Source organism: Celeribacter indicus (genome assembly GCF_000819565.1).
In the GTDB taxonomy this organism is placed as follows: domain Bacteria; phylum Pseudomonadota; class Alphaproteobacteria; order Rhodobacterales; family Rhodobacteraceae; genus Celeribacter; species Celeribacter indicus.
The window spans coordinates 3556137-3611185 of record NZ_CP004393.1 but is presented as its reverse complement, the minus strand read 5'-3'; the positions used below and the strand labels follow the sequence as shown (position 1 = coordinate 3611185).

The following is a 55049-nucleotide window of genomic DNA, read 5'->3' as shown; positions in this document are numbered from 1 at the left end:
CTTGCCCTTTCCCGTCCGCTTCCTCCAGGGGACCGAGGACAGCTCCGTTTCCGTCGAGACCGCGCTGCGGCTGTTCGGCCATGCGAAAGGGGGCGACATCCGGCTGACGCTGGTGAAGGGGGCCGACCATTCCTTTTCGACCCCCGATTGCCTCAAGACGATCGAGGCGGCGATCTTCGACGTGCTGGCGCGGATCTGAGCCGTCCCGGCAGGAAGCCGCGGCGCAGGGGGTGAGTGCTTGACGTCGCGCCTGTCGTCGTCATTCTTGGGCAAGTCACCTTCGCCGGATCTTCTGCCCCTGTCATGACCGACTGCCTTGTCCTTCTGCCCGGTTTTCTCGCCGACGGGCGCGTCTATCTCGACCAGGTCGCCGACCTGAGCCGGAAGACGGCGGTCACGGTCGCGCCGCTTCTGGGGGAGAGCCTCGCGGAGATGGCCGATCACGTTCTGGCGCAGGCGCCGGAACGATTTGCGCTGGCCGGCCACGATCTCGGCGCCTCGGTCGCGACGGAGATCCTGCGTCGGGCGCCGGGGCGGGTGAGCCGGATCGCGCTGATCTGCGGCTCCGCCCAGCCGGAGCCGCCCAATGTCGCCGCCGCGCGCGAGCCGCGCATGGTCAAGGCGCGCACGGGACGGTTCGGGGAGGCGCTGCTCGAGGAACTGCCGACGACGACGCTCCACGACAGCCCGCATCGCAGGGCGATCCGTGATCACTGGATCGACATGGCGCTGGAGGCGGGGGTGGAGACCTATCTCACGCAGTCGCGCATCCTTCAGCGCCGCCCGGACCACCAGAACGTGCTGCGCCGGGCGCGCCTTCCGGCGCTGGTGATTGGCGGGGCGGCGGATACGATCAGCCCGCCGCGCCGTCAGGATTTCATCGCCCAGCTCATGCCGCGCGCCGAATTCCGCCTGATCGAGAAGGCCGGCCACCTGCCGATGCTCGAGGCGCCGCGGAGCGTGTCGCGCGCGCTGGCCGACTGGCTTGCCGCCGACGCGCCTTTTGTGCTGCGCTGAGCGGGGTCCGGTTCAGACCGGCACCGCCCCGCCCTTGAAGGGCGCGTCGTTGTCGCCTTCGCCCGCGTTGCGGGAGCCGCGGCTGTCCTTGCCGCCGACGACTCGGGGCCCGGAATTCTGGTCGATGAAGTCGAGCACGAGGGGCCGGATATTCGTGCGCCAGCTCTTGCCCGCGAAGATGCCGTAATGGCCCGCGCCGGGTTCGAGGTGATGCGCCTTCTTGCTGTCGGGCAGTCCCGTGCAGAGCGCGAGGGCGGCGACGCACTGGCCGGGCGCGGAGATGTCGTCATCCTCGCCCTCGACGGTCTTCACCGCGACATCGGTGATCTTGCCGATATCCACCTTCTTGCCGGCGACGGTGAACTCGTTCTTCGCGATCTCGAGCCCCTTGAAGATCCGTTCGACCGTGGAAAGGTAGAATTCCGCGGTCATGTCCATCACCGCGAGGTATTCGTCGTAGAACTTGTTGTGGCGGTCGTGGTCGGAGCTTTCGCCCTTCGCCGCGCGGTGGATCTGGTCGGCAAAGGCGGTGGCGTGCCGGTCGATGTTCATCGCGATGAAGGAGGAGAGTTGCAGCAGGCCGGGGTAGACCTTCCGCCCGACGCCCTTGTATTTGTAGCCGACGCGCTGGATCATCGAATGTTCGAGCTGGCCCATGGTGACGCGGTTGCCGAAATCGGTGACTTCGGTCGGGGTCGCGTCCGGGTCGATCGGGCCGCCGATGAGCGTGAGCGAACGCGGCTGCGCCTTCGGATCCTCCTCCGCGAGATAGGCGGTGGCGGCAAGCGCAAGGGGGGCGGGCTGGCAGATCGCGATCACATGGGTGTTCGGGCCGAGGTGTTTCATGAAATCCACGAGGTAGAGCGTGTAATCCTCGATGTCGAACTTGCCGTCGGAGAGGGGAATGTCGCGTGCGTTGTGCCAGTCGGTCACGTAGACGTCGCAATCCGGCAGCAGCGAGATCACCGTCGAACGCGCGAGCGTCGCGTAATGGCCGGACATCGGCGAGACCACGAGCACGCGGCGCTTCATCTGCTTGCGGCTCTGGACCTTGAAGTGGATGAGGTTGCCGAACGGCCGCTCGACCTCGGTCACGATATCGACGAGGTGGTCGCGCCCGTCCTCGCCCACGACCGACCCGATGCCCCAGTCGGGTTTGACCACCATGCGTTCGAAGGCGCGTTCGGTGACCTCTCCCCAGGCGCGGAGCCACTGGAAGGCGGGGTTCGGCATCATCGCCACGCCCGGATAGGAGCCGACCGCCTGCGCCGTCGCGCCGAGCCACTGGTTCGTGTTGCGCATCGTTTCCATGAAGTCATAGGTCGCCATGAGACGCATGATGCTTCCTTCCGAAAAGGTTGGAACAGAACGTCGGAGCCGCATCATCCGCGGGGGGCAAGGAAACCTTCCCATGGGCGCTCTGTTATGTGTATCGTGGACCATAATCTTACAGCTTGGCTTCATGCTGCAAGTGCAAAATGTCGAAGGGAGGCGGCATGGGACTGGATAAAGGCAGGACGCCCGGCGCGGGCACCGAGGTCGGCGCGCCGGATCTCGACAAGCTCAACGCCAATATCGCGAAGATCGAGGCGCTGTCGCAGCGGCTCGGCGTCGCGCTCGCGCAGCGCAAGCCGATCCCGGCCTCGTTGCAGGGGCCGGGGCAGGAATTGTTCGTGAAGGCGGCGGCCGCCTATCTGTCGGAAATGATGAACAATCCCGCCCGGATCGTGGAGCATCAGGTGGGGCACTGGGGCAAGACGCTCAAGCATTACGTCGATGCCCAGCACCGGCTCGCGACCGGAGATCTCACCCCGCCGCCCGACGAGACGCCGAAGGATCGCCGTTTCGCCAATCCCCTGTGGGAGTCCAACCCCTTCTTCAACTTCCTCAAGCAGCAATACCTGATGAACGCGGAGGCGATCGGGACCGCGGTCGGCGATCTCGAGGGGCTGGAGGCGCGGGACCGCCGGCGGGTGGATTACTTCGCCCGGCAGGTGATCGACATGATGTCGCCGACGAATTTCCTCGCGACCAATCCCGACGCGCTCCAGCACGCGATCGACACGGAGGGGGAGAGCCTCGTGCGCGGGCTCGAGAATCTCGTGCGCGACCTCGAGGAGCACCAGGGCGAGATGGTGGTCAGCCTCGTGGACAAGGAGGCCTTCGAGGTCGGGCGCAACATCGGCGCGACCGAGGGCTCCGTCGTCTTCCGCAACCGCATGTTCGAGCTGATCCAGTATGCGCCCGCGACGGAAACGACCTACAGGACGCCGCTGCTCATCCTGCCGCCGTGGATCAACAAGTTCTATATCCTCGACCTGCGGCCGCAGAATTCGCTCATCAAATGGCTGGTGGAGCAGGGGCATACCGTCTTCGTCGTCTCCTGGGTCAATCCGAACGAGGCCTATGCCGAGGTCGGCATGGACGACTATGTCGAGGAGGGCTTCCTGACGGCGATCGCGCAGGTGAAGGCGCTTACCCGCGAGGAGAAGATCAACGTCGTCGGCTATTGCATCGCCGGGACGACGCTCGCGCTCACGCTGGCGCTGATGAAGCAGCGCGGCGACAGGTCGGTCAGGTCCGCGACCTTCTTCACCGCGCTCACGGATTTTTCCGACCAGGGCGAGGTGGGGGTGTTCCTCGATGACGATTTCGTCGACGGGATCGAGGCGGAGGCGACGCGCACCGGGCTGATGAAGTCGCTGTTCATGAGCCGGACCTTTTCCTACCTGCGCGCGAACGACCTGATCTATCAGCCGGCGATCCGCAGCTATCTGATGGGGGAGGCGCCGCCGGCCTTCGACCTGCTCTACTGGAATGCCGATGCCACCAACCTGCCGGGGCGGATGGCGGTGGGATACCTGCGCGGACTGTGCCAGCGCGACGAATTCGCCACGACGGGGTTCCCGCTCTGCGGCACGAAGGTGCACCTGTCGGAGGTGGACGTGCCGCTGTGCGCGGTCGGCTGCGAAAGCGACCATATCGCCGCGTGGATGTCGTCCTACAACGGGATCCGCCAGATGGGCGCGCGGTCGAAGACCTTCATCCTCTCCGAGTCGGGCCATATCGCCGGGATCATCAACCCGCCGTCGAAGAAGAAGTACGGCCATTACACCAATGACGACCTGTCGCTTGCGCCCGAGGCGTGGAAGGAGACCGCGACCTTCCACGAGGGCTCGTGGTGGCCGCGCTGGCAGGGCTGGCTCGCGAAACGGTCGGGCAAGAAGATCCCGGCCCGGCAGCCGGGTGATTCGGGGGCGGAGATCCTGGGGGCGGCACCCGGACGTTACGTTACGTCACAATCAAGTTCCTGAATTGGCTAGATTTTAGGCGATTCGCTGCGGTGCAGCGTAAACGGGTTGATTTTCTGCGCCGCAGCATCCATAGTTCATGTCAGACGCGGCACGGCGAAAGGCGCCGCTGCGCGATCTGGAACCGGCGGATACCTCGGACGGGCCGCCATGACGACGCGCCGGGGACGGCGCGAAAGGAGAACAGACATGGCCAATACCGACGACTTCACCAAGATGATGAAAGACATGATGGGTACTTTCCCGATCGACTTGTCCGCGATGCAGGAAAGCTTCAAGACCCAGGCGTCCCTCGGTGAAAAGCTGTCGAAAGTTGCGATCGAAGCGGCCGACAAATCTGCGGAGATCTCGTCCAAATGGACCAAGGCGTCGCTCGCCCGCGTCTCCGACGTGACCGCCGTGAAGGAAGAGCCCGCGGATTACACCAAGGCGATGACCGAATTCGCCTCCGCGCAGGCCGAACTCGCCGCGGAGAACATGGCCGCCTTTGCCGAGGTCGCCAAGAAGGTCCAGATGGAAACCATCGAGCTGATGCTCGCCGCCGGCAAGGACATGGGCGAGGACATGACCGCCGCCGCGAAGAAGGCCACGGGCGAAATGACCAAGGCCGCCAAGAAGACCGCCGAAGCCGCGAAGTAAGCGCGCGCCGGGACAAGCCGCGGTTTTCACACTCCTCCCAGGACGCCGCGGATCGCGAACGGGCCCCGTTTCGGGGTCCGTTTCCGTCGTGACGCCCTTGCATGATTGCGGTAACGCCGCGGTCGCAATTTGTTTTGCTTTTGAGAATCGGCTCGCTTAGGCTTTGCGTATTGCCACTGAGGGAGGGGAGGAGCCTTGGGCTGAACGGACATGGTCGCAGAGAAAAAAGATCCGCTACTCATCAAGCGTTATGCCTCGCGCAGGCTCTACAATACCGAAACCTCCGATTACGTGACGCTCGAGGATATCGCGGGATTCATCCGCAGCGGGCGCGACGTGCAGATCGTCGACCTGAAGTCCGGCGACGACCTGACGCGGCAGTACCTCCTCCAGATCATCGCGGAACATGAGGGCCGCGGGGAGAGCGTGTTGCCGCTCAACGTGCTGACCGATCTCGTGCGCAGCTATACGACCGACATCCAGTCCGTCGTGCCGCAATTCCTCGCCCAGAGCTTCGAGATGCTGCGCCAGGGGCAGGAGCAGATGATGCAGAAATTCGGCAGCCCCTTTCCCGGCTTCGAGGCGCTTCAGGCGCAGCAGGAGGCCTGGCTGAAGGCGATGACCGGTGGCAGGGCTCCGGGCTGGACCGGGCCGGAGACGGAGGCGGAAAGCGAGACGCGGGAGGATCTCGGAGAGATCAAGAAGCAGCTCGCGGAGCTTCAGGAGAAGCTCTCGAAGATGCAGTGAGACCGGCCCCGGCCGCCCTGACCGGCAGCAAGCCCCGCCCTCCGGCGGGGTTTTTCATGCCCTCGCGCCAAAGCGGGGTGACAGGGCTCCCGCCGGAAACTAGCTTGGCCGCGATCGGACGTTCCGGGGGATGAGATGAGCGACAACAAGGTCGGGCGGCTGTCCCTCTGGGGCGTGGAGGTGTTTCTGGCTGTGGCGGAGGAGGGGGCGGTTTCCGCCGCCGCCAAGCGGCTTGCCGCCTCGCCCTCCGCCGTGTCGCAGCAGATTTCGAACCTCGAGGCGGCGCTCGGCACCGAGCTCGTCAACCGGCGCGAGCGCCCGATGACGCTTACGCCCGCGGGGCGTGTCCTGCGCAAGCGCGCGCAGAACATCCTGCTCGAGGCGGCGCGGGCACGGTCGGAGATCGCCGGTCTCGATCTCGCCCATCTCGGCCAGTTGCGCCTCGGCATGGTCGAGGATTTCGAGGCGAGCGTGACGCCCCTGCTGATCACCCAGATGGCCGGGACGCTCACGGACACGCGCTTCGTGCTCGAGACCGGGCCGTCGCACCGGCTGCTCGACCGCCTCGAACACCGGGTTCTGGACGTGATCGTGGCTGCGGAGCTCGGCGCGGGGGAGGACTGGTATGACAGCCTGCCGCTGCTCCGCGATCCCTTCGTCGCCATCGTTCCGAAGGGGCGGCCGGAGGCGGTCTCCACGCTGCCGCTCATCCAGTATACCCGCCGTCACGCGATGGGGCGGATGCTCGCGGACCACCTGTCGGGGGAGGGGGTCCGGCTCGCCCACCGCTTCGAACTCGACAGCTACCGCGCCATGCTCGCCATGGTGGCGGGCGGAAGCGGCTGGACCATCCTGTCCTCTCTGGGGGTGCTGAATGTCGGGCGCTATGCCGAGGAGATCGAGGTGATGCCGCTCCACGTCGCGCCGCTGTCGCGCAGGATCTCCCTGACGGTGCGGCGGGACGGCGTGCCGGAGATGGCGAGCGAGATCGCGTCCCGCCTGCGCCCGCTCCTCGTCGAGCAGGTGGTCGATCCGCTGGTCTCGGCAAATCCCTGGCTCAGGGGGGAGCTGTCCATCCTCTGAGCCGCGGACCCGCCGGCTGTTGTCACTCGGCGGCCGCCTTCACGCCCTTCACGTCCTCGGCCGCGCCCAGAAGCGCCTCTGCGATGACATCGCAGTCCTCCAGCGTCAGCCGGGCGGGAAGGCGGGTGTCGCAGGCTTTCGACAGCATGTCACGGGTCTTCGGCAGATCCGGGATCCCGCCCAGGAACTGCCAGTTCCAGAAGGCGCGGGCATTGTCCGTGGAGAGGCCGAAGACCTGCACCGACACGCCGCGGGCCTTCGCGGCATCCTGGAAGGCGAGGGCCTCCCCGCGGGAGAAATCCACGAGGTTGAATTGCAGCGAATCCGGCGCGCGCACCTCCTTGTCGAGCTTCGCGGGCACGGTGAGGAAGGGAGAGGCCTCGAGCCGGGCGGCGGTGTGGTCGTGGTTGCGGCGCCCGTCCGCGACCCGGCGCGCGACGTCCTTGAGCTGCGGGCGCACGAGCGCGGCGGACATGTTCGACAGGCGCGTGTTGTAGAGCGGCAGCCTGTTCTGCCATGTCGCGAACGCCGCGGCGAGGGCCTCGTCTCGCTGCGGGTTGTGCTTGCCCCAGTTGTGTTCATAGGCCCCGGACATGATCACCGCACGGGCGATGAGATCGGGGTCGTCGGTGATCAGGATACCGCCCTCCCCCGCGTTCAGCAGCTTGTAGGACTGGAAGGAGAAACAGCCGATCGTGCCGATCGTCCCGATGTTGCGCCCGTCCCAGACGGTGCCGAGGCTGTGTGCCGCATCCTCGACCAGCGGAATGCCCTTTGCCGCGCAGGCGGCGGTGATCGCATCCATGTCGGAGGTATGGCCGCGCATATGGGAGATCAGCACCGCGTCGGCCCCGGCCATCTTCGCCCGGAAGTCGTCGAGGTCGATCCGGTAATCGTCCCTGCATTCCACGAGCACGGGCGTGCAGTCGGCATGGACCACGGCGGAGGGCACGGCGGCGAAGGTGAAGGCGGGGATCAGCACCTTCGCCCCGCGCGGCAGGTCGAGCGCCTTCAGCGACAGGAACAGCGCGGCGGAGCAGGAGGCGACGGCGAGCGCGTATCTGGCGCCGATCATCTCCGCGAACTCGCGCTCGAGCAGCGTCACGGGGGCGTCCTTCGGCGCGGTGTAGCGGAACAGATCGCCCGACAGGAGCAGGCGCTCGATCTCCTCGCGCGCCTCGGCAGGGATCGGCTCGGCATCGTAGACGTTGGGCCCGAGAGACATGTTTTCACCTTTTTGGAAATCCGGTTTCGGAAATACTGTAAAAGGCAAGAGAACTGAAATCTACAGCGGCATCGTCCGACAGGCGAAATTTCGCAAAATCGTCATGGTTGACGCGAGATCGGCGCGGTTGCGGGCGCGCCGGAGCAGGTCACACGTTCAGGAGCAGGTGCTCGCGCTCCCAGGGGCTGATCACCTGGAGATAGGCATCGTTTTCCGTTCGCTTCACCTGGGTATAGACGCGGCAGAAATCCGGGCCGAGGATGTCCCGGATCTGGGTCGCGTCCTCGAGCAGGTCGAGCGCGGCGGCCAGCGTGTCGGGGATTCCTTCAGCGGAATCGTAGGCATCGCCGACATAGGGATCGCGCGGCAGGACCTTTTCGACGAGGCCGAGATAGCCGCAGGCGAGCGAGGCCGCGATCGACAGGTAGGGGTTCACGTCCATCCCCGGCAGCCGGTTCTCGATCCGCCGCGCCTCCGGCCCGGAGATCGGCACGCGCAGGCCGGTCGTGCGGTTGTCGCGCCCCCATTCGAGGTTGATCGGCGCGGCGAAGTCCCGCACGTAGCGGCGATAGCTGTTCACATAGGGTGCATGGATCGCAATCGTGGAGGCGAGGTGATTCTGGAGCCCGGCGATGAAATGCAGGAACGTTTCCGATTCGCTGCCGTCGGGATTGGAAAAGATGTTCTGCCCGGTCGCGAGATCCACCACCGAGTGATGGATGTGCATCGCCGAGCCGGGTTCGTCCTGGATGGGCTTGGCCATGAAGGTCGCATAGCACTGATGCCTGAGGGCCGCCTCGCGGATCAGCCGCTTGAAATAGAACATCTCGTCGGCGAGCTTCACCGGGTCGCCGTGGCGCAGGTTCATCTCGATCTGGCCGGCGCCGCCTTCCTGGAGGATGCCGTCGATCTCGAGTCCCATCGCCTCGGCGAAATCGTAGATGTCGTCGATGATCGGCCCGTATTCGTCCACGGCGGACATGGAATAGGCCTGGCGCTGCGCCGCGCGGCGGCCGGTGCGGCCGATGGGCGGTTCGACCGGCTGGTTGGGGTCGGTGTTCTGGGCCACGAGGAAGAATTCCATCTCCGGCGCCACGATCGGCTCCCAGCCCTGCTTGCGGTAGCGCTCCACGACGCGCTTGAGCACGTTGCGCGGCGCGACGGGCATCATTTCCCCGTCCTGGGTAAAGACGTCGTGGATCACCTGGAGCGTGCAATCCGCGGTCCAGGGGGCGGCGGAGGCGGTGGTGAAATCGGGTTTCAGCACCATGTCGGGTTCGGTGAAGGGCGCGTCGGCATCATCCACCCAGTCGCCGTTGATCGACTGGAGGAAGATCGAGTTCGGCAGGTAGAAATGGCTCTGCTTGGCGAATTTCGCGGCGGGCATGGCCTTGCCGCGGGCGATGCCCGACAGGTCCGCCACGATACATTCCACCTCGTCGAGCTTGCGCCCCTCGACGAACTCGCGGGCGGCTTCGGGAAGATGGTCGAGGAATTCCATCACAACAGGGCCTCCCGTCCCTTTTCGAGGAAGGCCGCCATCAGCGCGGCGAAGGCCGCGTCGTCCGTCGGCTTCACGTTCTCCGCCTTCGCATGGGCGAGGAGATCGCGCGGATAGGCCGGATCCTCCCCGCGGGCGGCGAGATAGCCGGCGATGATCTCGGGCGACAGCTCTGGATGCGGCTGGACCGTGAGGATGCTGTCGTCATAGACGAGCACGGCATTTTCGCAGAAATCGTTCGATCCCATGACTTCGGCCCCCTCCGGGAGCGCGACCACCTGGTCCTGGTGCCAGGCGTTCAGGTGGATGTCGCCGAGCCCTGCGATGCGATAATGGCGCCGGCCGATGGCCCAGCCGCCCGCGAATTTCTCGACCTTGCCGCCCAGGGCCTGCGCGATGATCTGATGGCCGAAGCAGATGCCGAGCATCCGCCTGCCGGAGGCATGGATCGCACGGATCAGCTCCTCGAGCGGCGGGATGAAGGGATGGTCCTCATAGGCACCGTGTTTCGAGCCGGTCAGCAGCCAGGCATCGGCGGCCTCGGGCCCGTCGGGAAACTCCATGTCGACAACGTTCCACACCTCAAAGTCATAGCCGTAGGGGGCGAGGAGCCGGGTGAACATCCGGTCGAAATCCCCGTGTTTTTCCGCCACCGGGTCGGGCGCGTGTCCGCATTGCAGAATGCCGAGTTTCATAAGTCACCAAATCCTTCGGAATGGCGCGAACCTAGCCCGTCGGCCTTGTTCCGGCAAGGCGCTTCGCGCGCCGCGGAGCGGGGGAGATCTCAGACCGTGTCGAGATAGAGTTCCACCTGCTCCTCGGGCGAGAGTTCCGCCGAATCGCGCAGTTCCTGGCGCTTGGTCAGCGTGAGGTTGCGCACGAGCTCCTCGGGAAAGATGCGACGCATGAGCGGGGAGGCGGCGAATGTGTCGATCGCGGTGCCCCAGTCGGTCGGCATCTCCGGCAGGTTCTGCGCATAGGCGTTGCCGGTGATCGGCGGCGGCGCCTTCAACTCGTCCTCCATGCCGATCAGCGCCGCGCCGAGGATCGCCGCGATCATGAGATAGGGATTCACGTCGCCGCCGGAGACGCGGTGCTCGATCCGCCGCGCCTTGCTCGACCCGCCGGGAATGCGCACCGCCGCCGTGCGGTTGTCGTACCCCCAGCAGATCCGGGTGGGGGCATGGGCGCCGGGCACGAGCCGGTCGAAGCTGTTGCCGTGGGGCGCGAAGATCAGCGTCGAATCCGGGATCGCCCTGAGACAGCCGGCGATGGCATGGCGCATCACATCCGTGCCCGCCGTGGAGCCGTCGTCGAACACGTTCACGCCGCTCTCGTCGAGCAGCGAGAAATGCGTGTGCATGCCGTTGCCTGCATAGTCCTCGTAGGGTTTCGCCATGAAGGAGGCGGCAAAGCCGTGCTTGCGCGCGAGCCCCTTCACCATCAGCTTGAAGAGCCAGGCGTCATCGGCCGCCTTCAGCGCGTCGGCGGAATAGACGAGGTTGATCTCGAACTGGCCGAGGCCCGCCTCCGAGATCGCGGTGTCGGCGGGAATGTCCATCGCCTCGCAGGCTTCGTAGAGCTCGGTGAAGAAGATGTCGAAACTGTCGAGCGCGCGCAGCGCGAGGGTTTCGGCACCGGGCCGTCGCTTGCCCGACCTGGGCGAGCGCGGCACCCGCAATTGCCGCGAACTGTCATCCACCATGTAGAATTCGAGCTCGGTGGCCACCACCGGCGTCAGCCCGCGCGCCTTGTAGCGTTCCACCACGCGCGCGAGCGCCTGGCGCGGATCGCCGCCGAAGGGCTGGCCGTCCTCGTGGAACATCCACATCGGCAGGAGCGCGGTCGGCCCGCCGGTGAGCCAGGGCATCGGCGTGAAGCCGCGTTCGGTCGGCAGCAGCACCCCGTCCATGTCGCCGCTCTCGAAGACGAGGGGGCTGTCCTCGATGTCCTCGCCCCAGATGTCGAGGTTCAGGACCGAGAGGGGAAAGCGCGTGCCCTCCTGTTCGACCTTGTCGGCATAGCGCGCGGACATGCGCTTGCCGCGGGCCTGGCCGTTGAGATCGGCCGCGGCGACGCGGATGGTCTTGATGTCGGGGTTTTTCGCGAGCCAGCTCGTCTGCGTGATCATCGGAACACCTGAGTCAGGAAAACGGGCCGTTTTCCCGCCCGTCGCGCCTGCGGCAGATGGCGGTTGAGCCGTCCGTTCACGAGGCCGAACAGCCCGATGATGCAGAGCGTGACGAGCACGAAATAGCCCGCGAGAATGGGATAGGGGACAAACGGGTTGAAGGTCCGGTCGGCGAAATAGGAGGCGTAGTAGAGCGCGTCGCCCCTCTGCTGGACCGCCGGGAAGCCGGAGACGAAGACGAGCGTCGTCGAATGGAAGATGAAGATCGCCTCGTTCGTATAGGCCGGCCAGGCGAGCCGCAGCATGGTCGGCCAGATGATCCGGCGGAAGCGCGGCCAGCCGGAGAAGCCGTAGGCATCGGCGGCCTCGGCATCGCCCTTCGGGATCGCCTGAAGGGCGCCGTGGAAGATCTCGGCGGAATAGGCGGTGGTGTTGAGCCAGAGCACGATCGCGGCGCCGATCCAGGCATCGGTCAGCCCGTCGAGGGCGGGAAAGCGCTGCTTCAGCGCGAGAAAGAGGAAATAGGCGAAAAAGAACTGGATGAAGAGCGGCGAGCCGCGAAACAGGAAGATGAACCATTCCGCCGGTTTGCGGACCGCGCGCTGCGGCGCGTTCTTCGCCAGCGCCACGCCGTTGGCGGCGAAGAAGCCGAAGATCACCGCGAGCATGCCGAAATAGATGTTCCACAGCATGCCCGAGCCGATGAGGGTCGCCTGTTCGCAGAGGCTGATCCCGCTGCGCGGGAGCAGCCGCTCGCCGATGCCGAGCGAGCGCAGCGCATAGTCGGAGAGGGTGTCGAGACAGCTCATGCCTGTATCCTCGCCCTGCCGGCGGCTTTCCTCTGCGCCTCGCCACCCGTCGTGGCCTGACCGTGCGACAGCCTGCGGGTGACGCGCGCGAGCACGATCTCGGAGAGTCGGGTGAAGGCAAGGTAGAAGACCAGAAGCCCCGCGAAATACCAGATCCGCCAGTCGCCGTGGGGATAGTCGGTGAAGCGCGCCGTCTTCGTCCCGCCGAGTTCGCGCGCCCAGTAGACGACATCTTCGACGCCGAGCAGGAACAGCAGCGGCGTCGCCTTGATCAGCACCATCCAGAGGTTCGACAGGCCGGGCAGGGCGTAGATCCACATCTGCGGCACGAGGATGCGCCAGAAGCTCTGGCGCGGGGTCATGCCGTAGGCCTCCGCCGTCTCGATCTGGCCATGGGGGACGGAGCGCATCGCGCCGGCAAGCACATTGCCCGCGAAGGCGCCGAAGACGATGGCGAAGGTCAGCACCGCCAGCGCGAAGCCATAGACCTGGTGCACGCTTTCCGGCGCGGTGTTGAGCGGCATCTTCGCCGCCGCGCAGACGATGAAATCATCGCCCTGCCGGATCGGCCGGCCCCAGTCCGGGCAGATCACCTGATGGCGCAGCCATTCGATGCCCTGGTCGAGCGCGATCACGAAGAACAGGAAGAAGGCGATGTCGGGCACGCCGCGCACGATCGCCATGTAGGATTTCGCGATCCAGCGCAGCGGCGCGAAACGGGCGCGGCTTCCGCTCGCGGCGGCAAAGCCGAAGGCGAGCGAGAGCGGCGCGGTCACCGCCAGGAGCAGGAGCACCGTTCCGAAGGAGGCATAGAACGCGAAATGCTTGCCGGTCGTCAGGTAGCACGACAGCCAGCGCAGTCCCTCGAGCGTTTCCGGTGTGGCGCAATAGGAAAAGATGGGGCACCTCCGGGACAGGGCGGGGCGGCGATCCCGCGCCCCGCCGGCCGGGTCAGGATCGGATCATTCGAAAACCGGGCTGTCCTCGCCCAGATATTCCCTGATCATCTCGTTGAGCGTGCCGTCTTCCTTCATCGAGACGATGGCGGCGTCGAAGGTCTCGCGCAGCTCCGGGTCGGACTTGCGGAAGGCCATGCCGATGCCGACGGAGAGCGGGACATCCTCGCCCACGAAGATCGCGGTGCCTTCCTCGACCACGGGCACGATCGTGTCCTTGTCGGCGAAGACCGCGTCGGCCTCGCCCGAGAGCATGGCGGCAAGGCTGTCCTCGAAGCTCGGGAATTCCAGCAGCGTCGCGCCGGTGTCGACCACGTATTGCGACTGGATCGTGGAGGTCTGCGCCGCGATCACCCCGGTCTCGAGATCGACATCCTCGGAGGTCGCCGCGTAGGAGGAATAGGAGGGCGGCGTGTAATTTTCGGAGAAATCGACCTTTTGGGCACGTTCCTCGGTGATCGACATGCCCGCGATGATCGCATCGTAATTGCCCGACAGCAGGTTCGGGATGATGCTGTCCCAGTCGTTCGTGACCCATTCGCAGGTCAGTTCGGCCCGCGTGCAGAGCTCGTCGCCCAGGGCGCGCTCGAAGCCCGCGACCTCGCCGTTGTCGTCGATGTAGTTGTACGGAGGATAGGCGCCCTCGGTTCCCAGGCGCACGACGTCTTGCGCCAGCGCGGCGCCCGAGGTGAACGCCAGGGCGGCGGCGGTCAGGATCAGTTTCTTCATTGTGGTCATCCCTGTTGGTTGGTCGTCATGTCAGGCCGGAACAGTCGCGCTGAGGAACTGTTTCAGGCGGTCGGATTTCGGCGCGCCGAAGAGCCGGGACGGAGGCCCCTCCTCCTCGATCAGGCCCTGGTGGAGAAAGAGGACATGGTCCGAGATATCCGCGGCCATGCGCATGTCATGGGTCACGATGATCATGGTGCGGCCTTCCGCGGCCAGCGCGCGGATCACCCGGATCACCTCCTGTTCGAGCTCGGGATCGAGCGCGGAGGTCGGTTCGTCGAACAGGAGCGCGCGCGGCTCCATGCAGAGCGCGCGGGCGATGGCGGCGCGCTGCTGCTGTCCGCCGGACATCTGCGCGGGATAGGCGTCCCATTTGTCGCCGATGCCGACCTTGTCGAGATAGTGCCGCGCCCGTGCCTCGACCTCGGCGCGCGGGCGGCCCAGCACGGTGACGGGCGCCTCCATGACATTCTCGAGCACGGTCAGGTGGGCCCAGAGGTTGAACTGCTGGAAGACCATCGACAGGTTGGTGCGGATGCGGCGCACCTGACGGCGGTCGGCGGGGCGGCGGTGCAGCCCCGTGCCCTGCCAGCGGATCGGCTCGCCCTCGAAGAGGATCTCGCCCGACTGGCTGTCCTCGAGGAGGTTCGCACAGCGCAGCAGCGTGGATTTTCCCGAGCCCGACGAGCCGATGAGCGAGGTGACATGCCCGCGGGGGGCCGTCATTGAAACGCCCTTGAGCACCTCGAGATCGCCATAGGATTTGTGAAGATCCCGGATCTCGATGACCGGCGTGTCCTCACCCCGCGGCGCCCCGGCGCCGGAATTTGAGCCATTGGTCAACATTCCCAAGAGTTAGGGCGAAAACTTGGGCAGATGCAATATTGCAAGGCAGAGTGCCGCAGCGTTCCGCCCTCCATTTGATCAAATCTGACAGGATCGCCGGTGCGACGGCGGGAAATTAGGCTCTCCCGCAGCGGGCGGCGCTGTGCTGGGCGGGGCGGACGGCGGCGGAACGACGTGGCGATTCCCCCGCGCGCCGGGGCGCGGGGCAGGGGGCCGCGCTCAGGACTGCGCCTCCTCGACGCGCCTGCGCGCGAGGGCGCTGTCGCGGTCGTTCACGCCGAGCAGGTTGGCGACGAGCCGCAGGAGCGCATCCTCCTCGTGGTCGCGCACGCCATCGGCCAGGACGACGGACCACAGTCCCTCGATCACGCCGGTGCGCTCCTCGTAGGGCACCGCGTCCTTGATCGCACGGGTGAAGCGCACCGTGTCGGGCGCCTCCGCCTCGAGCGTCTCGGCCTCGCCGCGCAGATTGGCCGCCTCGAAGGGAGACAGTCCGTAGCGGCGCATCAGGATCTTTTCGATCCGTTCGGCCTCCGAACGGGCGTAATGGTTGTCGGAGCGCGCCACGCGCACGAGCAGGGCCGCAAGCGCGAGACGCGCGTCCCGGTCCGCCAGTTGCGGCGGCTCGGGTTGCAGCAGGGATTTGAGAAAGTCACCGAACATGGCCCAGATATAGATCGGGCGCGGCCCGGAGGAAAGCCGGACCCGCGCCCGCGACACGTCAACGTGATGGGTCAGTATTTCTGCGGCACGTAGAGCTCGGGCGGCAGCACGGCGCGCTCGTAATCCTTGTTGTAGACCCGTTCGGGCAGGTGGACCTCCTCATGCGGGATCTCGTGATAGTCGAAAAGCGACAGGAGATGGTCGATGCAATTGAGCCGCGCGCGCTTCTTGTCGTTGCCCTCGACGATGTACCACGGCGCCTCGGGAATGTTGGTGCGGAAGAAGGTGTCTTCCTTCGCCTTGGTGTAATCCTCCCAGCGGATCCGCGATTGCAGGTCCATGGGCGAGAGCTTCCACTGTTTCATCGGATCGTGGATGCGCATGAGAAAGCGCATCTGCTGTTCCTCGTCGGTGATCGAGAACCAGTATTTCACGACCTTGACGCCCGAGCGCACCAGCATCCGCTCGAAGTCGGGCACGTCCTGGAAGAACTGCTCGACCTCGTCCTCCGAGGCGAAGCCCATCACGCGCTCGACGCCCGAACGGTTGTACCATGACCGGTCGAAGAGCACGATCTCGCCCGCCGCGGGAAGATGCGGCACGTAGCGCTGGAAATACCACTGGCTCTTTTCGCGGTCGGACGGGGCGGGCAGCGCCACCACGCGCACGATGCGCGGGTTGAGGCGCTGGGTGATGCGCTTGATCACGCCGCCCTTGCCCGCCGAGTCGCGCCCCTCGAACAGCACCACGACCTTCTCGCCGGTCGCCTGCACCCATTCGTGGAACTTGATCAGCTCGGCCTGGAGCCTCAGCAGCTCGCGGAAATAGATGTGGCGCGGCAGCATGTCGGGATGTTCGCGGTGGTAGATCTTCTTGATCTCGCGCGACAGGATCGAATCCTCGAGCTCGATTTCCCACTCCTCGTCCAGCGTGTCGGCGAGTTCCGCCTCAAGCCAGTCCTGGGCCTCCTTGTCAAAGCTCATGATGCGCTCCGTTCGTCCTGTGTTCCCTGCTCCTGTCCGCCTTGCGCGCCGGTGGGCGGCTCCGCGTTCAGAACCGTCTTTAACCACGCATACATGACGCTTTCTTGATGGAAAAGCGCCGCCGTCCGCCAGGCGCGAAAAAGAGCGGCGAAAGGGGCCCGCGGGGCGCACATTCCGCCGGCCGCGGGCGGGGCCGGGCGATTGTGAGTTTCGGGATCGCGCGCCCCCTGCTATCAAGGCGCGCAGACGCGCGAGGGAGACGTCCATGTACCGACCGAACAGATCCGCCATCGACGACCCGTCCCTCCTGCGCCATGCGATGTCCGAAATCGGATTCGGCGCGCTGGTGACCCCGCACGGAGAGGGGATCGGGATCACGCACCTGCCCTGGATCGTCCGCGAGGCGGAGGGCCGGACCGTGCTCGAAGGCCATGTCGCGCGCGCGAACGGGCACTGGCGGCTCGCCGGGATGCAGAGCGTCGTGATCTTTCAGGGACCGCAGGCCTATGTCTCCCCGTCCTTCTACCCGTCGAAGGCGGAGCACGGAAAGGTGGTGCCGACATGGGCCTATATCACCGTGCACGCCCATGGCGTCTTCGAGGCGTTCAACGGCGGCGAGGAGCTTCATGCCCACCTCACCGCGCTGACCGACCTGCACGAGGTCGGGCGGGCCGAGCCCTGGGCGGTGTCGGACGCGCCGGTGCCCTATCTCGCAGCGCTCAAGCGCGGGATCGTTGGGCTGCGCTTCGTGCCCACGCGGGTCGAGGGCAAGTGGAAGGTGAACCAGCACCGCAGCGCGGAGGACCGGCGCGGCACCTACGAGGGGCTGATGGGCGCGGGTGAGCAGGGCGTGGACCTCGCGCAGGCGCTGGCGAGCTTCCCGGAGACGGAGTGACGAAAAAGGCGCCCCGAAGAGCGCCTGTCCCGATGTGTCATGCCCCGGCCGCGGAGGGGCCTAGTCTTCCAGGGCCCGGATCATGTCGACGCGCGTCCCGTGGCGCCCGCCCTCGAAGTCCGCGGAGAGGAAGGCCTCGACGATCTCGAATGCCAGCCCCTCGCCGATCACGCGCGCACCGAGGGCGAGCATGTTGGCATCGTTGTGCTGGCGGATCATGCGCGCGGAGAACGTGTCGGAACAGACGCCGCAGCGAATCCCCTCCACCTTGTTCGCCGCCATCATGATGCCCTGGCCGGTGCCGCACAGGACGATGCCGAGGCGGCAATCGCCCGAGGCGACGCGCCGGGCCGCGGCGGCGCCATGGGCGGGATAATGGGTGCTCTCCGGTGTCGTCGGTCCGATGTCGACCGCCTCCCAGCCGAGAGAGGCGACATGGGCGGCGATGGCCTGCCGCAGGTCGATGGCGGCATGGTCGCTCGACAGGACGATGCGTCGGGTCTCGGTCATGTCAGGATCCTTTCCGTCACACCAGCCGCGAATTCTCTTTCGCCGCGCGCACGAAATCGCGGAACAGCGGCGCGGGGGCGAAGGGTTTCGATTTCAGTTCCGGGTGGAACTGCACGCCGATATACCACGGGTGGTCCTTCACCTCGACGATCTCCGGCAGACGCCCGTCCGGCGACATGCCGGAGAAGACGAGCCCGCAGCTTTCGAGCTTTTCGCGATATTTGATGTCCACCTCGTAGCGGTGGCGGTGGCGTTCCTCGATCTCGGTCGTCCCGTAGACATCCGCGACCTTCGAGCCGTCTTTCAGTACCGCGGTATAGGCGCCGAGCCGCATGGTGCCGCCCTTGTCGTCGGTCGACTTGCGGCGCACGGTGTGGTTGCCCTGCACCCATTCCTTGAGGTGGTAGACCACCGGCTCGAACCGTTTCTTCCCGGCCTCGTGGTCGAATTCCTCGGAGCCGGCGGTGTCGATGCCCGCAAGATTGCGCGCCGCCTCGATCACCGCCATCTGCATGCCGAGGCAGATGCCGAGATAGGGGATCTTGTGCTCGCGGGCATATTGCGCCGCCTTGATCTTGCCTTCCGTGCCGCGCTCGCCGAAGCCGCCGGGCACGAGGATGGCGTGGAAATTCTCGAGATGCGGCGCGGGATCCTCGCGTTCGAAGATCTCCGCATCGACCCAGTCGACCTTGACCTTCACCCGGTTGGCCATGCCGCCATGGGTGAGCGCCTCCGCGATGGATTTGTAGGCGTCCTCGAGCTGGACGTATTTGCCCACGATGGCCACGCGCACCTCGCCCTCGGGATTGAAGACGCGATCGGCCACGTCGTGCCAGGTCGACAGGTCCGGCTTCGGCGCGGGCGCGATGTTGAAGGCGTCGAGCACGGCCTGATCGAGACCTTCGCGGTGGTAGGCCAGCGGCGCCTCGTAGATCGACTTCAGATCCGGTGCGGCGATCACGTCTTCCTTGCGGACGTTGCAGAACAGCGCGATCTTCTCGCGTTCCTTCTCCGGGATCGGATGTTCGGAGCGGCAGACGAGCACGTTCGGCTGCAAGCCGATGGTGCGCAGCTCCTTCACCGAGTGCTGTGTCGGTTTCGTCTTCAGTTCGCCGGAGGCGGCGATATAGGGCAAGAGCGTCAGGTGCATGAAGATGCACTGGCCGCGGGGGCGGTCCTGCGCGAATTGCCGGATCGCCTCGAAGAAGGGCAGGCCCTCGATATCGCCGACCGTGCCGCCGATCTCGCAGAGCATGAAATCGACCTCCTCGTCGCCGATCTCGATGAAATCCTTGATCTCGTTGGTGACGTGGGGAATGACCTGGATCGTCTTGCCGAGATAGTCGCCGCGGCGCTCCTTCTCCAGCACGTTCATGTAGATCCGTCCCGAGGAGATCGAGTCGGTCATCCGCGCGGACACGCCGGTGAAGCGTTCGTAATGGCCGAGGTCGAGATCTGTCTCCGCCCCGTCATCGGTCACGAAGACCTCGCCATGTTCGAACGGGCTCATCGTGCCGGGGTCGACGTTCAGATAGGGGTCGAGCTTGCGCAGGCGCACGGAATAGCCGCGGGCCTGAAGCAAAGCGCCGAGGGCCGCCGATGCGAGCCCCTTCCCGAGCGAAGAAACCACACCGCCGGTGATGAAAACGTAACGTGCCATGGGGTGGAGAAGCTCCCGTGATTGCCTGAATTGCTGCTCGCGCGCTGCTTTCGGACAGCACGTATCACGGGATTTAAGCACTATCAGATTCGGCCGTCCCGCGCAACCGAACCGCAACATGTTGGGGGGCGAAAGCCCCCGTCACCCAAGAATAGTCAACGGAGAGATCAGTCCGCGCGGGGCGGAGTCGCCGGGGCATCCGTGGAGGCGGGCGGCAGAAGATCGGATCCCGAGGGCAGGGAGGGCGTGTCTTCCTGCGCGGGGGCGCTGTCGTCCTCGAGCGTGATCCCGTCGACCACGGAGGAATTCGCCGCCTCCTGGCGCGCCAGGACCGTCAGCGTGAGCGAGGTCGCGATGAAGCCGATCGCGAAGATCCAGGTGAGCTTGCCGAGTGCCGTCGCGGCCGCGCGGCCGGTCATCACGTCGCCGCCGCCGCCCATGCCGAGGCCGCCACCTTCCGAGCGCTGCAAGAGCACGATGCCGATCAGACACAGCGCGAGGATCAGGTGAATGACGAGGATGACATTTTCCATGGATCGGACCTTTGGGACGTTCGATGGGGCTATCTAAGGGGTCTTGTCTGGCCACGCAACCCCGAATGGCCCCTGTCCGCCGGGTCTTGCCTTTCGCGCCGGGGCGCGCCTTCATGGCGGCATGACCGCATGCTTCGCCCTCCGCCCCGCCCGCCGCCGTGACGCCCTTCCCATCGCGGAGGTCCAGGTCGCCGCCTGGCGCAGCGCCTATCGTGACTTCCTTTCCGATGCGCTGATCGACCGCATGTCGGTCTCCGACCGGGAAAAGGCCTGGGCGAGGATCCTCGACGGCTTTGCCGAAAGCGGGCGCGGGGCCTGTTTCGTGGCCGAATGCGAGGGGCGTGTTACGGGCTTCCTCTCCGTCGGGGACCAGCGCGACGAGGATCTGCGCGCCGCCTTTCCGGGAGAGATCACCGCGCTCTATGTCGCGCCCCCGGATCAGCGGCTGGGCATCGGCAGCGCGCTGATGGCCGCCGGCGCGCGGGAGCTGCGCGCGCAGGGGCACGAGGCCGCCGCGCTCTGGGTCCTGTCGGAAAACGCGGGCGCGCGGGGATTTTACGAGGCGCTGGGCGGGGAGAAGGCGGCCGAGCGCATCGACAACCGTCCCGAAGGCGGCATGAACGAGCTCGCCTATGGCTGGGGCAGTCTTTCGGATCTGGCGGCACGGGCGTAACCGGCCTCGGTTTCGATCAGCCGCTGCTTGCGCCAGAGACCGCCGCCATAGCCAGTGAGTGTTCCGTCGGCACCGATCACGCGGTGGCAGGGGACGAGGATGGCGATCTGGTTCGCGCCGTTGGCGCGCGCCACCGCCCGCGTCGCGGACGGCTGGCCGATCTCCCGCGCAAGTTCGCCGTAGGAGCGCGTCTCTCCCGCGGGAATGCGCCGCAGCGCGTCCCAGACACGGTGCGAAAACCCGCTGCCGTGATAGCAGAGCGGTACCGTGAATGCCGCGCCCGTCCCGTCGAAATAGGCCCCGAGTTCGCGGGCGAGCAGGTCGTGGATCTGCGTGTGTCCGAATCCCAGCATCCCCTTCGCGCCCTTCGCCAGCGCCTTGAGCTCGGTGGGAAGCGCCTTGCGGTCCATGAATTCCAGCAGGTGCAGCGCCCGGTCGTCCGCCACCGCGATCATCGGGCCGAGCGGGGTGTCGATCCAGTCGACAGTGAGGCGCGGCTCCTGCGCGAAGTCCGAGGGGGCAAGGCCGAGGAGCCGCCCGACACGGGCGCGAAAGGCCGAGGGGGAGGAGAACCCCGCGTCGAGCCCCGCCTCGAGCACCGTGCCGCCCTCGCCCAGCGTCTCGAACCCGCGCCGGAGCCGGTCGAGCCGCGCCAGGTCGAGAAAGCTCATTCCGAAATGCCGCTTGAAGGCGCGCCGGACGGTGCCGCGGTCAAGGCCCATCGCGATCAGGTCCGCCTCGCGCCAGACATGGTCGGGCCGCGCGGCGAGGGCGTCCAGAAGCGTGCCGATCACCGGCTCGGCCGCCATCGCGGGGTCGAGCGGCCGGCAGTGCTTGCAGGGGCGGAAGCCGGCCTCGAGACAGGCACCGAGACTGTCGAACCAGCGGCAATTCTCCCGCTTCGGCTTGCGCGCCGCGCAGGTGAGGCGGCAGAAGATGCCGGTCGAGGTGACGCCGACCCAGGCGCGGCCCTCATAGGAGGCGTCGCGCGCGCGCATGGCGTCATAGAGCGTATCGGGATCGGGCAGGGCGAAGAGGGTCATGGCAGGCAGATTAGCGGATGCCGGGGCGCCTGTCCGCCGCGAAAGCGTCACCGATATTCCGCCGGCCCGCTCCCGGCCCGGATTTTGAGGTTTCATGACAGAGGCGGGACCGCTATACGGGCCAACGGGTTTCATTTCATCCGATCAAAAGGACTCATCATGGCTAACGTCGTCGTTGTCGGCGCCCAGTGGGGTGACGAGGGGAAAGGCAAGATCGTGGACTGGCTGTCCGAACGCGCGGACGTGATCGCGCGGTTTCAGGGCGGGCACAATGCGGGCCACACGCTTGTCATCGACGGCAAGGTCTACAAGCTGAACGCGCTGCCCTCGGGCGTGGTGCGCGGCGGCAAGCTGTCGGTCATCGGCAACGGCGTCGTGCTCGATCCCTGGCATCTCGTGGACGAGATCCGCAAGATCCGCGAGCAGGGGGTGGAGATCACGCCGGAGACGCTGATGATCGCGGAGAACACGCCGCTGATCCTGCCGATCCACGGCGAACTCGACCGGGCGCGCGAGGAGGCGGCCTCGAAGGGCACGAAGATCGGCACCACCGGGCGCGGCATCGGGCCGGCCTATGAGGACAAGGTCGGCCGCCGGGCGGTGCGCGTCGCCGACCTGGCCGACGAGGCGACGCTGATCGCGCGCGTCGACCGCGCGCTCCAGCACCACGACCCGCTGCGCCGGGGCCTCGGCATCGAGCCGGTGGACCGCGAACGGCTGATCAACGATCTCCGCGAGATCGCGGCGGAGATCCTGCCCTATGCCGCCCCGGTCTGGAAGATCCTGGGCGAGCAGCGCAAGGCGGGCAAGCGCATCCTGTTCGAGGGGGCGCAGGGCGCGCTTCTCGACATCGATTTCGGCACCTATCCCTTCGTCACCTCCTCGAATGTCATCGCGGGGCAGGCGGCGACAGGCGTCGGCATCGGCCCGACCGCGATCAACTACGTGCTGGGCATCGTGAAGGCCTATACCACCCGCGTGGGCGAGGGCCCCTTTCCGACCGAGCTCCACGACGCGGACGGGCAGCGGCTCGGCGAGCGGGGGCACGAATTCGGCACGGTGACGGGGCGCAAGCGGCGCTGCGGCTGGTTCGATGCGGCCCTCGTGCGGCAGACCTGCGCCACCTCCGGCGTGACCGGGATCGCGCTCACCAAGCTCGACGTGCTCGACGGATTCGACACGCTGAAGATCTGCGTGGGCTACGAGCTCGACGGCGAAACGCTTGACTATCTCCCGACCGCCGCCGAGGCGCAGGCGCGCTGCACGCCGGTCTACGAGGAACTGCCGGGCTGGTCCGCCTCGACCGAGGGCGCGCGCAGCTGGGCCGATCTTCCGGCCAACGCGGTGAAATACGTGCGCCGGGTCGAGGAGCTGATCGGCTGCCCGGTCTCCATGCTGTCGACCTCGCCGGAACGCGAGGACACGATCCTCGTCACCGATCCCTTCGCGGACTGAGCCCGGCATGGCCCTGAGCTACAAGGCCCGCCGGCGTCTGGCGCTCATGATCCTCGTTCTGGGGCTGCCCGGCTATATCGTCGTGGCAGTCACCGTCCTGAGCTTTTTCGAACGCCCGTCGATCTGGGTGGAACTCGCGGTCTATATCGGCCTCGGCGTGCTCTGGACCTTCCCGCTGAAGGCCGTCTTCAAGGGCATCGGACAAGCCGATCCCGAGGCGCGGGACGACGACCGCCCCGAATGACGAAGGGCCGCTCCGGGGACGGAGCGGTGACGGTGCCGGGCACGGTCAGGAGGGCAGACCTGGGGCGGGATCGCCGGTGGACGCGGCGTTTGCGAGTATTTGGAGCAGCAAAAAGCAGGCTGCGGAGGGGCAGAGCGCGCCTGCCGGCGGCAGGCAGCGGGTCAGTGCGGGCGGAAGCGCGTGCTCTCCGCGACGGCGAACTGGCCGCGCGTCGTCTTGCGGATCCGGCCCTGGCGCAGGAGCTGGCCGAAGGAGCGCAGCCGTTCCTCGACCGGCACCTCCTCCTCCATGGCTTCGGTGGCCAGGTGCATGATCTGCGGCCGGGTGGCGGAGTCGCGGCCCTGCACGAAGCTCATGTAGGCGGCGGCGGCCTCGAGCAGGTCGGCGAGGCTGGCCGCGCCCACCTGTTCGGCATATTCCGCGAAATCGCCCCCCGGTGCGGCGGGCTGTTGCGCCTGCGCGTCGAACATCGGATTTTCCTGCACGGCGAGCGCCGCGCGGCTGACGCGGCGCGGACGCACCGGGGCGATATTCGCCCCGCCCGGCGCCTCGACCGGCCGGTCGATCCGCTGTTCGGAGACGAGCATGAGCGGCGGCAACTGGCGTCGCGTGGGCGCAGGGCTTTCGGGGCGGCGCGGGCGCACGACACGGGCGAGGTCCTCCTTGTAGACCTCGGTCCCGGCCTCGTCCTCTTCTTCCGGCCGGTCGCGTTGCGATTTCTCCGCGCGAATGGCGCTCACGGCGGCTTTCAGATGCTGGATCGCGTTGCGGCGGCGGGTGTTCTCGCCCTTCGCCATCTCCCGGTCGGTCTCGTCCATCAGCCGGGACATCGAGGCGTCGGACATGTCGAAGACATTGCGCGGCTCCTCCGGGCCGTCGTCCCGCTCCGCATCTTCCGCCGCGGCGGACGCCTCGCCGGAGGCATGGTCTTCCGCCTCCTCTTCCGCGATGAGCGTGGCGACGGTGGCCTCGTCGTCGTCGTTCTCCTCCTCCGTCACCACCTCGGCCAGTTCGCGCATCAATTCGGCCTCGTCCTCCTCGTCGAGCGTCGAGGACCCCAGTTCCCGCTTGAGCGCGGCGGCGAAATCGGCGTCCGTTTCTTCGGCTTCGGCTTCGGCTTCGGCTTCGGCTTCGGCTTCGGCTTCGGCTTCGGCTTCGGCTTCGGCTTCGGCTTCGGCTTCGGCTTCGGCTTCGGCTTCGGCTTCGGCTTCGGCTTCGGCTTCGGCTTCGGCTTCGGCTTCGGCTTCGGCTTCGGCTTCGGCTTCGGCTTCGTAGTCGTCGCGGCGCATTTTCACCACGCGGGCGCGTACCCGGCGCAGCGATGCCTCGTCGTCTTCGCCGGCCGGCTCGGCGTGCTCATCCGGCAGCGTCGCCTCGGCAATGTCGGCGGCGAGGTTCGGATCCATGTCGGACAGGGGCAGGGGCGTGTCTTCCCCTGCCGCCTCCGCGGCGGCGGTCTCCTCTCCGGTGGCCAGCGCGGAGAGCAGGGCGCCGGGGATGATCTCCTCGTCCTCCTCCTCCGTCACGTTCGGGGCCGCGTTTGCGGCCTGCACGTCGGGGACGTCCTCGGCGGCGTCGGCGCGATCCTGCGCCGTCTCCCCTGTCTCTTCGGTCAGGTGCCCGGCATAGCTGTCCTCGAGGTCGCCGAACCCGCCGCCGGCATGCTGGTCCTCGACGAATTCGGCCTGGCTGCGCTGCGCGACGGCGGCGCGGATGCGTTCGAGCTTGTCCGCGATGGAGCCGCTGATCGCCGGGGCGGCGGCGGGCGCAGGCTGCGGCGCGGGACGGGGGGGCGGGGCGGCCGCAGCCTCCTGAGACGTTTCCGGTGCGGCGGGGCGGGAGGCCTCCTCGGGCACAGGTGCGGGCGCGGCAGGTGCCGAAGGGCCGGCCTGCGGCTCCGGTGCGGCGGGAGGCACGGGGGCGACCGGCGCGGCGGGCGGGGGGGCGTCGCCCTCGAGCTGGCGCAGCACATAGCCGCCCTCCTGCATCCGCGCCTCGACACGGCGCCGGATTTCCTTTTCGGCGATGGAGGACAGCGCCTGCGGATCGGGCGTCGGCGGCTCAGCCCCGAAATAGCGGTCGTCGGCGGCGAGGTCGCGGAAATATTCCGCGATCGAGCGCATCGTCGAGAACGGATCGTCGAATCCCTCCAGCGTACAGGAGAAGGTTCCGTAGGATACCGTCAGGATCTTGCTGTCATTCGCCATGCCAATCCTCGCTTTCTGCCTTGCTCAGCACGCCTTTGTTTATCATGAATTGGTTCGCAAATCGGAACAAAACAAGGAAAACGTCGTGATCATTTCCGGGCCGAATTGTGGCAAAGTCGTGGACGGCGGGATTTTCGGCCATGGCTGATCCTGTTCTGGAAACAGAGGAAAACGTTACCCTGCTTGGCGGAGGCGCGGTCAGCCGGGCCACGTTTCTCGAGGTTCTGGAGCACGCGCCGAAGCTCGCGGCCGCGGACGGGGCGGCGGAGCGCGCGCTCGACGAGGGGGTGATTCCCGACGCGGTGATCGGCGATTTCGACAGCCTGTCGGCGGCGGGACAGGCGCGGCTGCGCCCGGACAGCCTGTTCCACGTTCCCGAGCAGGACAGCACGGATTTCGAGAAATGCCTCGCACGGATCCGCGCGCCGATGGTGTTCGGCGTGGGCTTCACCGGCGAACGGATCGACCACGAGCTTTCCGTTTACCATGTGCTCGCGCGCTATCCGGACCGCAATTGCGTCATCGTCGGGGAACGGGACGTGGTGGTGCATGCGCCGCCGGAGCTCGCCCTGGGGATCGCGCCGGGAACGCGCGTGTCGCTCTTTCCCATGGCGGAGGTCACCGGACGGTCCGAGGGGCTGCGCTGGCCGATCTCGGGCATCGGCTTCGCGCCCTGGCGGCGCATCGGGACCTCGAACGAGGCGAGTGCAGCGGAGATCCGGCTCCGGTTCGACGGGCCCGGCATGCTGCTGATCCTGCCGCGCTCCGAACTCTGGACCCTTGCCGCGGCGCTGGCGCGTCACGGCTGAGGCGCGGCCGGGCGGCGGTTCCGGCGACAGGGCGGGCGTCAGGAGTCGGGCCGGGTCACGATGTAGAGCGCGCCGAGGACGATGAGCGTGGCCTGAAGCGCCAGCCAGGGCCAGGAGATGCGCAGCAGGAGCGTCGGCACGAAGCTCGTGAGCATCATCGTGATCGACAGCACCTTGATGTTGCGCGGGATCGCCCCGGTTTCCTCCCAGTTGCGGATCTGCGGTCCGAAATAGGGATGGTTCAGAAGCTTCGCGCGCAGTCGGGGCGAGCCTTTGGCAAAGAAGAAGGCCGCGAGGATGACGAAGACCGTCGTCGGCATCACCGGCAGCACCACGCCCACCATGCCGAGCGCGATGCAGAGCCACCCGAGGATGAAATGGGCATATTTCCTGGTCTGTCCGTTCATCTGTGCGATCCCGCCCGGTTCCTGTCGCGTCATGATCTACGCCGCGTGCGGCCGGCGTCCACCGACTCTCGCATTTGGCCTATCCAAGACGGCGCCTCCTCCCTATAAGCGGCGCAGCATCTGTGCCACCATATTCTTGCCCTAACGCTCACGGGGACTGCCACCATGTCCGACACTCTTTCGCCGATCGACACCGCGAAATTCGTCGCCGCCCGGAAGGCGGTGGAATTCGTCGAGGACGGGATGAAGCTCGGGCTCGGCACGGGGTCCACCGCCGCCTGGATGGTGCGTTGCCTCGGCGAGATGGTGCGCGAGGGCGGGCTGAAGGTGCTCGGCGTCCCGACCTCGGGCCGCACCGCGGAACTGGCGCGCCAGCAGGGGATCGAGGTGGTTTCGCTCGATGAGGCGAAATGGCTCGACCTCACCATCGACGGGGCGGATGAATTCGATGCCGAACTCAACCTCATCAAGGGCGGCGGCGGCGCGCTGTTGCAGGAAAAGATCGTCGCGACCGCCTCCGACCAGATGATCGTGATCACCGACGTGTCCAAGCAGGTCGAGACCCTGGGGGCCTTCCCGCTGCCGGTCGAGGTGATCCCCTTCGGCTGGCAGACGACGAAGGCGCTCGTCGAGGAGACGCTCGTGTCCATGGACGTCCTCGGGCAGCATTCGACGCTCCGGATGAACGGAGAGGTGCCTTTCGTCACCGACGAGGGCAACCACATCATCGACCTGCATCTCCAGCGGATCGGCAATGCGCGCCAGCTCGCGCTGGTGCTCAACCAGATCCCCGGCGTGGTGGAGAACGGGCTGTTCATCGACATCTGCGACAAGGTCATCATCGGCCATGGCGACGGGCGGGTGAGCACGCGGGACGTCGTCTCCGGCGAGGAGACCGAGGAGCGCGTGGACTTCGCGGAAAGCGACAACATCTTCTCCGATCTCGACTGAGCCGGGGCGGACCGGAAACGCGGACCGCCCGTGCGCCTGCGCGGGGTTTTCCTTTGCGGCGCGACCCTCTACACCTGTGCGCGACTTTGGACTTCTTCCGGAAGGGCGGAACTGATGGATTTCGACTATGATCTCTTCGTGATCGGCGGCGGCTCGGGCGGCGTGCGCGCGGCGCGGCTGACGGCGGCGGGCGGCAGGAAGGTCGCGATGGCGGAGGAGTTCCGCATGGGCGGCACCTGCGTCATACGGGGCTGCGTGCCCAAGAAGCTGATGGTCTTCGCCTCGCAGTTCTCGGGCCATGCCGAGGACGGAAAGAAATACGGCTGGGACATCCGCATCGGTGCCTTCGACTGGCCGGCCTTCCAGCAGAAGCTCCAGGCGGAGCTGTCGCGCCTCGAGGGGATCTATACGCGCAACGCGGAAAATGCGGGGGTCGAGATCCTGCACCAGCGCGCGACGGTGAAGGATCCGCATACGGTCGTGCTCGCCGACGGGACGGAGAAGACCGCGAAGCACATCCTCGTCGCGGTGGGCGGCAAGCCCTTCCTGCCCGACACGGTGCCGGGGATCGAACATGCGATCACCTCGAACGAGATCTTCGACATCCCGGAGATGCCCAGGCGCATCCTGATCGTCGGCGGCGGCTATATCGCCTGCGAATTCGCCTGTATCTTCAACGGCCTGGGGGCGGAGACGACGCAATATTACCGCGGCGCGCAGATCCTGCGGGGCTTCGACGACGAGGCGCGCGGGCATATCGCGGAGCTGATCAGCGAGCAGGGGGTCGCGCTCCATGTCGGCACTGATGTCGAACGGCTCGAGAAGCGGGAGGACGGCATCTGGGTGAAGGCGACGGACGGGCGCGAGGCGGTGTTCGACGTGGTGCTCTACGCGACCGGGCGCAAACCCGCGACGAAGGGCCTCGGCCTCGAGGAGGCGGGGGTGAAACTCGGGCGGATGGGCGAGGTGCTGGTGGACGACTATTCCCAGACCAACGTGCCCTCGATCTTCGCCGTGGGCGACGTGACCGACCGGATCCAGCTCACGCCCGTCGCGATCCGGGAGGCCGTGGCCTTCCACGAGACCGTGTTCGGCGGTATCCCGACGAAGGCCGACCATGCCTGTGTGCCCTCTGCCATCTTCACCCAGCCGGAATACGGCGCCGTGGGGATGACGGAGGAACAGGCGCGCGCGGAACGTCCGGTCGAGGTCTATTCCGCGGCCTTCCGCCCGATGCAGAACGCCTTCATCGAAAAGAACCACCGGGTGATGTTCAAGCTCATCGTCTGCCGGGAGAGCCGCAAGGTGCTGGGTTGTCATATCGTCGCACCCCAGGCGGGAGAGATGATCCAGCTCGCCGGGGTCGCGGTGAAGATGGGCGCGACCAAGGAGGATTTCGACGCCACCGTGGCCGTGCATCCGACCATGGCCGAAGAGATCGTCCTGATGAAGGAGCCGACGCGCGTGCACAAGTGACACGCCGCCGCCGCCCCGGCGGAGGCGCGCTCTTGAAACCCGGCGTCAAAACGAACAGGTTACAGACGAGCCTTGGCCCGACGGGAACCTCCGCCGGGCCAGACCCATACGAGAGAGGAACAGACCTTAATGGCCAGCAACAATGGCGGTCCCTGGGGGAGCGGGGGCGGTGGCAATCGTCCGTCCGGTCCGGGCGGCGGCGACAAGCGCGGTGGCAGCGGGCGCGGCGGCAACGGCCGGCGCCCCGGCGACCAGCCGCAGATCCCCGAAATCGACGAGATGCTGTCGAAGGGCAATGAATATCTCAAGGTCCTGATGGGCGGCAAGGGCGGCCAGAACGGCGGCGGCCCGCGCGGTCCGCGCGGCGAGGGGCCGGGCCTGTCGAAGGGCACGGTCGCCCTTGGCGTGGTGATCGCCGTCGGCCTCTGGGCGTTTTCCTCCTTCTACACGGTGAAGCCCGAGGAACAGTCCGTGGAGCTTTTCCTCGGCGAATTCTACAAGATCGGCAATCCGGGCCTGAACTTCGCGCCCTGGCCGCTGGTGAGCTATGAAAAGGTGCTGGTGACCGGGCAGCGGACCGAGAATATCGGCGTCGCCTCCGGGGGCGCGGACAGCGGGCTGATGCTCACCACCGACGAGAACATCGTCGACATCGACTTCCAGGTGGTCTGGAACATCAACGACCCGGCGAAATATCTCTTCAACCTCGCGGAGCCGCGCGAGACGGTTCAGGCGGTCTCCGAATCCTCGATGCGGGAGATCATCGCCGCCTCGGAACTCGCGCCGATCCTCAACCGCGACCGCGGGCTGATCTCCGACACGGCCAAGAGCCTGATCCAGAGCACGCTCGACGGCCTCGACGCGGGCATCAACATCGTGCGCGTCAACCTCGACAAGGCCGACCCGCCGCGCGAGGTGATCGACGCCTTCCGCGAGGTCCAGGCGGCCGAACAGGAACGCGACCGGCTCGAACGCCAGGCCGATGCCTATGCCAACACGGTGCTCGCCCGTGCGCGCGGGTCCGCGGCACAGATCCTCGAGGAGGCGGAGGGCTACCGCGCCCAGACGATCAACCGGGCGCAGGGTGAGGCTTCGCGCTTCAGCGCCGTGCTCGAGGAATACAGCCAGGCTCCCGCGGTGACGCGCAAGCGCCTCTATCTGGAGACGATCGAGGAGGTCTATGGCGATCTCGACAAGATCATCATCGACGAGGGCGCCGCAGGCGGGCAGGGCGTCGTGCCCTATCTGCCGCTCAACGAGCTGCGCCGCTCCGGCGGGACGACGAACGGAGGATCGAACTGATGCGGAAACTTCCGATTCTTGTCGCGGTGATCGTGGTGGCGCTGGTGCTCGTGCTGTCCTCGCTCTTCGTCGTGGACGAACGCCAGAAGGCGCTCGTGCTGCAATTCGGCCAGATCAAGGCCGTGAAGGAGGAGCCGGGGCTCGCCTTCAAGATCCCGTTCATCCAGGAGGTCGTCTATTACGACGACCGCATCCTGTCGCTCGACACCTCTCCGACCGAGGTCACGCCCTCCGACGACCGCCGCCTCGTGGTGGACGCCTTCGCGCGCTACCGCATCGCGGATGTCGTGCGCTTCCGCCAGGCGGTCTCGACCGGCGGCATCGCCAGGGCCGAGAGCGATCTCGAGGGCATCCTGATCGACCGGATCCGCGCGGTGCTCGGCGCCGACGGGGTGACCTCGAACACGATCCTCTCCTCCGAACGCGCCCGTCTCATGCAGACGATCACCGAACAGTCGCGTGCCCGCGGCGAGGTGCTCGGCATCGAGGTGCTCGACGTGCGCCTGAAGCAGACCAACCTGCCCGAACAGAACCTCGACGCGACCTTCGCGCGGATGCGGGCGGAACGCGAACGCGAGGCGGCGGACGAACGCGCCCGCGGCGAAGAGGCCGCGCAGCGCGTCCGGGCGCAGGCCGACCGGACCGTGGTCGAGCTCGAATCCGACGCGCGCCGGCAGGCGGAGATCACGCGCGGTGAGGCGGATGCGGAAAAGAACCGCATCTTCGCGGAGGCCTATGGCGCCGATCCGGAATTCTTCGAGTTCTACCGCTCGCTGAACGCCTATCGCGCCGGTCTGAGGGGCGAGAACACCACGCTGGTGATCTCCCCGGACAGCGAGTTCTTCGACTACCTGTCCTCCGATCAGGGCCGCGGGGCCGCCCCTGCGACCGCGCCGCAGCCTGCGGCGCCGCAGACGCCGGCGGCGGATCAGTGATCCCATGGGCTTCCTGATCCTCGCGATCGGACTGGTTCTCTGTGTGGAGGGGCTGGCGCTGGCGCTGGCCCCTTCCCGCATGGAGGATCTGGTGCGCGCCGTCGCCGCCCTCCCGCCCGCGCGCCGGCGCGTGCTGGGACTGGCGGCGCTCGCGCTCGGGGTGGTGCTGATCGCCCTGGCGCGGGGGTTTGTCGGCCTCCCGCTTTGATCTCCCGGCGGGGCGGCCCGTCGGTCCGGTGCAAGGTCGCCATCGTCGAGGCCGAACGCCCCCGGAAGAACGCCGGCTCACGGCGCCGGCCCCGCGCGCGACAGCCGGGAACGGCGTGGCCCCTGTCTCATATCCGCCGTTGTTTCGGACGCTCCCGGACGCTGCCCCGCACCGGATCGCGGCACCCGACCAGACCCGGCGCGGCGCATCCGGGGCGCGGCATCCGCGCCCTGTTTCACCGCGCTGTGAGAGTTGTGTCAGGCTTTCTCCTTGTCACACCGCCCTCACATGCTGTTGACTGGTTGCGACCGACATTGAGTTGTGCGCCTGCGGCGGCCGGGATACCAGAAAACGCACATCTCGCGCCGCGCTCACGCCGGTCCCGGACCTGAGCCCGCGGCGCTTCAGACGGAGGATGACTTACCCATGATACAGGCTCGCGCCTTCTCTTCCGACACGGCTGGCTCCCGCGTCGATTTCCGTGCGATGTGCCTCGCCCTTCTGGCGACGGCCGCATTGCTCTTCCAGGCCGTTTCCGCCGAGGCGCGCGGCGCGCCGGAGACCTTTGCCGATCTCGCCGACAAGGTGAGCCCCGCCGTGGTCAACATCACCACCACGACCGTGGTCGAGGCGACGACCGACCAGCAGCCGATCGTGCCCGAAGGCTCTCCCTTCGAGGATTTCTTCCGCGATTTCATGGACCGCAACGGCCAGGGACCGCACGGACCGCGCCGCTCCCAGGCGCTCGGCTCGGGCTTCGTGATCTCGGAAGACGGCTACATCGTGACGAACAACCACGTCATCGACGGGGCCGACGAGATCGAGATCGAGTTCTTCGAGGGCGGCACACTCGCCGCGGAGCTCGTCGGTACCGATCCGAAGACCGACATCGCGGTTCTCAAGGTGGAAAGCGAGGAGCCCCTCCCGTTCGTGCCCTTCGGCGACAGCGACGCGGCGCGGGTGGGCGACTGGGTGATGGCCATGGGCAACCCGCTCGGACAGGGCTTCTCCGTCTCTGCCGGGATCGTCTCGCAACGCGGCCGGGCGCTGTCGGGTGCCTATGACGACTACATCCAGACCGACGCGGCGATCAACCGCGGCAACTCCGGCGGACCGCTGTTCAACATGGACGGCGAGGTGATCGGCGTGAACACCGCGATCCTCTCGCCCAACGGCGGGTCGATCGGCATCGGCTTCTCCATGGCCTCCAACGTCGTGACCCGCGTCGTCGACCAGCTCAAGGAATTCGGCGAGACCCGCCGCGGCTGGCTCGGCGTGCGCATCCAGGACGTGACGCCCGATGTGGCCGAGGCGATGGGGCTCGAGCAGGCGCGCGGCGCCCTCGTCACCGACGTGCCCGAGGGCCCGTCGAAGGAGGCCGGCATCGAAAGCGGCGACGTGATCATGTCCTTCGACGGCACCGACGTGGCCGACACGCGCGAACTCGTCCGCACCGTCGGCAATACCGAGGTGGGCAAGGCGGTGCGCATCGTCGTCTTCCGCGATGGCAAGACGCAGACGCTGATGGTCACGCTCGGCCGTCGCGAGGAGGCCGAGAATGTGGCCTTCCCGACCGACGAGGACGGCGGACAGCAATCGCCCGAGACCTCGCAGATGATGGGGCTGACGCTCCAGCCGCTCGACGAGACGCTGCGCGAGGAGCTGGGCATCTCCGCGGGGACCGACGGGCTTGCCGTGGTCGAGGTGGACGAGAGCTCGGAAGCCTTCACCAAGGGCCTGCGTGCGGGCGACGTGATCACCGAGGCCGGCCAGCAGAAGGTGGCGACGGTCGCCGATCTGCAATCGCGGGTCGACGAGGCGCGCGAGGCCGGGCGCAAGACGGTGCTGCTGCTCGTGCGGCGCGCGGGCGAGCCGCGTTTCGTCGCGCTCGGTGTCGCGGAGGAGTGACGCAGCCCTGAGCGAACCCAACCCTCTCGGAAGGCGGCCTTCGGGCCGCCTTTTTCCGTGTGGTCGGCGGGCGGAGGGCGAGGCAGGGCGCCCGGCCGAAGCCGGCTCAGCCCTCCCGCGGCACTTCCTTCAGCCCCAGCCGGCGCGCGGCGGCAAGCGACAGGATCTCGCTGTCCAGGCCCTGCTCCTTCTGATAGGCGCGCAGGGCGCGCCGCGTGGCGCGGTCGAGCCGCCCGGTGACCGGCCCCGTGAAATGGCCGCGCACGGCGAGCGCACGCTGGAGCGAGGCGACGAATTCCGGCGTCAGCTCTTCCGCGCAGAGCGCCTCGAACCGCAGCTCCTGCCGTTCCCGCACGATCTCCTGCCGGGTTTCCGTGCGATAGACGGCCGGGCGGACGACGCTGCCGTCGCCGGCGAGGCGCGGCGGCTGCGCGAGCACCTGTTCGGTGACGGTCTCGATCACCGCGGGGGTGACGTGGCGGGCATGGCAGACCGCCGGATCCGCCCCCGCGGCCTCGGGCGCGCGCATCGCCGGGTCCGCCGGCGTGCCCATCTGGCACCCGGTCGACAGCAGCGCCGCCATCCAGAACATCCCCGCCGCCCCGCGGCCTGTTGCCTTCATCTGCCCGTCCGGTCCTTGCCGCCCTCTGCATCCCTTCCGGGCGCTTTCGGCAACTCTACCGCGAACACGCGGAATTCCAAGGGATTCCGCGGCGCCCTGCGCGGCAATCCGCTCCGCCGGACGCCGCCAGAACGCTCTTTTCTCTGCAACGCAGCCAAGCTAAGCCTGTCAGGGATGGCTCCGGGATCAGAGCGGAAGGACGAGAGAATGGTCAAGATCACCTATATCGAGTTTGGCGGCACCGAACATGTGGTGGACGTGCCGGTGGGCAGCACCGTGATGGAAGGCGCGCGCGACAACGGCATTCCCGGCATCGACGCCGATTGCGGCGGGGCCTGTGCCTGTTCGACCTGCCATGTCTACGTCGCCCCCGACTGGGTCGACAAACTCCCCGAGCGCGACCCGATGGAAGAGGATATGCTCGATTTCGCCTTCGAACCCGATCCGGTGCGCTCGCGCCTGACCTGCCAGATCAAGGTGACCGAGGCGCTGGACGGGCTCGTGGTCAACATGCCGGAAAAACAGATCTGACAGGGCGCCGCGGCTCCGGAAACCGCCACCCCGGCGGCACCGGGACCGACGGCGGGACGCGGCTTGTGGAGGGGGCCCGCCGCCACGCGGCCGCGACCTGCGACCTTCGCGCCGCATCTCCTGTGCAGGTGACGCCTTTCGGAAACTTCCGTTCCTGATCGCGCCGCAACTTCCCGTCATTCCTGTCGTTTTCGCTCTGGCGCGCGGCGCGTGCCGGGAGCAAGACTGCGCGCCGTACCGATAACGCGAAGGCCCGATATGTCGTCCCACGTCCTCACCGTCACCTGTCCCTCCCGCCGCGGCATCGTCGCCGCCATCTCCGGCAAGCTCGCCGAGCTCGGCTGCAACATCACCGACAGCGCGCAATTCGATGATCCGGCGACGGGGATGTTCTTCATGCGCGTGAGCTTCGCCTCCGAGACCGGGCTGAGCCAGGCGGAGATCGACACCGGCTTCGCTCCCGTGGCCAGGGCGCTCGACATGGTCTGGACGGTGCACGACGAGGCGCGGAAGATGAAGGTCGTGATCCTGGTCTCCCGCTTCGGCCATTGCCTCAACGACCTGCTCTACCGCTGGCGCATCGGCGCCCTGCCGATCGACATCGTGGCGGTCGTGTCCAACCACATGGACTACCAGAAGCTCGTGGTGAACCACGACATCCCCTTCCACCACGTCCGCGTGACCAAGGAGAACAAGCCGGCGGCGGAGGCGCGGCTGCTCGAGATCGTCGAGGAGAGCGGCGCGGAACTCATGGTGCTGGCGCGCTACATGCAGGTCCTCTCCGACAGGCTGTGCCAGAAGATGTCGGGCCGGATCATCAACATCCACCATTCCTTCCTGCCGTCCTTCAAGGGAGCGAATCCCTACAGGCAGGCCTTCGAACGCGGCGTGAAGCTGATCGGCGCGACGGCGCATTACGTCACCGCCGATCTCGACGAAGGCCCGATCATCGAACAGGACACGATCCGCGTGACCCATGCGCAGAGCGCGGAGGATTACGTCTCCCTCGGCCGCGATGTCGAGGCGCAGGTCCTCTCCCGCGCGATCCACGCGCATATCCACCACCGGGTCTTCATCAACGGCAACAAGACCGTGGTCTTCCCGGCGAGCCCCGGCTCCTATGCCTCCGAGCGCATGGGCTGAGACCGGGCAGGGGGCGCTCGCGCCCCCTCCGGGCCTGCGGCCCGTTCACCCCCCGAGGATATTTGCGAGCAGATGAAGCAGGCCGCCGGCGAGGGGCGGGCAAGGAAAAAGGCGCGCCGTTCGAGCGCGCCTTCGTTTCGTCGCGAGCGCCCCGGCAAGGGCTGTGCGCCGCAAGGTCCAAATCCGGAGGGCCATTCGAGCCAGCGGTGCCTTTCGCAGCTCCCTTATGCCATGCCGTGATGAACGCTTTCTTAACGGGAACGCGATTCCTGCGGCTTTTTGCTGCCGGAAATACTCACCCGAGCGCGCGCCAGCCGATATCGGAGCGGTTGAACCCTTCGGGCCAGTCGATCTTTTCGATCATCGCATAGGCGCGGTCGCGCGCCTCGGCGAGGCTGTCGCCGCGGGCGGTGACGTTGAGCACCCGTCCGCCGGCCGCGACGATCCGGCCGTCCTTCTCCGCGGTGCCGGCGTGGAAGACCATGGCGCGGCTGTCTTCCGGCAGCGCGTCGAGGCCGCGGATCACGGTGCCTTTCTCATAGGCGCCGGGATAGCCCTTCGCGGCCATCACCACGGTCATCGCATGGTCGTCGGCCCAGTTCACCCGCGCCTGGTCGAGGGTGCCTTCGGCGGTGGCGAGCATCAGGTCGAGCGCCTGTGCGCCGAGCCGCATCATCAGCACCTGGCATTCCGGATCGCCGAAACGGCAATTGTATTCGACGAGGCGCGGCTGTCCGTCCTCGATCATGAAGCCGGCGTAGAGCACGCCCTGGTAGGGCGTTCCGCGCCTGGCCATTTCCGCCACGGTTGGCCTGACGATCTCCTCCATCGCCTTTTCGATGACCGCCCCGGTCATCACCGGCGCCGGGGAATAGGCGCCCATGCCGCCGGTGTTGGGGCCGGTGTCGCCGTCGCCCACGCGCTTGTGGTCCTGCGCGGTGCCGATGGGCAGCACGTTCTCCCCGTCGCAGAGGACGAACCAGGAGGCCTCTTCGCCCTCCATGAATTCCTCGATCACCACCTCGGCGCCCGCGCCGCCGAAGGCACCGGCGAACATGTCGTCGACGGCGGCGAGGGCGGTGGCCTCGTCCATCGCGACGATCACGCCCTTGCCGGCGGCCAGCCCGTCGGCCTTGACCACGATCGGGGCGCCCTGGGCGCGGATATGGGCCTTTGCCCTCTCCGCATCGTCGAAGCGGGCGTAGCCCGCGGTGGGGGCGCCGCAGGCGTCGCAGATCTCCTTGGTGAAGCCCTTGGACGCCTCGAGCCGGGCCGCCGCCTTCGACGGGCCGAAGGTCAGGATGCCGGCGGCGCGCAGGTCGTCGGCGACCCCGGCGGCGAGGGGCGCCTCGGGGCCGATGATGACGAAGTCGATGGCATTTTCCTCGACGAAGGAGACGACGGTGGGGCCGTCCTCGATGTCGAGCGTCGCGCATTCGGCGATGGCCGCGATCCCGGCATTGCCCGGTGCGACGATCAGCTTGTCGCATTTCGGGTTCTGCATCACCGCCCAGGCCAGCGCATGCTCGCGCCCGCCGCTGCCGAGGATCAGAATATTCATCGCGCCACTCCCGCTTTCAATCCGGTTTGGCGCGTTTTAGGGTGTGACCCGAGACGACACAAGCATGAGCAGCAGCCGGAGACCCAGCATGTCCGACCTTTTCGAGGATGACGGCCCGCAGGGCGTATCGAACGCGCCGGAATTCACCGTGTCCGAGCTCTCGGGCGCGGTGAAGGCACTGATCGAGGGCGAATTCGGCTATGTCCGGGTCCGCGCCGAGGTGGGGCGGGTGTCGCGCCCGCGCTCGGGCCATCTCTATTTCGATCTCAAGGACGACAGATGCGTCATCAACGCGGTGAGCTGGAAGGGGCAGGTCGCGCGGATGGAGGTCCAGCCCGAGGAGGGGATGGAGGTCGTCGCGACGGGGCGGATGACGACCTTTCCCGGCGGCTCGCGCTATCAGATCATCGTCGACAACCTGGAGCCTGCGGGGGCGGGCGCGCTCATGGCGATGCTCGAGAAGCGCAAGAAGATGCTGGCCGCGGAGGGGCTGTTCGAGGCCGCCCGCAAGCGGCCGCTTCCCTATCTGCCGCGGGTGATCGGGGTGGTGACCTCGCCCTCCGGCGCGGTGATCCGCGACATTCTCCACCGGCTGCGCGACCGTTTCCCGCGTCACGTCCTGATCTGGCCGGTGGCGGTGCAGGGGCAGAGATGCGCGCAGGAGGTGGCGAACGGCATCCGCGGGTTCAATGCCCTGCCCGAGGGCGGAGCGATCCCGCGGCCCGATCTGATCATCGTCGCCCGTGGCGGCGGCTCGGTCGAGGATCTCTGGGGGTTCAACGAGGAGATCGTGGTGCGTGCCGCCGCGGCCTCGGAAATCCCGCTGATCTCGGCGGTGGGGCATGAGACCGACACCACGCTCATCGACTTTGCCGCCGACCGGCGCGCGCCGACGCCGACCGCGGCGGCGGAGATGGCGGTGCCGGTGCGCCGCGAGCTCTGGGTGACGGTGCAGGAGTTGCGCGCCCGGATGGAGCGTGCCCTCGTCGCCGCGGTGGAGATGCGCCGCCAGCGCCTGCGCGACCTGTCCCGCGCGATGCCGCAGAAGGAGCGCCTGCTCGACGGGCCGCGCCAGAGGGTCGACCAGGCGGAGGCACGGCTCGGTCAGGCGCTGGTGGGCGGAGTGCAGCGGCGGCGGCTCCACCTGTCCGAAGTGTCCACGGTGCTGCGCCCGAGCCTGCTGCGCGGCCGGCTGGAGACCCGGCGCGATCGCCTCGCGAGCTGCGGCGCGCGGCTCGCGCCGGCGCTCGCCCGCGGCACGGGGCAGCACAGGCGCGACCTCGACCGGCTTTCGGGGCGGCTCGCGCCCGCGACGGTGGCGCGCAAATCCGCGGAGGCGCGCCGCGATCTGACGCAGCTTTCGGCGCGTTTCGCGCGGGCCGCGACGGCGCAGGGCCAGCGCTGGCGCGCGGATTTCGAGCGCCGGGCGGGGCTTCTGGAGGCGCTGTCCTACGAGAAGACGCTCGAGCGTGGCTATGCCGTGGTCCGGGATGCCGCGGGCGGGGTGATCACCTCCGCGAAGGAGGCGGCGCGGATGCACGAGGTCCAGTTTGCCGACGGGCGCGTGCGGATCGGCGGCGGCGTGGCGGCGGCCCCTGCGAAGCGGGGGGGCAGATCCGCGGGCGGGGACGGGCCGGATCAGGGCAGCCTGTTCTGAGCGCGGCGGTCGCTGCCGCGGTGTCGACCGGAGCGGGCGCGGTCACACGCCGATCTGCGGTCCCATGCAGGAGAGCGGGCCGTCGCTGGCCCAGGCCTCGTAGAGCTCCGTGCCGCTCTCTCCCTGGAACACCGCGCGCAGCTTGTCCTGTTCCATGAAGAACTGCCAGCATTGCGGCGGTGTGCCGTCCTCGTAGAGAAAGCAGATGTTCTCCCCCTGCTCGTACCAGATCCCGTCCTTGCAGGTGTCCTCGTCGAAGGCCCAGCGCACCCGCTTTCCGGGCAGGTATTGTTCGGTCCCGTAGGGCTGTCCGCTTTCGGCGAAGGTGAGGGTCTTGCCCTCCGTATAGGCCTCGAATTCCGCGCCGGTGAGCGGATCGGCGAGGAGGGGGGCGGCGAGCAGGACCGAGGTCAGGAGGGCGAGCGGCATTTTCATGGCGCGGACCATGCCATAGCGCGGCGAGTCGCTCCATTCACAATCCCGCCGGAGGCTCATGTCGTTTCCGTGACGGAGGCGACGCGTGCCACCCGCCTGTCCATCACCCGGAACCAGAGGCGCGGGACGAGGGCGAGCGTCGCCATCGCCGGCAGCGAGCGCGGCAGCAGCGGCATCTCCGGCGTGAGCTCCAGCGCGACGTAGGGCTTCATCGGATGGGCGTGGTGGTCGGAATGGCGCGGCGCGTTGAGCATGAGCAGCGAGGTGAACCATTGCGGACTGTTCCAGCTGTGGGCAGGGCCGACGGGGGCGTATCTGCCTGGCGCGATTTCCCGGCGGCGCAGCCCGTAATGCTGGACGTAGTCGGAGAGAAGGAGCTGTGCGGAGGCGTAGCCGGCGAGCAGGACATAGGCGGTCAGCCCGGCCGCGCCGCCGATGACGAGGGCGAGCAGGAGACAGGCGAGCGCGCCGCCGAGATAGAGCGCGTAGGGATGCAGGTCGTCGGACCGGCCCCGCGCGCGGAGGGCGTTTTCGGCCCGCAGGCCGGCGCGGAACGACCCCCACCAGGCGCGCGGCAGGAAGCGGTAGTAGCTCATCCCGAGCGGGGCGGAATTCGGATCCTCCGGCGAGGCGGCATAGCGGTGATGCACCCGCGGATGGGCGCTTGCATGATGGCCGAACAGGAGCGTGATATAGACCCAGGTCCCGAGTCGCCTGAGCGTCGGGTCGGCGCGGTGGATGAGTTCGTGGGCGTTCGAGTTCGACACCTGCCCGAAGAACAGGCCGAAGCCGAGGAAGATCACGAGCCGTTCCCAGACCGCATGACCCGCCCCGGACAGCGCCCAGACCGCGAGCGGGAGCATTGCAAAATGCGCAATCGCGAGGAGGGTGGAGAGGGCGTTGGCATCGGGAAACTCCGCCTCCGGGTCCGCGGGGTCGCGGGCGACGGCAACGAGCTGATCGAAGGAATAGGCCAGCGCGGTCATGTAGAAAAGGCCGGCCGCCGCCCAGATCCCGCCAAAGACGGCACCGAGGCCGAGCAGCGCCACCGGGGCGAGTGTGGTCATGGCGAAAAGACGAACGATATGAGGGGTTTTCATTGTGAGACTAAAGTCGTAGGAGTGATTCAACTATAAGTGTATCTATTGAAGGGGTGTGTCGGACAATCGGGAGATCGGGACATGGGCATAACTTTCGCATTGGTGGCGGCATTGCTTTCCGCACTGGCCTACCTGCCATTGACCGAACGCGCCCCGACACCGCTCCGCTCCCTGGTAAAGGCCCTGCCGCTCACGTTTTTTACACTGATGGCGTGGATCTGGCAAACCCCGCTTCTGCTGGTCCTCGCGCTCGCCCTTTCCGCGCTGGGTGACGTGCTTCTCTCCTATCCGGGCGACCGGCCGCTGGTGCGCGGCATGATCGCCTTCGGCCTCGGGCATCTGTGCTATATCGGGCTGTTCGCGCCCGAATTCCAGGCGGCGGCCCTTCTCCCGGTGGCGGTGCTGGTGGCGCTGGCGGTCTCGACCGAAGCCTGGCTCGCGCCCCATGCCGGGCGGCTTCGGTGGCCGGTGCGGATCTATGTGCTGATCATCACCGTGATGTGCATCATGGCGCTCGGGCTGTGGCCGGTGCGCCCGCTGGTGACGGCGGGGGTGGCGCTCTTCCTGCTCTCCGACCTGCTGATCGGGATCAAGCTGTTCCGCACGCCGCCGCGCCCGGAGCGGCTGCGGGCGCTCAGCTGGGCGCTCTGGGTGTTCTATGTCGCAGGCCAGTTGCTCATTCTTTTCGCCTATCAGCCCCATGCGGGGCTTGTCCTACAGGGGTAGGAGCCTTTAAGTGACGTGCGAACGGAGGGTCCATGTCGCTTTTTTCGAAACTGAAGAATCGCCTGATGAAGACCTCGTCGAAGATCGACGAGGGGCTGGAGGCCATCGTCGGGGAAGGCGGTTCGGAAAGCGGCGCCGAGGAGGCTTTCGCCGAAGAGATCCTCGCCGGACCGGAGGCGCCTGAACCGCCTGCGCCGGAGCCTGAGCCGCGCCCCGCGCCTGAACCCGCGCCGCAGCCATACCCCGAGCCGCAGCCCGAGCCCACGCCGGTGCGCCCGCCGACGCCGACGGAACTCCCGGACGCCCGTCCGGTGGAGATGCCTGACGACAGGCCCGCCGAAATCGCCCCCGAGACGCCGCGGGAACTGCCCGTGACGCCCGCACCGCTCGAGATCCCGCCCGTCGAGGACGTGGTCGCGGAGGGCGGGGAGACGGTGACGCCGGGCTTTCTCGGCCGGCTCCTCGGGCGGAGGGACACGAAGACCGTCATCCGCCGCACGCTCGACGATGACATGCTCGAAAGCCTCGAGGAGCTGCTGATCACCGCCGACATGGGGGTGGACACGTCGATGCGCGTCACCGCGGCGATGGCCGAGGGGCGGTACGGGAAGAAACTGTCGGTCGAGGAGATCAAGCGCCTGATGGCCCGCGAGATCGCGCGGATCATGGAGCCGGTCGCGCGTCCGATGCCGATCTATCCGAAAAAGCCGCAGGTCGTGCTGGTCGTGGGCGTCAACGGTTCCGGCAAGACCACGACCATCGGCAAGCTCGCGAGCCAGTTCCGGGCGGCGGGCAAGTCGGTGGTGATCGCGGCGGGGGACACGTTCCGCGCGGCCGCCGTCGAACAGCTCCAGGTCTGGGGCGAGCGTGCCGGCGTGCCGGTCCTGACCGCGCCCGAGGGCTCCGATCCCGCGAGCCTCGCCTTCGACGCGATGACGAAGGCGCAGGAAACCGGGGCCGATCTCCTGATGATCGACACTGCCGGGCGGCTCCAGAACCGTCAGGACCTGATGGAGGAGCTGGCAAAGATCGTCCGCGTGATCCGCAAGAAGGACGAGAGCGCGCCGCACAACACGCTGCTTGTGCTCGACGCCACGACAGGGCAGAACGCGGTCTCGCAGGTCGAGACCTTCCGCAAGATGGCGGATGTCTCCGGCCTCGTGATGACGAAACTCGATGGGACCGCGAAGGGCGGGGTGCTCGTAAGCCTCGCCGACAGGTTCGGCCTGCCGATCCATGCGATCGGCGTGGGCGAGCAGATCGACGATCTGGCTCCCTTCGATCCCGAAGAATTCGCCGCGGCCCTGACGGGTCTGGAGGTATGATGCTCGAAATCCAGCACGCCATCGGCCCCGACAACTGGGTCTCCGGGGGCAATGTCGTGGCCCGGCGCGAGGCCATCCAGAACATGTTCTTCGACCACCCGGTCTGTCCCGAGGAGCTCGAGGAGGACTGGCCCGAGGATCGCCAGCTCTATTCGGAGATGGTGATCGTCGCCGGCGACCGGCTCGTCGGGACGGCGATGCTCGTGGTCGACCCGGAGCGCGAGGACCGGCCGGCGCGGATCTGGGGGATGGGCATTGATCCGGAGATCCGCAGCGAGTTCGTGATCCGCACGCTGGAGGAGGCGCTGATCCGCGCCGCCTGCCTCGATCCCGCCTATCCCTTCGTGGAGGCGACCGACGGCGCGCTCGTTCCCAATCCCTATTCCGAATTCGACCTGATGCTCGATGGCGCCCCGGCTTTCGAGCTGTGAGGCGCGGCGCCGCTACAGGTCGTCCTCCTCGTCCGTCCGCCGCCGCGGCGGCGGCATGGTGCGCTCGGCGATGAGCGCGAGCAGCCAGAGCATCACGACCGCAAGTCCGGTGGCCATGACCGCCAGCCCGAGGTTGCCCACCCCGCAGGCGAGGCCGATGGCGCCGGAGAGCCACATGCCCGCGCCCGTCGTCAGCCCCTTGGCCTGGCCGCCCTGCACGAAGATCAGCCCCGCGGCAAGAAAGGCGACGCCCGAGGTGACCGCTTCGATCAGGCGCAGCGGGTCGAGGCGCAGCGTCTGGTCCTCGGTCGGCGGCACGGTCATCAGGTCGAAGGAGATGAGGGTGAACATGCAGGCGGCGACCGAAACCATCATGTTCGTGCGCAGCCCGGCCGATTTGCCCTTGCGTTCGCGCTCCCATCCGATCAGACCGCCCAGCAGAAGCGCCGCGACCAGGCGCAGCCCGGCGGTCTGCCAGCTGACGTATTCGAACGGGCTGAGGAAATCGCCCTTGAACGTGTCGATCAGGGATTGCAGCATGCCAAACCTCCGTCATCCTTCAACGAAGTCGGACCACGGAGGTTCCAGGTGAGCGCGTTCCTCCTGTCGCTCGAAGGCACCGATGCGGGGCATCAGGCGGCGCTCATCCTCGCGCTCGTGGCGGCCTTCCTGCATGCCCTCTTCGGCGCGCTCCAGAAGGGGCGGCACGATCCCTGGCTGTCGCGCGGGGCGATGGATTTCTTCTACGGGCTGATCGCCGCGCCCTTCGCCCTCTTCGTCGTGCCCTGGCCGGAGCCGCATATGTGGATCATCTTCGCGGGCATGTTCGTGATCCATCTCGGATACAAGATCGCGCAGGGCTATACCTACACGAAGGGCGCCTATACGGTCGTCTATCCGGTGGTGCGCGGCACGGGTCCGCTTTTCGCGGTGATCGGGGCGGGCATCGTCTTCGGGGAACATTTCACGCTCGTGCAATGGTCGGGCGTGCTGGTATTGCTGTCGGGCATCTTCGGCCTCGCGTTCTACAATCTCAGGACGATCACGGCGGGGCGGGAGACGATGGTGCCCGCGCTGATGCTCGCCGTCCTGACGGGCGCCTTCGTCGCGCTCTACACCACCTATGACGCCTATGGCATCCGCTCGACCGCCGATCCCTTCACCTTCCTCGCCTGGTTCTTTTTCCTCGACGGGTTCGTGATGCCGGTCGTCGCCTTCCTGCGCTACCGCCAGATGGCGCACAAGCCCGCGCTCGGGCCGCTGGCGCTGCGCGGCTTCGTCGGCGGGATCGTGGCCTATTTCTCCTTCGGCTGTATCATGCTCGCCACCCGGCTCGACAATGTGGGCGAGGCGGCGGTGCTGCGGGAGACCTCGACGGTCTTCGCCGCGCTGATCGGCTGGCTGGTGCTGAAGGAAAAGGTCGGGCCGCGGCGTCTTGCGCTGATGGCCTTGATCGCGCTCGGCGCGGTCATAGTTGAGATGGGCGGCTGAGCCCGCCCGGAAAGCCCGGAAAGACGGAGGACGTCATGTCGGAGAAAGAGATCAGACCCGCGGTCAGGACGGCGCTCGAGATGGGGCCGATCCTCGCCTTCTTTGCAGGCTATATCCTGTTGCGCGACCGCGCCTTCACCATCGGCGGGACGGAGTATTCCGGGTTCATCGTGATGACCGCCGTCTTCATTCCGCTCATCGCGCTCTCCACCGTCGCGCTCTGGCGCCTCACCGGGCGGCTGTCGGCGATGCAGGTGATGACGCTCGTGCTCGTGACCGTGTTCGGCGGGCTGACGATCTGGCTCAACGACGAGCGGTTCTTCAAGATGAAGCCGACGATCATCTACGTGATGTTCGGCGCGATACTGGGCGTCGGGCTGTGGCGGGACAGGAGCTACCTGTCGCTGGTGCTGGGGGAGACCCTGCCGCTCGATGCCGCGGGCTGGCGCAAGCTCGAGTTTCGCATGATGCTGTTCTTCTTCGGCCTCGCGGTGGCCAACGAGGCGATCTGGCGCAGCATGTCCACCGACGCCTGGGTGCAGTTCAAGACCTTCGGCCTGCCGATCGCGATGCTCGCCTTCTTCATGGCGCAGGCCGGGCTGATGCGGCGCCATTCGACCGATCCGGCGGAGACCGAGGACGCCGCCGACTGACGCCCCGCGGCGTCAACACCCCGCGAGAGGACCCCGCGACCGCGCCGGTGTCACTTTGGCGTGCCGCGCTGTCCGAAGAGGATCTTCTGCGCCTCGCGATCCGTCGCCGTGTCGCGCCGTTTCTCCGCGCCGAGGGCGCGTCCGCGCTGCACCGCCTCGCGCGATCCGATCCGGGCGAGCCAGCGCGCCAGGTGCGGCTTGTCCGCGAGATCCTGCTGCTGCCCTTCCCAGAGCGAGGCCCAGGGCCAGATCGCCATGTCCGCGATGGAATAGAAATCGCCGGCGACGAATTCTTCCCGCGAGAGCTGTTTCTCGAGCACGCTATAGAGCCGCGTGACCTCGTTGCGGTAGCGGTCCTTCGCATAGGGGAGATCCTGCGGGGGTTCCAGGTTGGGCGCGTATTTCAGGAAGTGATGCGCCTGCCCGGCCATCGGGCCGAGGCCGCCCACCTGCCACATGAGCCACTGGTCCACCGTGATCTGGTCGCGCTCGCCGCCGCCGTAGAACTTGCCGGACTTGCGCGCGAGATATTGCAGGATCGCACCGGATTCGAAGATCGAGATCGGCCGTCCGCCCGGCCCCTCGGGGTCGACGATGGCGGGCATGCGATTGTTGGGCGAGATCTCGAGGAAGGCGGGTTCGAACTGCTCGCCGGCGCCGATGTCGACGAATTTCACCTCGTAGGGCAGGCGCATCTCCTCGAGCGCGATGGAGATTTTCCAGCCGTTCGGCGTCGGCCAGTAATAGAGGTCGATAGGGGGTTCGAATATGGGCACGGTCCGTCATCCTCGGAAAACTTGCCTCTCTAGGATGAGGCCTTTCGCGAAAAGGACAAGGGGAGAGCGCGGCTCGGGCCGGGAAAAACCCGTGCGCGGCGCGATGGGCGGGTTTGCGGAACTGCGCGCGCGAGAAGGCCGGCGGGCAGGGCCTCCGGGCTGCGCAGCATCGCGCGGTAGAGCTCGAAGAGACCCGCGCGCAGGTAGGGCGACCAGTGGCAGACGCGGCGGTCCGGCGCGGGAACGGGAAAGCCCATGCGCGCCAGCGCGTCGCGCGTGGCCGTCGCGTCGATCGGCAGGTCGCACCAGTTGGGCAGCGTGCCGCCCAGCCCCGCCCCGAGCGTGCGCGCCGGGCCCTGCGCGCCGAGGAGCGCGGCCTGGAACAGCAGCTCGTAGAGGGCGTTTTCGCGCGAGGTGACGTTGAACACCTCCGCCGTGCGTCCGGCCTCCGAGGTCATCGCGAGGCGGGCGGCGGCGCGGAACTCGGCCCCGGCGAGCAGGATGATCCGCCCGACGGCGCCCGCGGGCAGGGCGGGCAGCGCGCCGAGCGCGACCCGCGCGCCGAGGGAATGGGCAAGGAGATGCACCGGCCGGTCGATGCGCCGGATCACCCGCGCGAGCGCCTCTGCCGTCGGGCGTGCCCGTGCCGCGGCCTGCCAGATCGAGCCGCGGGCGGACCAGCCGAGGGCGACGCACACGCCCTCCTCGGGTGTCTCGCCGGTAAAGCCGAGCCCCCGCGGCCAACTGACGGCGCGCGGATCGGCACGGACGGGATCGAGCGAGAGGATATGCCCGTGCGGCGTATGGGCGAGGCTGTCGGGGCAGAACCTGTAGCCGTGGACGCAGATCACCACCGGCGCCTCCCGCGGCACGCGCGCCAGTGCAGCCTCGAGCGCGGCCAGATCGCCCGCGGCGGGGCGGGAGCCTGCGGCATTCACTTTGACGAGGGGCATTTTCCTTCCCCCTTGGCCTGTATTGCCCGAGCTTATGCGCTGGCTTTGTCACGATGCTGCGACGCCGGGATGAATCTTTGTTTACGCGGAGCTGGGCGGTTGACAGGATGGCGCGGGAGGATTAGCGAAGATGCGAAATTGACGCCGTGGCGATTTGTTCTCCGGATTGCGGGCCACGTTAAACACACCGCTAAAGAGGTCAGGACGAGACGTGCCGCGACGCGCCCCCGCTCTTGATCGAGAGGGGGCTTTTTTGTTGGCGAAAGGACGCGCAGAGATGAGCAAGAGAGACTGGAAACCCCGCACGCACCTCATTCACGACGGGGTGCGCAGGTCGCAATACGGCGAGGTGTCGGAGGCGCTTTTCCTGACCCAGGGCTTCGTCTACGAGAGCGCCGAGGCCGCGGAGGCGCGGTTCGTCTCCCAGGGCGAGGACGAGTTCATCTATGCCCGCTACGGCAACCCGACGACGCGGATGTTCGAGGACCGGATGGCCGCGATCGAGGGCTGCGAGGACGCCTTTGCCACGGCCTCCGGCATGGCCGCCGTCGCGGGGGCACTGATGTCGGTGCTGAAGGCGGGCGATCACCTCGTCTCCTCGCGGGCGCTGTTCGGCTCCTGCCTCTACATCGTCTCCGAGGTGCTGCCGAAATTCGGGGTCGAGACGACGCTGGTGGACGGCACCGATCCGGAGGCGTGGAAGGCCGCGATCCGGCCCGGCACGAAGGCGGTGTTCCTCGAGTCGATTTCCAACCCGACGCTCGAGGTGATCGACCTGAAGGCGGTCTGCGACATCGCCCATGCCGTCGGCGCGCTCGTCGTGGTGGACAATGCGATGTGCACGCCGATCTACACCTATGCGAAAAAGGCCGGGGCCGATCTCGTGATCTATTCCACGACGAAACATGTGGACGGGCAGGGGCGCTGTCTCGGCGGCATCATCGCGGGCGACCGCGAGCTGATCCGCGGTCCGGTGGAGACCTATATCAAGCATACCGGCGGCGCGATCTCTCCCTTCAACGCCTGGGTGCAGCTCAAGTCGCTCGAGACCCTCGATCTGCGCGTGCGCCAGCAGGCGGCGACGGCGCTGGCGCTGTGCGAGGCGGTGGACGGCCATCCCGCGCTCGCCTCCGTGCGCTACCCGACCTACAGGTCGCACCCGCAGCACGACCTCGCCGTCTCCCAGGCCGAGGCGGCGGGCACGGTGATCACCGTGGATCTCAGGGGCGGGAAGGAGGCGGCCTTCCGCTTTCTCAATGCGCTCGAGGTCTTCACGATCTCGAACAATTTCGCGGATGCGAAATCCATCGCCACCCATCCCTGCACCACGACGCACAAGAACGTGCCGGTGGAGAAGCGCCCGGAGCTCGGCCTGACGGACGGTCTCGTGCGGCTGTCGATGGGGCTCGAGGACCCGGAGGACATCATCACGGATGTCAGAGCGGCGCTCGACGCGGTCTGACCGCGGCCGGACGGCTTGGTAAAGGGCGCGGGAGCCCCTATATCTGGGCAAGGACGGAGAGACAGGGAACAGACCCATGAACATCCATACCGGCGATCCGGAACGGGAAGAGCGCGCGCGCGCGGCGGCGGCGCTCGAGACCCTGCGCGCCTGGGCGGCGAAGGCGACGCCCACGGAGGTGGCCGAACTCGATCCGGCGATTTCCAGGCTTCTGCCCGAAGCCTCGGATTTCGCCAATTACCCCGCGCTGCGCCGGGCCTATCCCGAGGATTTCGAGGTGTCGGAGGCCTACAAGGAGGGCCTTCCCGACCTCCAGAACGGCCCTGAAAGCCTCATCCGCGGCGCGAAGCGGCAGATCCAGCATGTCGGGATCTCGAATTTCCGCCTGCCGATCCGGTTCCACACCCGCGACGGCGGCGACCTGACGCTCGAGACCTCGGTCACCGGGACGGTGAGCCTCGAGGCGGAGAAGAAGGGCATCAACATGTCGCGCATCATGCGCAGTTTCTACAGACATGCCGAACGGACCTTTTCCTTCGACGTGATCGAGGCGGCGCTCAGGGATTATCAGGCGGATCTGGAGAGTTTCGACGCGCGGATCCAGATGCGGTTTTCCTTTCCGGTGAAGCGCCGGTCGCTGCGCTCCGGGCTCGAGGGCTACCAGTATTACGACATCGCGCTCGAACTCGTGGAGCAGGGCGGCAGGATGATCGAGATCATCCATCTGGATTACGTCTACAGCTCGACCTGCCCCTGTTCGCTCGAGCTTTCCGAACATGCGCGCCGCACGCGCCACCAGCTTGCGACGCCGCATTCGCAGCGTTCCGTCGCGCGGCTGTCGGTGGTGGTGAAGAACCAGCCGGACACGCTGTGGTTCGAGGACCTGATCGACCTGTGCCGCACGGCTGTCCCGACCGAGACGCAAGTGATGGTGAAGCGCGAGGACGAACAGGCCTTCGCGGAACTCAATGCGGCGAACCCGATCTTCGTGGAGGACGCGGCGCGCCTCTTTGCCGAGGCGATGGAGAATGACCGCCGGATCGGAGATTTCCGCGTGATCGCCTCGCACCAGGAGAGCCTGCACTCGCATGACGCGGTCTCGGTGCTGACCGAAGGGGCGACCTTTGCCGCGCAAAGCCTCGATCCCAAGGTTTTCGCCACACTTTTCCACGTCGGGTGAGGCGAAGGAACGAGGGCGCTTGACTTGCCCCCTGCGGGCGGCCAAGCCTTCGCCCCATGACCGACCTCAGGCCCGTTGGATATGTCATCGGAATACTCGTTGCCCTTCTGGGGCTGACGATGGCGATTCCGATGGCGGTGGATGCCGCGGCCGGCACGGATGAATGGGTCGTGTTCTTCGAGGCGGGTCTGGTGACGCTCGTCACCGGCGGTTCGCTCGCGCTGGCCTCCGCCAATGGCCAGTCGCAGCGCCTCACGATCCAGCAGATGTTCCTGCTGACCACGCTCGTCTGGCTCGTCCTGCCGCTTTTCGGCGGCCTGCCCTTCATGCTCGGGGCCACCGGAGCGAGCTTTACCGATGCGTTCTTCGAGGCGATGTCGGGCATGACCACGACCGGCTCGACCGTCTTGTCCGGGCTCGACGACCTGCCGAAGGGGCTTCTGCTCTGGCGCTCGATGATGCAGTGGTTCGGCGGCGTCGGCATCATCGTCGTCGCCATGGTCTTCCTGCCCGAGCTCAAGGTCGGGGGCATGCAGGTGTTCCGCTCCGAAGCCTTCGAGACGGACGGCAAGGTGCTGCCGCGCGCGGCGGAGATCGCGGCGAAGATCTCCGTTATCTACGTCTGGCTCACCGTCGCCTGTTTTCTCGCCTACCTGCTCGTGGGCATGTCGACCTTCGACGCGCTGAACCATGCGCTCACCACCCTGTCCACCGGCGGGTTTTCCACCCGCGACGCCTCCTTCGGCGCGTTCCAGGGGCCGGCGGAATACGTGTCCTCGCTGTTCATGATCCTCGCGAGCCTGCCCTTCGTGCGCTTCGTGCAGCTCCTCGCGGGCACCGCGCGGCCGCTCTGGCGCGACACGCAGATCCACGCCTATCTCGTGATCATCCTCGGGCTGACGCTCGCCTTCGCGCTCTACCGGCTCGTCGCCAATGGCGACCATTTCGAACATTCCTTCCGCGAGGGGCTCTTCAACGTCACCTCGATCATCTCGGGCACGGGCTATGCCTCGGTCGACTACCAGCTCTGGGGCGCCTTTCCGGCCGTCGCCTTCTTCTTCATCGGGCTGATCGGCGGCTGCGCGGGATCGACCGCCTGTTCGGTGAAGGTCTTCCGCTACCAGCTCCTCTGGGCCTCCATGCGGGCGCAGATCCGCAAGATCCACAGCCCGCACGGCGTCTTCACCCCGCGCTACCAGGGCCAGCCGGTCACGGAGGACGTGCTCTCCTCCGTCATGGCCTTCTTTTCGTTCTTCATCGTCACGCTGGGGATCAGCGCGGTGCTCCTCTCCGCCACGGGGCTCGATTTCGTCACCGCCGTGTCGGGTGCCGCGACCGCGCTCGCCTGCGTCGGACCCGGCCTCGGCGAGATCATCGGGCCGGCGGGCAATTTCGCCTCGCTCAACGATCCGGCGAAATGGGTGCTCTCGATCGTCATGCTGATCGGGCGGCTCGAGGTCATGTCGGTCTTCGCGCTGTTCACGATCCGGTTCTGGCGCGCCTGAGCCCGAGAGCCCGGAGGAACGCCGCCATGCCCGAAACCGCCGCCGTCGCCGCCGACATGGTGCAGAGCTACCTGCGCGTGCGCCGCGCGCTCGGCGTGGTCGCGCTCCTGCTGCCCTTCGCACTCATCGCCGGCGGGCTCGCGACCGAAGGCGGCCTGCGCGACAGCGTCTCGGACTATTTCTATTCCCTGCTGCGCGAGGTCTTCACCGGCGCGCTCGCGGCCATCGGCGTCTTCCTTCTCTCCTATCGCGGCTACCGCCGCCTGCCGGGAGAGATGGTCTCCGACCGCACGCTCTCCGCCCTGTCCGGCATCTCCGCGCTGCTCATCGCCTTCTTTCCTGCGCTCCAGAGCTGTGCCGCGGGGATCGAGGCCTGTCCGGCCGTGCTCACCCTCACGCAGCGGCTGACCTCGCCGGTCTTCTCCGCCCGCGTGCACAACCTGTCCGCCATCGTCTTCTTCCTCTGCCTCGTGGTCTTCACCCTCGTGCAGTTCCCCAAGGAATCCTCGGCGGTGCGCCCCGCGATCTACCGGATCTGCGGTTACGGCCTCATCGCGACGCTTCTGGCGATCGTCGTCGCCTTCGTGCTCGGACGCTGGGGCGGGGAGGCGGCGGCAGAGGTCGTTGCCCGCCACAATATCCTCTTCTGGGGAGAGGCGGTCGCGATCTGGATCTTCGCGATCGCCTGGCTGACCAAGGGCAGGGCCGATCTCGCCCTCATCGACACGCTGCGGGCGATGCGCGGGCAGGGATGACGGCCCCGCCGGGGCGCTCCTCCGCCGCCCGGAGGACCGCCCTGCGGCTGGTCCTCCGGGCAAGGGGGCCGGTCCGGCGGGGCCATCGCGCAGGATGGCGCGGCGGCGTCAGTTCCAGCAGCTCACCAGCACCGTGAGATCGCGGCCGAGCCGGAGGAGATCCGTATCCGCCACGCCGGAGACCTCCTCGCTGCCGGTGACGGTCACGCCGTTGGCGGAGAGGAAGGTTGCGAGTTTCTCCATGTCATAGGCGAAGGCCACGCCCTCGGGCAGGGTGCGGCCGTCTTCCCCGGCGAGGGCGCCGTCGGAGGCGAGCATGCCGATCACGGCGCCGCTGGTGCTGAGCAGCGGGCCGCCCGCCTCGCCGGGCACGGTGGTCATGGCGAGGCGCAGCACGTCCTCCTCGCCCGCGAGCCCGCGCTGTTCGGCCACGGTGCCGTAATTCAGCGTCGGCGCGCCGAGACGCCCCTCATAGGCATAGCCCGATACAGACACCTCGGACTGGAGCCGCGGCAGCCTGCCGTCGAAGCGGGCCACGGCGACGGGGGCGAGGGGGTCGGCAGGCGTCAGCAGCGCCATGCCATCCTCCTGCGCGCTCACGGTCGCCTCGTAGGTTTCGTCGAGCGTGATCCGGGCGCACTCCTGCACGAGGTCGGAGGCGGTCAACACCCGGCCTTCGCCATCGACATAGAACCCGCTGCCGGCCCGGTCGGGGCGACGGATCTCGAGCCCGGCGAGCAGGTCGATATCCTGTTCGGCGCCCTCTCCATAGGCGTCGGGCAGCACGCCCGTGGTGGGCGCGAAGGAGGTCCTGAGCGCGTCGAGCGCCAGCGTGCGGCGCTGTTCGTCGCCCCTGGGCCAGATCAGCACCCAGCCCTTCACCGCGCCGCCGGCCAGCCGCGCCTCGGCATGGGTGACGACATTGGCATTCGCCCCGGTCAGCACGAAGCTGTCCGCGTCGCGCGCGCGCTCGCCTTCGAGCGGCACGATCTCGAGCGTCTGCATGATCTCGTAGAGCCCGCCGAGCGTCGCGCCGTCGCCCGACTGGGAGATCAGGAGGACCTGGACGCCGCTGTCGTCCGCGGAGCCGTATTTCGCGAAGGGCGGGGCATATTCGTCGAATTCCACGAGGCCCATCGGCAGGGTGACGGAAATTCCCGCGACATCGTCGGTGACGGGGGCGAGCCCGAGGCTGTCGACCACCTCGCGATAGGCCGAGAGCACGAGGCCGCGCTGGCGCGTGGTCAGAACGCCGGTCGGCTCATAGCCGTTCGCACTCTGCCAGGCGGCCATGGCGTTGCGCGTGCCGGGACCGAAGGCCCCGTCGACGGTCGAGGTGTAGAACCCCGCGAAGCCGAGCGCCGTCTGGAGCGCCTCGCGCGCCGGGCGGTCGAGCAGGCGTTCGGAGGCGCGGGCCTCCGCCGGGGTTTCCTCCGGTTCGGGGGCGGGAAGCTCCGCGGCGGGCAGGGCGGCCAGTTCGGTCCCCTCCGCGCCGGGCGCATCCGACAGGGGCTGCTCGCTCACCGCCGGCGGCGTCGCGCTCTGCGCCAGATCCGACAGCGAGGCCCCGACCGGCCAGAACGGCCGGCCGAAGCGTTCGCCCTCCGTCAGATAGGCATCGCCCGGAATGAGGCCCTGCGCACGCAGCGCGAGACGCGCGGCGTCAGCCTCCTCGGCGGTCGCATAGGGGCCGAGCGCGATGGCGTGCCAGCGCCCCGGCAGGTCGAAGCCCACGACATTGGGAAAGCGGGCGGCATAGCCGCGCGCGGACTCCGTGGCCTCGGTCAGCGTGGGCTGCGCCTCGATCTGGATCCACTGATCGGCGAAGGCCGCGGAGGCGGTGAGAAACAACGTGGCGACAACCGGGAGCGGCGCGCCGACAAGTGACCTTTTCATGAAAACCTTATTCCTGTCGCTCGGGGTTCGACCCGTTTTGATGTGCGTGCCAGAGAGAAGACAGGTTTGTGCCGGAGGTCAACATCCCGTCGGCTGGAAACCCGTGAAAACGCCGCCTCTGTGGCCGCAAAACTGCGCGAGCGCGGGCTTTGCGCTGCCTTTCGATTGACGCCCTCTCCGGGCTTGGCTAGGGATGGGCCCGCATTCCGAGACAGCTTGCGAAGGTCCATCCCCCATGTCCGAGACGCCCGTGAAACCGCGCTCCTTCCAGGAGATCATCCTGCGCCTTCAGGCCTATTGGGCCGCGAAGGGCTGCGCGATCCTCCAGCCCTACGACATGGAGGTGGGCGCCGGTACCTTCCACCCGGCCACGACGCTGCGCTCTCTTGGCTCGACGCCCTGGGCGGCGGCCTATGTGCAGCCCTCGCGCCGCCCCACCGACGGGCGCTATGGCGAGAATCCGAACCGCTTGCAGCATTATTACCAGTACCAGGTGCTGATCAAACCCTCGCCGCCGGACCTCCAGGATCTCTATCTCGGCTCGCTCGAGGCCATCGGCATCGACACGGAGCTGCACGACATCCGCTTCGTCGAGGACGACTGGGAAAGCCCGACGCTCGGCGCCTGGGGGCTGGGCTGGGAAGTCTGGTGCGACGGGATGGAAGTCAGCCAGTTCACCTATTTCCAGCAGGTCGGCGGCCATGACTGCCACCCCGTGTCCGGGGAACTGACCTATGGGCTCGAACGGCTCGCGATGTATGTGCTCGGCATTGATCATGTGATGGACATGCCCTTCAACGACCCGCAGGCGCCGATCGCACTCTCCTATGGCGACATCTTCCGCCAGACGGAGGAGGAATATTCGCGCCACAATTTCGACGTGGCCAATACCGAGGTACTGCTCCGGCATTTCGAGGAGGCGGAGGCGGAATGCCACGCGCTGCTCGACCAGCCGGCGGAGGATCCCAAGACCGGAAAGCGGATCGTCATG

56 protein-coding genes and 1 riboswitch (2 of these 57 cut by a window edge) are annotated in these 55049 nt (G+C 67.4%); of the genes, 30 read left to right on the top strand and 26 right to left on the bottom strand.

Going from position 1 to position 55049, the window contains the following annotated elements; translation table 11 throughout:
• Positions 1-199, top strand: partial view of an alpha/beta hydrolase gene (locus tag P73_RS17815; RefSeq protein WP_043870615.1) — the 3' portion only. 545 nt of this gene lie to the left of the window's left edge; only the last 199 of its 744 coding nucleotides appear in the window; its start codon lies off the left edge, out of view; the stop codon is at positions 197-199.
• 104 nt (positions 200-303) lie between these two features.
• Positions 304-1017, top strand: coding sequence for an alpha/beta fold hydrolase (locus tag P73_RS17810; protein WP_043870614.1), 714 nt, complete (start codon positions 304-306; stop codon positions 1015-1017).
• 12 nt (positions 1018-1029) lie between these two features.
• Here the strand turns inward: P73_RS17810 and phaZ are convergent, their stop codons facing one another.
• Positions 1030-2355: a polyhydroxyalkanoate depolymerase gene (phaZ, locus tag P73_RS17805; protein WP_052453391.1), complete on the bottom strand. Its 1326-nt coding sequence runs from the start codon at positions 2353-2355 to the stop codon at positions 1030-1032.
• Positions 2356-2513: 158 nt separating this feature from the next.
• On the opposite strand from phaZ, the gene P73_RS17800 reads away from it, so the two are divergent.
• From P73_RS17800 to P73_RS17785, 4 genes are all read left to right on the top strand, one after another.
• Entirely contained in the window at positions 2514-4331 is a 1818-nt protein-coding gene (locus tag P73_RS17800) for a PHA/PHB synthase family protein (protein WP_043870613.1), read from the top strand.
• 186 nt (positions 4332-4517) lie between these two features.
• On the top strand, positions 4518-4967 hold the full coding sequence (locus P73_RS17795; RefSeq protein ID WP_043870612.1) for a phasin family protein: 450 nt from the start codon (positions 4518-4520) through the stop codon (positions 4965-4967).
• Positions 4968-5177: 210 nt separating this feature from the next.
• Positions 5178-5714 carry a polyhydroxyalkanoate synthesis repressor PhaR gene (gene phaR / locus P73_RS17790; protein WP_043870611.1) on the top strand — a complete coding sequence of 179 codons (537 nt, stop codon included), beginning with the start codon at positions 5178-5180 and terminating at the stop codon, positions 5712-5714.
• 135 nt (positions 5715-5849) lie between these two features.
• Positions 5850-6797: a LysR family transcriptional regulator gene (locus tag P73_RS17785; RefSeq protein ID WP_043870610.1), complete on the top strand. Its 948-nt coding sequence runs from the start codon at positions 5850-5852 to the stop codon at positions 6795-6797.
• Between the two features lie 22 nt (positions 6798-6819).
• Here the strand turns inward: P73_RS17785 and P73_RS17780 are convergent, their stop codons facing one another.
• The 10 genes from P73_RS17780 to ppk2 all read right to left on the bottom strand — a co-directional run bounded on the left by P73_RS17780 (position 6820) and on the right by ppk2 (position 16640).
• Positions 6820-8022: a DegT/DnrJ/EryC1/StrS family aminotransferase gene (locus tag P73_RS17780; protein ID WP_043870609.1), complete on the bottom strand. Its 1203-nt coding sequence runs from the start codon at positions 8020-8022 to the stop codon at positions 6820-6822.
• A 148-nt stretch (positions 8023-8170) separates the two neighbouring features.
• Complete coding sequence (locus P73_RS17775; RefSeq protein WP_139267117.1) at positions 8171-9523, bottom strand: glutamine synthetase family protein; 1353 nt, start codon at positions 9521-9523, stop codon at positions 8171-8173.
• Positions 9523-10218: a type 1 glutamine amidotransferase gene (locus tag P73_RS17770; protein WP_043870607.1), complete on the bottom strand. Its 696-nt coding sequence runs from the start codon at positions 10216-10218 to the stop codon at positions 9523-9525. Before P73_RS17770 ends, P73_RS17775 begins: the two co-directional genes overlap by 1 nt.
• Positions 10219-10307: 89 nt before the next feature.
• Positions 10308-11654 (bottom strand): glutamine synthetase family protein, encoded by a 1347-nt coding sequence (locus P73_RS17765; RefSeq protein ID WP_043870606.1) that lies wholly within the window; start codon positions 11652-11654, stop codon positions 10308-10310.
• The gene (locus P73_RS17760) at positions 11651-12463 is read right to left on the bottom strand and encodes an ABC transporter permease (protein WP_043870605.1); all 813 of its coding nucleotides are present in this window, start codon (positions 12461-12463) and stop codon (positions 11651-11653) included. The genes P73_RS17765 and P73_RS17760 overlap by 4 nt, the downstream gene beginning before the upstream one ends.
• Entirely contained in the window at positions 12460-13362 is a 903-nt protein-coding gene (locus P73_RS17755; protein ID WP_043870604.1) for an ABC transporter permease, read from the bottom strand. Before P73_RS17755 ends, P73_RS17760 begins: the two co-directional genes overlap by 4 nt.
• A 63-nt stretch (positions 13363-13425) precedes the next feature.
• On the bottom strand, positions 13426-14148 hold the full coding sequence (locus P73_RS17750) for a transporter substrate-binding domain-containing protein (RefSeq protein ID WP_043870603.1): 723 nt from the start codon (positions 14146-14148) through the stop codon (positions 13426-13428).
• A gap of 30 nt (positions 14149-14178) precedes the next feature.
• Positions 14179-14994, bottom strand: coding sequence for an ABC transporter ATP-binding protein (locus tag P73_RS17745; protein ID WP_052453389.1), 816 nt, complete (start codon positions 14992-14994; stop codon positions 14179-14181).
• A 219-nt stretch (positions 14995-15213) separates the two neighbouring features.
• Complete coding sequence (locus P73_RS17740; RefSeq protein WP_043871913.1) at positions 15214-15657, bottom strand: tellurite resistance TerB family protein; 444 nt, start codon at positions 15655-15657, stop codon at positions 15214-15216.
• A gap of 71 nt (positions 15658-15728) precedes the next feature.
• The gene (gene ppk2, locus P73_RS17735; RefSeq protein ID WP_043870602.1) at positions 15729-16640 is read right to left on the bottom strand and encodes a polyphosphate kinase 2; all 912 of its coding nucleotides are present in this window, start codon (positions 16638-16640) and stop codon (positions 15729-15731) included.
• Positions 16641-16905: 265 nt separating this feature from the next.
• Between ppk2 and P73_RS17730 the strand changes: the two genes are divergently transcribed.
• Positions 16906-17535: an FMN-binding negative transcriptional regulator gene (locus P73_RS17730; RefSeq protein WP_043870601.1), complete on the top strand. Its 630-nt coding sequence runs from the start codon at positions 16906-16908 to the stop codon at positions 17533-17535.
• 60 nt (positions 17536-17595) lie between these two features.
• Here P73_RS17730 and rpiB read toward each other — a convergent pair whose 3' ends face one another.
• From rpiB to secG, 3 genes are all read right to left on the bottom strand, one after another.
• Positions 17596-18045, bottom strand: coding sequence for a ribose 5-phosphate isomerase B (gene rpiB / locus P73_RS17725; RefSeq protein ID WP_043870600.1), 450 nt, complete (start codon positions 18043-18045; stop codon positions 17596-17598).
• A 16-nt stretch (positions 18046-18061) separates the two neighbouring features.
• A complete protein-coding gene (locus P73_RS17720) occupies positions 18062-19705 on the bottom strand; it encodes a CTP synthase (protein ID WP_043870599.1) in 1644 nt (547 codons plus the stop codon).
• A gap of 167 nt (positions 19706-19872) precedes the next feature.
• Entirely contained in the window at positions 19873-20238 is a 366-nt protein-coding gene (secG, locus tag P73_RS17715) for a preprotein translocase subunit SecG (RefSeq protein ID WP_043870598.1), read from the bottom strand.
• Between the two features lie 121 nt (positions 20239-20359).
• On the opposite strand from secG, the gene P73_RS17710 reads away from it, so the two are divergent.
• Entirely contained in the window at positions 20360-20911 is a 552-nt protein-coding gene (locus P73_RS17710) for a GNAT family N-acetyltransferase (protein WP_043870597.1), read from the top strand.
• Here P73_RS17710 and P73_RS17705 read toward each other — a convergent pair.
• Positions 20869-21954, bottom strand: coding sequence for a bifunctional transcriptional activator/DNA repair enzyme AdaA (locus P73_RS17705; RefSeq protein WP_043870596.1), 1086 nt, complete (start codon positions 21952-21954; stop codon positions 20869-20871). The genes P73_RS17710 and P73_RS17705 overlap by 43 nt on opposite strands.
• A gap of 159 nt (positions 21955-22113) precedes the next feature.
• On the opposite strand from P73_RS17705, the gene P73_RS17700 reads away from it, so the two are divergent.
• Together P73_RS17700 and P73_RS17695 are read left to right on the top strand one after the other, a co-directional pair.
• A complete protein-coding gene (locus tag P73_RS17700) occupies positions 22114-23409 on the top strand; it encodes an adenylosuccinate synthase (protein WP_043870595.1) in 1296 nt (431 codons plus the stop codon).
• 7 nt (positions 23410-23416) lie between these two features.
• Positions 23417-23653 carry a DUF2842 domain-containing protein gene (locus tag P73_RS17695; protein WP_043870594.1) on the top strand — a complete coding sequence of 79 codons (237 nt, stop codon included), beginning with the start codon at positions 23417-23419 and terminating at the stop codon, positions 23651-23653.
• 161 nt (positions 23654-23814) lie between these two features.
• On the opposite strand, the gene P73_RS26125 is transcribed toward P73_RS17695, so the two are convergent.
• A complete protein-coding gene (locus tag P73_RS26125) occupies positions 23815-25860 on the bottom strand; it encodes a hypothetical protein (protein ID WP_043870593.1) in 2046 nt (681 codons plus the stop codon).
• Entirely contained in the window at positions 25850-26002 is a 153-nt protein-coding gene (locus P73_RS26025) for a hypothetical protein (protein ID WP_158401955.1), read from the bottom strand. Before P73_RS26025 ends, P73_RS26125 begins: the two co-directional genes overlap by 11 nt.
• Between P73_RS26025 and P73_RS17685 the strand changes: the two genes are divergently transcribed.
• Positions 26001-26669 carry a thiamine diphosphokinase gene (locus P73_RS17685; protein ID WP_043870592.1) on the top strand — a complete coding sequence of 223 codons (669 nt, stop codon included), beginning with the start codon at positions 26001-26003 and terminating at the stop codon, positions 26667-26669. The two genes, P73_RS26025 and P73_RS17685, sit on opposite strands and share 2 nt — an antisense overlap.
• A gap of 38 nt (positions 26670-26707) precedes the next feature.
• On the opposite strand, the gene P73_RS17680 is transcribed toward P73_RS17685, so the two are convergent.
• The gene (locus P73_RS17680) at positions 26708-27109 is read right to left on the bottom strand and encodes a YbaN family protein (protein ID WP_245629194.1); all 402 of its coding nucleotides are present in this window, start codon (positions 27107-27109) and stop codon (positions 26708-26710) included.
• A 132-nt stretch (positions 27110-27241) separates the two neighbouring features.
• Here P73_RS17680 and rpiA point away from each other — a divergent pair, with 132 nt between their 5' ends.
• The 6 genes from rpiA to P73_RS17650 all read left to right on the top strand — a co-directional run bounded on the left by rpiA (position 27242) and on the right by P73_RS17650 (position 33856).
• Positions 27242-28027 carry a ribose-5-phosphate isomerase RpiA gene (gene rpiA / locus P73_RS17675; RefSeq protein ID WP_043870590.1) on the top strand — a complete coding sequence of 262 codons (786 nt, stop codon included), beginning with the start codon at positions 27242-27244 and terminating at the stop codon, positions 28025-28027.
• 114 nt (positions 28028-28141) lie between these two features.
• Positions 28142-29503 (top strand): glutathione-disulfide reductase, encoded by a 1362-nt coding sequence (gene gor / locus P73_RS17670; RefSeq protein ID WP_043870589.1) that lies wholly within the window; start codon positions 28142-28144, stop codon positions 29501-29503.
• Positions 29504-29632: 129 nt separating this feature from the next.
• A complete protein-coding gene (gene hflK, locus P73_RS17665) occupies positions 29633-30805 on the top strand; it encodes an FtsH protease activity modulator HflK (RefSeq protein WP_043870588.1) in 1173 nt (390 codons plus the stop codon).
• Positions 30805-31740: a protease modulator HflC gene (gene hflC, locus P73_RS17660; protein ID WP_052453388.1), complete on the top strand. Its 936-nt coding sequence runs from the start codon at positions 30805-30807 to the stop codon at positions 31738-31740. Before hflK ends, hflC begins: the two co-directional genes overlap by 1 nt.
• Before the next feature lie 4 nt (positions 31741-31744).
• The gene (locus tag P73_RS17655; RefSeq protein ID WP_043870587.1) at positions 31745-31948 is read left to right on the top strand and encodes a DUF2065 domain-containing protein; all 204 of its coding nucleotides are present in this window, start codon (positions 31745-31747) and stop codon (positions 31946-31948) included.
• Positions 31949-32434: 486 nt separating this feature from the next.
• On the top strand, positions 32435-33856 hold the full coding sequence (locus P73_RS17650; protein WP_420836141.1) for a Do family serine endopeptidase: 1422 nt from the start codon (positions 32435-32437) through the stop codon (positions 33854-33856).
• A gap of 106 nt (positions 33857-33962) precedes the next feature.
• On the opposite strand, the gene P73_RS17645 is transcribed toward P73_RS17650, so the two are convergent.
• Complete coding sequence (locus tag P73_RS17645; RefSeq protein WP_043870585.1) at positions 33963-34478, bottom strand: peptidoglycan-binding domain-containing protein; 516 nt, start codon at positions 34476-34478, stop codon at positions 33963-33965.
• A gap of 207 nt (positions 34479-34685) precedes the next feature.
• On the opposite strand from P73_RS17645, the gene P73_RS17640 reads away from it, so the two are divergent.
• Complete coding sequence (locus tag P73_RS17640) at positions 34686-35009, top strand: 2Fe-2S iron-sulfur cluster-binding protein (protein WP_043870584.1); 324 nt, start codon at positions 34686-34688, stop codon at positions 35007-35009.
• Positions 35010-35267: 258 nt separating this feature from the next.
• Positions 35268-36152 (top strand): formyltetrahydrofolate deformylase, encoded by an 885-nt coding sequence (gene purU / locus P73_RS17635; protein WP_043870583.1) that lies wholly within the window; start codon positions 35268-35270, stop codon positions 36150-36152.
• Between the two features lie 295 nt (positions 36153-36447).
• Here purU and purD read toward each other — a convergent pair whose 3' ends face one another.
• Positions 36448-37713, bottom strand: coding sequence for a phosphoribosylamine--glycine ligase (gene purD / locus P73_RS17630; RefSeq protein ID WP_043870582.1), 1266 nt, complete (start codon positions 37711-37713; stop codon positions 36448-36450).
• 88 nt (positions 37714-37801) lie between these two features.
• On the opposite strand from purD, the gene xseA reads away from it, so the two are divergent.
• Positions 37802-39370: an exodeoxyribonuclease VII large subunit gene (xseA, locus tag P73_RS17625; RefSeq protein ID WP_043870581.1), complete on the top strand. Its 1569-nt coding sequence runs from the start codon at positions 37802-37804 to the stop codon at positions 39368-39370.
• Between the two features lie 42 nt (positions 39371-39412).
• On the opposite strand, the gene P73_RS17620 is transcribed toward xseA, so the two are convergent.
• Complete coding sequence (locus P73_RS17620; RefSeq protein WP_420836122.1) at positions 39413-39865, bottom strand: hypothetical protein; 453 nt, start codon at positions 39863-39865, stop codon at positions 39413-39415.
• The gene (locus P73_RS17615; RefSeq protein WP_043870580.1) at positions 39862-40905 is read right to left on the bottom strand and encodes an alkane 1-monooxygenase; all 1044 of its coding nucleotides are present in this window, start codon (positions 40903-40905) and stop codon (positions 39862-39864) included. Before P73_RS17615 ends, P73_RS17620 begins: the two co-directional genes overlap by 4 nt.
• Positions 40906-40986: 81 nt before the next feature.
• Between P73_RS17615 and P73_RS17610 the strand changes: the two genes are divergently transcribed.
• Genes P73_RS17610 through P73_RS17600 form a run of 3 tightly spaced genes read left to right on the top strand, consistent with a single transcriptional unit; the run spans position 40987 to position 43387 of the window.
• On the top strand, positions 40987-41631 hold the full coding sequence (locus P73_RS17610) for a lysoplasmalogenase (protein ID WP_074743183.1): 645 nt from the start codon (positions 40987-40989) through the stop codon (positions 41629-41631).
• A gap of 32 nt (positions 41632-41663) precedes the next feature.
• Complete coding sequence (gene ftsY, locus P73_RS17605) at positions 41664-42956, top strand: signal recognition particle-docking protein FtsY (protein ID WP_043870579.1); 1293 nt, start codon at positions 41664-41666, stop codon at positions 42954-42956.
• A complete protein-coding gene (locus tag P73_RS17600) occupies positions 42956-43387 on the top strand; it encodes a GNAT family N-acetyltransferase (RefSeq protein ID WP_139267116.1) in 432 nt (143 codons plus the stop codon). Before ftsY ends, P73_RS17600 begins: the two co-directional genes overlap by 1 nt.
• Positions 43388-43399: 12 nt before the next feature.
• On the opposite strand, the gene P73_RS17595 is transcribed toward P73_RS17600, so the two are convergent.
• Entirely contained in the window at positions 43400-43927 is a 528-nt protein-coding gene (locus tag P73_RS17595) for an MgtC/SapB family protein (protein ID WP_043870577.1), read from the bottom strand.
• A gap of 48 nt (positions 43928-43975) precedes the next feature.
• Between P73_RS17595 and P73_RS17590 the strand changes: the two genes are divergently transcribed.
• Both P73_RS17590 and P73_RS17585 read left to right on the top strand, forming a co-directional pair.
• Positions 43976-44878: a DMT family transporter gene (locus P73_RS17590; protein WP_043870576.1), complete on the top strand. Its 903-nt coding sequence runs from the start codon at positions 43976-43978 to the stop codon at positions 44876-44878.
• 35 nt (positions 44879-44913) lie between these two features.
• Positions 44914-45531, top strand: a complete 618-nt coding sequence (locus P73_RS17585) for an inner membrane-spanning protein YciB (RefSeq protein ID WP_043870575.1) — start codon at positions 44914-44916, stop codon at positions 45529-45531.
• Positions 45532-45581: 50 nt separating this feature from the next.
• Here P73_RS17585 and P73_RS17580 read toward each other — a convergent pair whose 3' ends face one another.
• On the bottom strand, positions 45582-46307 hold the full coding sequence (locus tag P73_RS17580; RefSeq protein WP_420836121.1) for a glutathione S-transferase N-terminal domain-containing protein: 726 nt from the start codon (positions 46305-46307) through the stop codon (positions 45582-45584).
• A gap of 29 nt (positions 46308-46336) precedes the next feature.
• The gene (locus P73_RS17575) at positions 46337-47260 is read right to left on the bottom strand and encodes an alpha/beta hydrolase family protein (RefSeq protein WP_043870574.1); all 924 of its coding nucleotides are present in this window, start codon (positions 47258-47260) and stop codon (positions 46337-46339) included.
• A 136-nt stretch (positions 47261-47396) separates the two neighbouring features.
• A riboswitch (SAM riboswitch) is annotated at positions 47397-47475 on the top strand.
• A 62-nt stretch (positions 47476-47537) separates the two neighbouring features.
• On the opposite strand from P73_RS17575, the gene metZ reads away from it, so the two are divergent.
• The 4 genes from metZ to P73_RS17555 all read left to right on the top strand — a co-directional run bounded on the left by metZ (position 47538) and on the right by P73_RS17555 (position 52162).
• Positions 47538-48722, top strand: a complete 1185-nt coding sequence (gene metZ / locus P73_RS17570; RefSeq protein WP_043870573.1) for an O-succinylhomoserine sulfhydrylase — start codon at positions 47538-47540, stop codon at positions 48720-48722.
• Between the two features lie 76 nt (positions 48723-48798).
• A complete protein-coding gene (gene folE2 / locus P73_RS17565) occupies positions 48799-49902 on the top strand; it encodes a GTP cyclohydrolase FolE2 (protein WP_043870572.1) in 1104 nt (367 codons plus the stop codon).
• 56 nt (positions 49903-49958) lie between these two features.
• A complete protein-coding gene (locus P73_RS17560; protein ID WP_043870571.1) occupies positions 49959-51407 on the top strand; it encodes a TrkH family potassium uptake protein in 1449 nt (482 codons plus the stop codon).
• A 26-nt stretch (positions 51408-51433) separates the two neighbouring features.
• Positions 51434-52162, top strand: a complete 729-nt coding sequence (locus tag P73_RS17555; RefSeq protein ID WP_043870570.1) for a hypothetical protein — start codon at positions 51434-51436, stop codon at positions 52160-52162.
• Positions 52163-52270: 108 nt separating this feature from the next.
• Here P73_RS17555 and P73_RS17550 read toward each other — a convergent pair whose 3' ends face one another.
• Positions 52271-54058, bottom strand: coding sequence for a trypsin-like peptidase domain-containing protein (locus P73_RS17550; protein WP_043870569.1), 1788 nt, complete (start codon positions 54056-54058; stop codon positions 52271-52273).
• Positions 54059-54293: 235 nt separating this feature from the next.
• On the opposite strand from P73_RS17550, the gene P73_RS17545 reads away from it, so the two are divergent.
• Positions 54294-55049, top strand: the 5' portion of a protein-coding gene (locus P73_RS17545) for a glycine--tRNA ligase subunit alpha (RefSeq protein ID WP_043870568.1). It continues 186 nt past the right edge of the window; only the first 756 of its 942 coding nucleotides appear in the window; its start codon is at positions 54294-54296; the stop codon falls past the right edge of the window.

What these genes read in the sequence shown, in the direction of transcription:
- hflK (WP_043870588.1), top strand. Translation starts at nt 29,633, where the DNA reads ATGGCCAGCAACAATGGCGGTCCCTGGGGGAGCGGGGGCGGTGGCAAT.
- P73_RS17785 (WP_043870610.1), top strand. Translation starts at nt 5,850, where the DNA reads ATGAGCGACAACAAGGTCGGGCGGCTGTCCCTCTGGGGCGTGGAGGTG.
- P73_RS17780 (WP_043870609.1), bottom strand. Translation starts at nt 8,022, where the DNA reads ATGTCTCTCGGGCCCAACGTCTACGATGCCGAGCCGATCCCTGCCGAG.
- P73_RS17730 (WP_043870601.1), top strand. Translation starts at nt 16,906, where the DNA reads ATGTACCGACCGAACAGATCCGCCATCGACGACCCGTCCCTCCTGCGC.
- P73_RS17655 (WP_043870587.1), top strand. Translation starts at nt 31,745, where the DNA reads ATGGGCTTCCTGATCCTCGCGATCGGACTGGTTCTCTGTGTGGAGGGG.
- P73_RS17765 (WP_043870606.1), bottom strand. Translation starts at nt 11,654, where the DNA reads ATGATCACGCAGACGAGCTGGCTCGCGAAAAACCCCGACATCAAGACC.
- purD (WP_043870582.1), bottom strand. Translation starts at nt 37,713, where the DNA reads ATGAATATTCTGATCCTCGGCAGCGGCGGGCGCGAGCATGCGCTGGCC.
- phaZ (WP_052453391.1), bottom strand. Translation starts at nt 2,355, where the DNA reads ATGCGTCTCATGGCGACCTATGACTTCATGGAAACGATGCGCAACACG.
- P73_RS17585 (WP_043870575.1), top strand. Translation starts at nt 44,914, where the DNA reads ATGTCGGAGAAAGAGATCAGACCCGCGGTCAGGACGGCGCTCGAGATG.
- P73_RS17750 (WP_043870603.1), bottom strand. Translation starts at nt 14,148, where the DNA reads ATGAAGAAACTGATCCTGACCGCCGCCGCCCTGGCGTTCACCTCGGGC.
- xseA (WP_043870581.1), top strand. Translation starts at nt 37,802, where the DNA reads ATGTCCGACCTTTTCGAGGATGACGGCCCGCAGGGCGTATCGAACGCG.
- P73_RS17810 (WP_043870614.1), top strand. Translation starts at nt 304, where the DNA reads ATGACCGACTGCCTTGTCCTTCTGCCCGGTTTTCTCGCCGACGGGCGC.
- P73_RS17600 (WP_139267116.1), top strand. Translation starts at nt 42,956, where the DNA reads ATGCTCGAAATCCAGCACGCCATCGGCCCCGACAACTGGGTCTCCGGG.
- folE2 (WP_043870572.1), top strand. Translation starts at nt 48,799, where the DNA reads ATGAACATCCATACCGGCGATCCGGAACGGGAAGAGCGCGCGCGCGCG.
- P73_RS17740 (WP_043871913.1), bottom strand. Translation starts at nt 15,657, where the DNA reads ATGTTCGGTGACTTTCTCAAATCCCTGCTGCAACCCGAGCCGCCGCAA.
- P73_RS17800 (WP_043870613.1), top strand. Translation starts at nt 2,514, where the DNA reads ATGGGACTGGATAAAGGCAGGACGCCCGGCGCGGGCACCGAGGTCGGC.
- P73_RS17695 (WP_043870594.1), top strand. Translation starts at nt 23,417, where the DNA reads ATGGCCCTGAGCTACAAGGCCCGCCGGCGTCTGGCGCTCATGATCCTC.
- P73_RS26125 (WP_043870593.1), bottom strand. Translation starts at nt 25,860, where the DNA reads ATGGCGAATGACAGCAAGATCCTGACGGTATCCTACGGAACCTTCTCC.
- gor (WP_043870589.1), top strand. Translation starts at nt 28,142, where the DNA reads ATGGATTTCGACTATGATCTCTTCGTGATCGGCGGCGGCTCGGGCGGC.
- P73_RS17610 (WP_074743183.1), top strand. Translation starts at nt 40,987, where the DNA reads ATGGGCATAACTTTCGCATTGGTGGCGGCATTGCTTTCCGCACTGGCC.
- P73_RS17550 (WP_043870569.1), bottom strand. Translation starts at nt 54,058, where the DNA reads ATGAAAAGGTCACTTGTCGGCGCGCCGCTCCCGGTTGTCGCCACGTTG.
- P73_RS17680 (WP_245629194.1), bottom strand. Translation starts at nt 27,109, where the DNA reads ATGACGCGACAGGAACCGGGCGGGATCGCACAGATGAACGGACAGACC.
- P73_RS17710 (WP_043870597.1), top strand. Translation starts at nt 20,360, where the DNA reads ATGACCGCATGCTTCGCCCTCCGCCCCGCCCGCCGCCGTGACGCCCTT.
- P73_RS17620 (WP_420836122.1), bottom strand. Translation starts at nt 39,865, where the DNA reads ATGAGCCTCCGGCGGGATTGTGAATGGAGCGACTCGCCGCGCTATGGC.
- phaR (WP_043870611.1), top strand. Translation starts at nt 5,178, where the DNA reads ATGGTCGCAGAGAAAAAAGATCCGCTACTCATCAAGCGTTATGCCTCG.
- ppk2 (WP_043870602.1), bottom strand. Translation starts at nt 16,640, where the DNA reads ATGAGCTTTGACAAGGAGGCCCAGGACTGGCTTGAGGCGGAACTCGCC.
- P73_RS17595 (WP_043870577.1), bottom strand. Translation starts at nt 43,927, where the DNA reads ATGCTGCAATCCCTGATCGACACGTTCAAGGGCGATTTCCTCAGCCCG.
- P73_RS26025 (WP_158401955.1), bottom strand. Translation starts at nt 26,002, where the DNA reads ATGGCCGAAAATCCCGCCGTCCACGACTTTGCCACAATTCGGCCCGGA.
- purU (WP_043870583.1), top strand. Translation starts at nt 35,268, where the DNA reads ATGTCGTCCCACGTCCTCACCGTCACCTGTCCCTCCCGCCGCGGCATC.
- P73_RS17705 (WP_043870596.1), bottom strand. Translation starts at nt 21,954, where the DNA reads ATGACCCTCTTCGCCCTGCCCGATCCCGATACGCTCTATGACGCCATG.
- rpiA (WP_043870590.1), top strand. Translation starts at nt 27,242, where the DNA reads ATGTCCGACACTCTTTCGCCGATCGACACCGCGAAATTCGTCGCCGCC.
- ftsY (WP_043870579.1), top strand. Translation starts at nt 41,664, where the DNA reads ATGTCGCTTTTTTCGAAACTGAAGAATCGCCTGATGAAGACCTCGTCG.
- P73_RS17555 (WP_043870570.1), top strand. Translation starts at nt 51,434, where the DNA reads ATGCCCGAAACCGCCGCCGTCGCCGCCGACATGGTGCAGAGCTACCTG.
- P73_RS17685 (WP_043870592.1), top strand. Translation starts at nt 26,001, where the DNA reads ATGGCTGATCCTGTTCTGGAAACAGAGGAAAACGTTACCCTGCTTGGC.
- P73_RS17560 (WP_043870571.1), top strand. Translation starts at nt 49,959, where the DNA reads ATGACCGACCTCAGGCCCGTTGGATATGTCATCGGAATACTCGTTGCC.
- P73_RS17575 (WP_043870574.1), bottom strand. Translation starts at nt 47,260, where the DNA reads ATGCCCCTCGTCAAAGTGAATGCCGCAGGCTCCCGCCCCGCCGCGGGC.
- P73_RS17720 (WP_043870599.1), bottom strand. Translation starts at nt 19,705, where the DNA reads ATGGCACGTTACGTTTTCATCACCGGCGGTGTGGTTTCTTCGCTCGGG.
- P73_RS17795 (WP_043870612.1), top strand. Translation starts at nt 4,518, where the DNA reads ATGGCCAATACCGACGACTTCACCAAGATGATGAAAGACATGATGGGT.
- P73_RS17700 (WP_043870595.1), top strand. Translation starts at nt 22,114, where the DNA reads ATGGCTAACGTCGTCGTTGTCGGCGCCCAGTGGGGTGACGAGGGGAAA.
- rpiB (WP_043870600.1), bottom strand. Translation starts at nt 18,045, where the DNA reads ATGACCGAGACCCGACGCATCGTCCTGTCGAGCGACCATGCCGCCATC.
- P73_RS17760 (WP_043870605.1), bottom strand. Translation starts at nt 12,463, where the DNA reads ATGAGCTGTCTCGACACCCTCTCCGACTATGCGCTGCGCTCGCTCGGC.
- P73_RS17745 (WP_052453389.1), bottom strand. Translation starts at nt 14,994, where the DNA reads ATGTTGACCAATGGCTCAAATTCCGGCGCCGGGGCGCCGCGGGGTGAG.
- P73_RS17640 (WP_043870584.1), top strand. Translation starts at nt 34,686, where the DNA reads ATGGTCAAGATCACCTATATCGAGTTTGGCGGCACCGAACATGTGGTG.
- P73_RS17770 (WP_043870607.1), bottom strand. Translation starts at nt 10,218, where the DNA reads ATGAAACTCGGCATTCTGCAATGCGGACACGCGCCCGACCCGGTGGCG.
- P73_RS17650 (WP_420836141.1), top strand. Translation starts at nt 32,435, where the DNA reads ATGTGCCTCGCCCTTCTGGCGACGGCCGCATTGCTCTTCCAGGCCGTT.
- hflC (WP_052453388.1), top strand. Translation starts at nt 30,805, where the DNA reads ATGCGGAAACTTCCGATTCTTGTCGCGGTGATCGTGGTGGCGCTGGTG.
- P73_RS17645 (WP_043870585.1), bottom strand. Translation starts at nt 34,478, where the DNA reads ATGAAGGCAACAGGCCGCGGGGCGGCGGGGATGTTCTGGATGGCGGCG.
- secG (WP_043870598.1), bottom strand. Translation starts at nt 20,238, where the DNA reads ATGGAAAATGTCATCCTCGTCATTCACCTGATCCTCGCGCTGTGTCTG.
- metZ (WP_043870573.1), top strand. Translation starts at nt 47,538, where the DNA reads ATGAGCAAGAGAGACTGGAAACCCCGCACGCACCTCATTCACGACGGG.
- P73_RS17615 (WP_043870580.1), bottom strand. Translation starts at nt 40,905, where the DNA reads ATGAAAACCCCTCATATCGTTCGTCTTTTCGCCATGACCACACTCGCC.
- P73_RS17775 (WP_139267117.1), bottom strand. Translation starts at nt 9,523, where the DNA reads ATGGAATTCCTCGACCATCTTCCCGAAGCCGCCCGCGAGTTCGTCGAG.